Annotated in this window: 50 protein-coding genes (2 of these 50 only partly in view); 28 read left to right on the top strand and 22 right to left on the bottom strand. The window is 71.8% G+C overall.

Features of this window, described 5'->3' with window-relative positions:
- The 7 genes from ACVKXF_RS01585 to ACVKXF_RS01555 form a co-directional block, all read left to right on the top strand.
- Positions 1-202 carry the 3' end of a thymidine phosphorylase gene (locus ACVKXF_RS01585; RefSeq protein WP_456794641.1) on the top strand. 1,097 nt of this gene lie to the left of the window's left edge, so the window shows 202 of its 1,299 coding nt (coding positions 1,098-1,299); its start codon lies off the left edge, out of view; its stop codon occupies positions 200-202.
- Positions 203-323: 121 nt separating this feature from the next.
- Positions 324-1,436 carry an adenosine deaminase gene (locus ACVKXF_RS01580; RefSeq protein WP_340195683.1) on the top strand — a complete coding sequence of 371 codons (1,113 nt, stop codon included), beginning with the start codon at positions 324-326 and terminating at the stop codon, positions 1,434-1,436.
- Positions 1,437-1,439: 3 nt separating this feature from the next.
- Positions 1,440-1,886, top strand: coding sequence for a PTS sugar transporter subunit IIA (locus ACVKXF_RS01575; protein WP_396288865.1), 447 nt, complete (start codon positions 1,440-1,442; stop codon positions 1,884-1,886).
- On the top strand, positions 1,883-2,161 hold the full coding sequence (locus ACVKXF_RS01570; protein WP_123292189.1) for a PTS sugar transporter subunit IIB: 279 nt from the start codon (positions 1,883-1,885) through the stop codon (positions 2,159-2,161). Before ACVKXF_RS01575 ends, ACVKXF_RS01570 begins: the two co-directional genes overlap by 4 nt.
- A gap of 87 nt (positions 2,162-2,248) precedes the next feature.
- Complete coding sequence (locus ACVKXF_RS01565) at positions 2,249-3,091, top strand: purine-nucleoside phosphorylase (RefSeq protein WP_123313754.1); 843 nt, start codon at positions 2,249-2,251, stop codon at positions 3,089-3,091.
- The gene (locus ACVKXF_RS01560) at positions 3,088-4,752 is read left to right on the top strand and encodes a phospho-sugar mutase (protein ID WP_456794640.1); all 1,665 of its coding nucleotides are present in this window, start codon (positions 3,088-3,090) and stop codon (positions 4,750-4,752) included. The genes ACVKXF_RS01565 and ACVKXF_RS01560 overlap by 4 nt, the downstream gene beginning before the upstream one ends.
- 443 nt (positions 4,753-5,195) lie before the next feature.
- Positions 5,196-5,870, top strand: coding sequence for a hypothetical protein (locus ACVKXF_RS01555; protein ID WP_456794639.1), 675 nt, complete (start codon positions 5,196-5,198; stop codon positions 5,868-5,870).
- An 83-nt stretch (positions 5,871-5,953) separates the two neighbouring features.
- Here the strand turns inward: ACVKXF_RS01555 and ACVKXF_RS01550 are convergent, their stop codons facing one another.
- Positions 5,954-7,735 (bottom strand): acetyl/propionyl/methylcrotonyl-CoA carboxylase subunit alpha, encoded by a 1,782-nt coding sequence (locus tag ACVKXF_RS01550; RefSeq protein ID WP_456794638.1) that lies wholly within the window; start codon positions 7,733-7,735, stop codon positions 5,954-5,956.
- Between the two features lie 79 nt (positions 7,736-7,814).
- Entirely contained in the window at positions 7,815-8,594 is a 780-nt protein-coding gene (locus ACVKXF_RS01545) for a Maf family protein (RefSeq protein ID WP_456794637.1), read from the bottom strand.
- 14 nt (positions 8,595-8,608) lie between these two features.
- On the opposite strand from ACVKXF_RS01545, the gene ACVKXF_RS01540 reads away from it, so the two are divergent.
- The 4 genes from ACVKXF_RS01540 (at position 8,609) to ACVKXF_RS01525 (ending at position 13,123) form a co-directional block, all read left to right on the top strand.
- Positions 8,609-9,868: a class I SAM-dependent RNA methyltransferase gene (locus ACVKXF_RS01540; RefSeq protein ID WP_456794636.1), complete on the top strand. Its 1,260-nt coding sequence runs from the start codon at positions 8,609-8,611 to the stop codon at positions 9,866-9,868.
- 131 nt (positions 9,869-9,999) lie between these two features.
- Positions 10,000-10,716: a response regulator transcription factor gene (locus tag ACVKXF_RS01535; protein WP_123313748.1), complete on the top strand. Its 717-nt coding sequence runs from the start codon at positions 10,000-10,002 to the stop codon at positions 10,714-10,716.
- A gap of 5 nt (positions 10,717-10,721) precedes the next feature.
- Positions 10,722-12,077, top strand: a complete 1,356-nt coding sequence (locus ACVKXF_RS01530; RefSeq protein ID WP_456794635.1) for a sensor histidine kinase — start codon at positions 10,722-10,724, stop codon at positions 12,075-12,077.
- Positions 12,074-13,123 carry a hypothetical protein gene (locus tag ACVKXF_RS01525; protein WP_340195674.1) on the top strand — a complete coding sequence of 350 codons (1,050 nt, stop codon included), beginning with the start codon at positions 12,074-12,076 and terminating at the stop codon, positions 13,121-13,123. The genes ACVKXF_RS01530 and ACVKXF_RS01525 overlap by 4 nt, the downstream gene beginning before the upstream one ends.
- 789 nt (positions 13,124-13,912) lie before the next feature.
- Here ACVKXF_RS01525 and ACVKXF_RS01520 read toward each other — a convergent pair.
- Both ACVKXF_RS01520 and ACVKXF_RS01515 read right to left on the bottom strand, forming a co-directional pair.
- Positions 13,913-14,167, bottom strand: coding sequence for an acyl-CoA carboxylase subunit epsilon (locus ACVKXF_RS01520; RefSeq protein WP_456794634.1), 255 nt, complete (start codon positions 14,165-14,167; stop codon positions 13,913-13,915).
- Entirely contained in the window at positions 14,167-15,762 is a 1,596-nt protein-coding gene (locus ACVKXF_RS01515) for an acyl-CoA carboxylase subunit beta (protein WP_456794633.1), read from the bottom strand. Before ACVKXF_RS01515 ends, ACVKXF_RS01520 begins: the two co-directional genes overlap by 1 nt.
- A 74-nt stretch (positions 15,763-15,836) precedes the next feature.
- Here ACVKXF_RS01515 and ACVKXF_RS01510 point away from each other — a divergent pair, with 74 nt between their 5' ends.
- The 4 genes from ACVKXF_RS01510 to ACVKXF_RS01495 all read left to right on the top strand — a co-directional run bounded on the left by ACVKXF_RS01510 (position 15,837) and on the right by ACVKXF_RS01495 (position 19,994).
- Positions 15,837-16,637, top strand: coding sequence for a biotin--[acetyl-CoA-carboxylase] ligase (locus ACVKXF_RS01510; protein WP_456794632.1), 801 nt, complete (start codon positions 15,837-15,839; stop codon positions 16,635-16,637).
- A 4-nt stretch (positions 16,638-16,641) separates the two neighbouring features.
- Positions 16,642-17,190 (top strand): PH domain-containing protein, encoded by a 549-nt coding sequence (locus ACVKXF_RS01505; RefSeq protein WP_340195671.1) that lies wholly within the window; start codon positions 16,642-16,644, stop codon positions 17,188-17,190.
- 66 nt (positions 17,191-17,256) lie between these two features.
- Positions 17,257-18,564 (top strand): UDP-glucose dehydrogenase family protein, encoded by a 1,308-nt coding sequence (locus tag ACVKXF_RS01500; protein ID WP_396288855.1) that lies wholly within the window; start codon positions 17,257-17,259, stop codon positions 18,562-18,564.
- 11 nt (positions 18,565-18,575) lie between these two features.
- Positions 18,576-19,994 carry a hypothetical protein gene (locus ACVKXF_RS01495; RefSeq protein ID WP_456794631.1) on the top strand — a complete coding sequence of 473 codons (1,419 nt, stop codon included), beginning with the start codon at positions 18,576-18,578 and terminating at the stop codon, positions 19,992-19,994.
- Here the strand turns inward: ACVKXF_RS01495 and ACVKXF_RS01490 are convergent.
- Entirely contained in the window at positions 19,961-21,148 is a 1,188-nt protein-coding gene (locus tag ACVKXF_RS01490) for a glycosyltransferase (protein WP_123313739.1), read from the bottom strand. The genes ACVKXF_RS01495 and ACVKXF_RS01490 overlap by 34 nt on opposite strands.
- Before the next feature lie 49 nt (positions 21,149-21,197).
- Here ACVKXF_RS01490 and ACVKXF_RS01485 point away from each other — a divergent pair, with 49 nt between their 5' ends.
- A complete protein-coding gene (locus ACVKXF_RS01485; protein WP_456794630.1) occupies positions 21,198-22,421 on the top strand; it encodes a polysaccharide pyruvyl transferase family protein in 1,224 nt (407 codons plus the stop codon).
- Between the two features lie 535 nt (positions 22,422-22,956).
- Here ACVKXF_RS01485 and ACVKXF_RS01480 read toward each other — a convergent pair.
- Both ACVKXF_RS01480 and ACVKXF_RS01475 read right to left on the bottom strand, forming a co-directional pair.
- Positions 22,957-23,931 carry a GH25 family lysozyme gene (locus ACVKXF_RS01480; RefSeq protein WP_456794629.1) on the bottom strand — a complete coding sequence of 325 codons (975 nt, stop codon included), beginning with the start codon at positions 23,929-23,931 and terminating at the stop codon, positions 22,957-22,959.
- Positions 23,932-24,077: 146 nt separating this feature from the next.
- Positions 24,078-25,370 carry an acyltransferase family protein gene (locus tag ACVKXF_RS01475; protein WP_456794628.1) on the bottom strand — a complete coding sequence of 431 codons (1,293 nt, stop codon included), beginning with the start codon at positions 25,368-25,370 and terminating at the stop codon, positions 24,078-24,080.
- Between the two features lie 106 nt (positions 25,371-25,476).
- Between ACVKXF_RS01475 and ACVKXF_RS01470 the strand changes: the two genes are divergently transcribed.
- Together ACVKXF_RS01470 and ACVKXF_RS01465 are read left to right on the top strand one after the other, a co-directional pair.
- The gene (locus ACVKXF_RS01470) at positions 25,477-27,351 is read left to right on the top strand and encodes a hypothetical protein (protein WP_456794627.1); all 1,875 of its coding nucleotides are present in this window, start codon (positions 25,477-25,479) and stop codon (positions 27,349-27,351) included.
- 72 nt (positions 27,352-27,423) lie between these two features.
- Positions 27,424-28,455, top strand: a complete 1,032-nt coding sequence (locus ACVKXF_RS01465) for a lysylphosphatidylglycerol synthase domain-containing protein (protein WP_456794626.1) — start codon at positions 27,424-27,426, stop codon at positions 28,453-28,455.
- Positions 28,456-28,527: 72 nt separating this feature from the next.
- On the opposite strand, the gene ACVKXF_RS01460 is transcribed toward ACVKXF_RS01465, so the two are convergent.
- Together ACVKXF_RS01460 and ACVKXF_RS01455 are read right to left on the bottom strand one after the other, a co-directional pair.
- On the bottom strand, positions 28,528-30,081 hold the full coding sequence (locus ACVKXF_RS01460; protein ID WP_456794625.1) for a DUF2142 domain-containing protein: 1,554 nt from the start codon (positions 30,079-30,081) through the stop codon (positions 28,528-28,530).
- Positions 30,078-30,563 carry a GtrA family protein gene (locus ACVKXF_RS01455; RefSeq protein ID WP_222658026.1) on the bottom strand — a complete coding sequence of 162 codons (486 nt, stop codon included), beginning with the start codon at positions 30,561-30,563 and terminating at the stop codon, positions 30,078-30,080. Before ACVKXF_RS01455 ends, ACVKXF_RS01460 begins: the two co-directional genes overlap by 4 nt.
- A 113-nt stretch (positions 30,564-30,676) precedes the next feature.
- Between ACVKXF_RS01455 and ACVKXF_RS01450 the strand changes: the two genes are divergently transcribed.
- From ACVKXF_RS01450 to ACVKXF_RS01430, 5 genes are all read left to right on the top strand, one after another.
- Positions 30,677-31,813, top strand: coding sequence for a 5-(carboxyamino)imidazole ribonucleotide synthase (locus ACVKXF_RS01450; protein ID WP_456794624.1), 1,137 nt, complete (start codon positions 30,677-30,679; stop codon positions 31,811-31,813).
- Positions 31,814-32,029: 216 nt separating this feature from the next.
- Positions 32,030-33,700, top strand: a complete 1,671-nt coding sequence (locus ACVKXF_RS01445) for a glycoside hydrolase family 6 protein (protein WP_456794623.1) — start codon at positions 32,030-32,032, stop codon at positions 33,698-33,700.
- A gap of 362 nt (positions 33,701-34,062) precedes the next feature.
- A complete protein-coding gene (locus ACVKXF_RS01440) occupies positions 34,063-35,160 on the top strand; it encodes a hypothetical protein (protein ID WP_456794622.1) in 1,098 nt (365 codons plus the stop codon).
- A 54-nt stretch (positions 35,161-35,214) separates the two neighbouring features.
- Entirely contained in the window at positions 35,215-35,682 is a 468-nt protein-coding gene (gene purE, locus ACVKXF_RS01435) for a 5-(carboxyamino)imidazole ribonucleotide mutase (RefSeq protein ID WP_185021477.1), read from the top strand.
- Positions 35,683-36,010: 328 nt separating this feature from the next.
- Complete coding sequence (locus ACVKXF_RS01430) at positions 36,011-36,766, top strand: glycoside hydrolase family 16 protein (RefSeq protein ID WP_123313727.1); 756 nt, start codon at positions 36,011-36,013, stop codon at positions 36,764-36,766.
- Between the two features lie 12 nt (positions 36,767-36,778).
- On the opposite strand, the gene ACVKXF_RS01425 is transcribed toward ACVKXF_RS01430, so the two are convergent.
- From ACVKXF_RS01425 to ACVKXF_RS01400, 6 genes are all read right to left on the bottom strand, one after another.
- Positions 36,779-37,921: a glycosyltransferase family 4 protein gene (locus ACVKXF_RS01425; protein ID WP_123313726.1), complete on the bottom strand. Its 1,143-nt coding sequence runs from the start codon at positions 37,919-37,921 to the stop codon at positions 36,779-36,781.
- A 190-nt stretch (positions 37,922-38,111) separates the two neighbouring features.
- A complete protein-coding gene (gene rfbD / locus ACVKXF_RS01420; RefSeq protein ID WP_456794621.1) occupies positions 38,112-38,963 on the bottom strand; it encodes a dTDP-4-dehydrorhamnose reductase in 852 nt (283 codons plus the stop codon).
- On the bottom strand, positions 38,960-39,946 hold the full coding sequence (gene rfbB / locus ACVKXF_RS01415; RefSeq protein WP_123313724.1) for a dTDP-glucose 4,6-dehydratase: 987 nt from the start codon (positions 39,944-39,946) through the stop codon (positions 38,960-38,962). The genes rfbD and rfbB overlap by 4 nt, the downstream gene beginning before the upstream one ends.
- Positions 39,943-41,571 carry a hypothetical protein gene (locus tag ACVKXF_RS01410; protein WP_456794620.1) on the bottom strand — a complete coding sequence of 543 codons (1,629 nt, stop codon included), beginning with the start codon at positions 41,569-41,571 and terminating at the stop codon, positions 39,943-39,945. Before ACVKXF_RS01410 ends, rfbB begins: the two co-directional genes overlap by 4 nt.
- Positions 41,568-43,127, bottom strand: coding sequence for a glycosyltransferase family 39 protein (locus tag ACVKXF_RS01405; RefSeq protein WP_456794619.1), 1,560 nt, complete (start codon positions 43,125-43,127; stop codon positions 41,568-41,570). Before ACVKXF_RS01405 ends, ACVKXF_RS01410 begins: the two co-directional genes overlap by 4 nt.
- Positions 43,117-44,058, bottom strand: a complete 942-nt coding sequence (locus tag ACVKXF_RS01400; protein WP_111086000.1) for a glycosyltransferase family 2 protein — start codon at positions 44,056-44,058, stop codon at positions 43,117-43,119. The genes ACVKXF_RS01405 and ACVKXF_RS01400 overlap by 11 nt, the downstream gene beginning before the upstream one ends.
- 98 nt (positions 44,059-44,156) lie before the next feature.
- On the opposite strand from ACVKXF_RS01400, the gene ACVKXF_RS01395 reads away from it, so the two are divergent.
- Genes ACVKXF_RS01395 through ACVKXF_RS01385 form a run of 3 tightly spaced genes read left to right on the top strand, consistent with a single transcriptional unit; the run spans position 44,157 to position 47,500 of the window.
- Positions 44,157-44,765, top strand: a complete 609-nt coding sequence (locus tag ACVKXF_RS01395) for a dTDP-4-dehydrorhamnose 3,5-epimerase family protein (RefSeq protein WP_123313721.1) — start codon at positions 44,157-44,159, stop codon at positions 44,763-44,765.
- 15 nt (positions 44,766-44,780) lie between these two features.
- Positions 44,781-45,644 (top strand): glucose-1-phosphate thymidylyltransferase RfbA, encoded by an 864-nt coding sequence (gene rfbA, locus ACVKXF_RS01390; RefSeq protein ID WP_111085998.1) that lies wholly within the window; start codon positions 44,781-44,783, stop codon positions 45,642-45,644.
- Between the two features lie 8 nt (positions 45,645-45,652).
- Entirely contained in the window at positions 45,653-47,500 is a 1,848-nt protein-coding gene (locus ACVKXF_RS01385; RefSeq protein ID WP_456794618.1) for a glycosyltransferase family protein, read from the top strand.
- A 127-nt stretch (positions 47,501-47,627) separates the two neighbouring features.
- Here the strand turns inward: ACVKXF_RS01385 and ACVKXF_RS01380 are convergent, their stop codons facing one another.
- From ACVKXF_RS01380 to ACVKXF_RS01355, 6 genes are all read right to left on the bottom strand, one after another.
- Complete coding sequence (locus ACVKXF_RS01380; protein WP_456794617.1) at positions 47,628-48,173, bottom strand: DUF805 domain-containing protein; 546 nt, start codon at positions 48,171-48,173, stop codon at positions 47,628-47,630.
- A 50-nt stretch (positions 48,174-48,223) separates the two neighbouring features.
- A complete protein-coding gene (locus tag ACVKXF_RS01375) occupies positions 48,224-49,078 on the bottom strand; it encodes a glycosyltransferase family 2 protein (RefSeq protein ID WP_456794616.1) in 855 nt (284 codons plus the stop codon).
- A complete protein-coding gene (locus ACVKXF_RS01370; protein ID WP_456794615.1) occupies positions 49,075-50,226 on the bottom strand; it encodes a glycosyltransferase family 4 protein in 1,152 nt (383 codons plus the stop codon). Before ACVKXF_RS01370 ends, ACVKXF_RS01375 begins: the two co-directional genes overlap by 4 nt.
- Before the next feature lie 74 nt (positions 50,227-50,300).
- Entirely contained in the window at positions 50,301-51,416 is a 1,116-nt protein-coding gene (locus tag ACVKXF_RS01365; RefSeq protein ID WP_456794614.1) for a glycosyltransferase family 2 protein, read from the bottom strand.
- Positions 51,335-52,564: an ABC transporter ATP-binding protein gene (locus ACVKXF_RS01360; RefSeq protein WP_222658009.1), complete on the bottom strand. Its 1,230-nt coding sequence runs from the start codon at positions 52,562-52,564 to the stop codon at positions 51,335-51,337. The genes ACVKXF_RS01365 and ACVKXF_RS01360 overlap by 82 nt, the downstream gene beginning before the upstream one ends.
- A gap of 3 nt (positions 52,565-52,567) precedes the next feature.
- Positions 52,568-53,470: an ABC transporter permease gene (locus tag ACVKXF_RS01355; RefSeq protein ID WP_123313715.1), complete on the bottom strand. Its 903-nt coding sequence runs from the start codon at positions 53,468-53,470 to the stop codon at positions 52,568-52,570.
- Between the two features lie 190 nt (positions 53,471-53,660).
- On the opposite strand from ACVKXF_RS01355, the gene ACVKXF_RS01350 reads away from it, so the two are divergent.
- Positions 53,661-54,254, top strand: coding sequence for a hypothetical protein (locus ACVKXF_RS01350; protein ID WP_456794613.1), 594 nt, complete (start codon positions 53,661-53,663; stop codon positions 54,252-54,254).
- A complete protein-coding gene (locus tag ACVKXF_RS01345) occupies positions 54,254-56,803 on the top strand; it encodes a hypothetical protein (RefSeq protein ID WP_456794612.1) in 2,550 nt (849 codons plus the stop codon). The genes ACVKXF_RS01350 and ACVKXF_RS01345 overlap by 1 nt, the downstream gene beginning before the upstream one ends.
- 90 nt (positions 56,804-56,893) lie before the next feature.
- Here the strand turns inward: ACVKXF_RS01345 and ACVKXF_RS01340 are convergent, their stop codons facing one another.
- Positions 56,894-57,439, bottom strand: the final stretch of a protein-coding gene (locus ACVKXF_RS01340; RefSeq protein ID WP_456794611.1) for a glycosyltransferase family protein. 771 nt of this gene lie beyond the right edge of the window; 546 of the gene's 1,317 nt are visible here — the last part of the coding sequence; its start codon lies beyond the right edge, outside the window; the stop codon is at positions 56,894-56,896.

The raw sequence follows: 57,439 nt of genomic DNA, 5'->3' as shown, positions 1-57,439 counted from the left end.
GCAGGCGGGTGCGGGCATCGAGCTGCACGTCAAGCCCGGTGACACCGTGACCGAGGGACAGCCGCTCTGGACGCTGCACACCGACGACGCGTCACGGATCCCGCGGGCGCTCGAGTCGCTCGAGGGTGCGTGGTCGATCGGCTCGTCCGACGCTGCGGCCGCTGCCCGCGGGCCGATCGTGCGGGAGCGCATCGGGTCCTGAACCCGGCCACCTGACGGACCGTCAGGCCTCCTGCACTGCTGTGGGGAGCCTCCAGTCCGTTCCGGTGTGTGTTGTGCACAGGTGCCTGCGCGCGGTCGGTGACCACCGATAGCCTGGTCGCATGAGCGCCGATGCCCCGACCTACCGCCTGCCCGACGCCGGAGCGGTCATCAACGACCTGCCGAAGGTCTCGTTGCACGACCACCTCGACGGCGGTCTGCGCCCCGCGACGATCGTCGAGCTGGCTGGTGCTTCGGGTGTGGCGCTGCCGACCACCGACCCCGAGGCACTCGGCCAGTGGTTCGCGGACCAGTCCAACTCCGGCTCGCTCGTCGAGTACCTCAAGACGTTCGACGTCACCACGTCGGTGATGCAGACCGCGCCGCAGCTGACGCGCGTCGCCCGCGAGTTCGTCGAGGACCTGGTCGCCGACGGCGTCGTCTACGGCGAGGTCCGGTGGGCCCCGGAACAGCACCTGCAGGGCGGGCTGACGCTCGACGAGACGGTCGAGGCCGTGCAGGCCGGCATCGAGGAAGCGGTCGACGCCGCCGGCGGGCGCATCCGTGTCGGCCAGCTCGTCACCGCGATGCGGCACGCCGACCGCTCGCTCGAGATCGCCGAGCTCGCCGTGCGGCACCGCGACGCCGGTGTCGTCGGCTTCGACATCGCCGGTGCCGAGGCCGGGTTCCCCGCCTCGAACCACCGCGCCGCGTTCGACCACCTCGCGTCCGAGCTCTTCCCCGTCACCGTGCACGCGGGCGAGGCCGACGGGCTCGCCTCCATCCGGTCCGCGCTCGTCGACGGCCGCGCGCTGCGGCTCGGGCACGGCGTCCGGATCTTCGAGGACGTCACGCTCTCCGACGCCGGTGACGGCTCGACGCTGGCCTCCCTCGGCGAGGTCGCGTCGTGGGTCCGCGACCGCGAGATCCCGCTCGAGGTGTCGCCGTCCTCCAACCTGCAGACGGGTGCGATCGCCGCCTGGGGCGACGACCTCGCCGACCATCCCTTCGACGTGCTCTACCAGCTCGGGTTCCGGGTCACGGTGAACACCGACAACCGCCTGATGAGCGGGACGTCGCTGTCGAAGGAGCTGGCACTGCTCGCGGGCACGTTCGGCTACGACCTCGACGACCTGGCAGCGTTCCAGATCAACGCCGCACTGGGCTCGTTCCTGCCGCTCGAGGACCGCGAGGAGATCATCGCCACCATCACCTCCGGGTACTCGGAGGCCTGACGCATGGGACTGCCGCCGCTGCCGGACGCCGCCGTGCTCCTCGGGGCCGCCGCGCCCACCTGGCGTGACGCGATGCGCCTGGCCGGTGGCGCGCTCGTCGCGTCCGGAGCCACGACCGACGAGTACACCGACGCCATGGTCGGCATGGTCGAGGAACACGGGCCGTACATCGTGATCTCCCCGGGACTGGCGTTCGCCCACGCCCGGCCGGGTGGCGCGGTCCTGCGCGACGGGCTCGCCGTCGTGACCCTGGCGTCGCCGGTGGCGTTCGGCCACCCGCACAACGACCCCGTCCGCGTGGTCCTCGGGCTCGCGGTCGCCGGGGTGGGGACGCACCTCGAGTCCATCGGCGAGATCGCGAACCTGTTCAACGACGAGACCGTCACGGGGCGGATCGCCGACGCGACGACGGCGGACGAGGTCCGCACGATCATGGGGGTGTCCGCGTGAAGATCGTGACCATCTGCGGTGCCGGCATCGGGTCGAGCGGCATCCTCAAGGTGAACGCCGAGAAGGCGCTGTCCGCACTCGGCCTGCAGGCATCGGTCGTCGCGGCCGACGTGGCCTCGGTGCGGGACGTGTCCGACGACGCCAACGTGATCCTCACCAGTCAGGAGTTCGTCGAGGCGATCGGTGACACCTACGCCGAGGTCATCGTCATCCGGAACCACTTCGACCAGGGCGAGATCACGGCGGCGGTGGACCGGGCGCTCGGCGAGCACTGATGTGGGTGCGGCGGCGGCCGATGCGGCGGCGCTGCGGCGGCGCTGCGGCGGGCGCTGCGGCGGGCGTCGGCCCTTTAGAGTTGGGGCATGAGCACCGAGAACCCGCTGAACGACCCCGCTGCCGACCCGTTCGAGGTCGCGCGCGACGCCGCTGCCGTCATCGCCGCGAAGTCCGGCATCGAGCGGCACGACATCGCCCTGACCCTCGGCTCGGGCTGGGGCAAGGCCGCCGACATCATCGGTGAGACCGTGTCCGAGATCCCGGCGGACCAGGTCCCCGGCTTCAGCGCCTCGGCCGTGCCCGGACACTCCGGCACGATCCGGTCGATTCGCCTCGCGGACGGCCGCCACGCGCTGGTCATCGGGGCCCGCACGCACTACTACGAGGGCCACGGCGTCCGCCGGGTCGTGCACAGCGTCCGCACCGCTGCGGCGACGGGTGCTTCGATCATGGTGCTGACGAACGGTGCCGGTGGCATCAAGGAGCACTGGACGCCCGGCACCCCAGTGCTCATCAGCGACCACATCAACCTGACCGCCGACAGCCCGCTCGAGGGTGCGACGTTCATCGACCTGACCGACCTGTACTCGGCCCGTCTGCGTGACGTGGCGCGGTCGGTCGACCCGTCCCTGGACGAGGGCGTCTACACGCAGTTCCGCGGCCCGCACTACGAGACCCCGGCCGAGGTGCAGATGGCGAAGACCATCGGAGGGCACATCGTCGGGATGTCCACCGCACTCGAGGCCATCGCCGCCCGTCAGGCGGGCATGGAGGTCCTCGGGTTCTCGCTCATCACGAACCTGGCGGCGGGCATCCAGAAGACGCCGCTGTCGCACACCGAGGTGCTCGAGGCCGGCAAGCAGGCCGAACCGGTGATCGCGGACCTCCTCGCCCGTGTGGTGACCGCGCTCGGACAGCCGGCCTCGTGAAGATCGACCTCGACCACGTGCTCGGGACCGCGCGGTCCTGGCTCGCGCAGGACCCCGATCCGGAGACCCGCGACGAGCTCGCGGCCGCGATCGACGCCGCCGCCGACGGTTCCGGTCCGGCCGTGCAGGCCCTCGCCGCACGGTTCGGGGGACGGCTGCAGTTCGGCACCGCCGGACTCCGCGCAGAGCTCGGCTCCGGGCCCCTCCGCATGAACCGGGTCGTCGTGACCCAGGCGGCCGCAGGGCTCGCACGCTTCCTGATCGACACCGGCCGGTCGCGCAGTGTCGTCATCGGCTACGACGGCCGCGTGAACTCCGACGTCTTCGCGCGCGACTCGGCCGAGGTGATGCGCGGTCTCGGGCTCGAGGTCACGCTGCTGCCGGGTGCCCTCCCCACACCGGTGCTCGCGTTCGCCGTCCGGCACCTCGACGTCGGCGCCGGGGTGATGGTCACCGCGAGCCACAACCCGCCCCGCGACAACGGGTACAAGGTCTACCTCGGTCAGGACGACGACGGGTCGCAGATCGTGCCGCCCGTCGACGGCGAGATCGCGGACGCCATCGATGCCGTCGCCGCAGGGTCGATCACGGACCTGCCCCGGGGCACCGACTACACCGTCGCCTCGTCCGAGCTGCTCGACGCCTACGTGGCCGCCACGGCGGAGACCGTCGCCCCGCCGGCACTCGGACCCGAAGCGCAGCCGAAGGTCGTCTACACGGCGATGCACGGTGTCGGGTGGGAGACCGCGCGTGCGGTGTTCGCCGCCGCCGGGTTCGCGGAGCCGGCCGTCGTGCCGGAGCAGATCGAGCCGGACGGGGCGTTCCCGACCGTGTCGTTCCCGAACCCCGAGGAACCCGGGGCGATGGACCTGGCGACAGCGCGCGGTGTCGCCGTCGGCGCCGACCTCGTCATCGCGAACGATCCCGACGCCGACCGGCTCGCGCTCGCGATCCCGGACGGGTCCGGTTCCTTCCGGAGGCTCTCGGGCAACGAGGTCGGCTGGTTGCTCGGATGGCGGGCTGCCGCTCGGGCGTCCGAGGCGGGGACGACCGGCACACTCGCTGCGTCGATCGTCTCGTCGCCGGCGCTGGCCCGTGTCGCCGCCCGCCACGGCCTGGAGTACCGGGACACCCTGACCGGCTTCAAGTGGGTCTCGCGGGTCCCCGGGCTGCTCTTCGGGTACGAGGAAGCGCTCGGCTACCTGGTGGACCCCGAGGTCGTGCGCGACAAGGACGGCATCTCCGCGGCGCTGTCGCTGCTGTCGTTGGCGTCGGACCTCGCCGCTGCCGGATCGTCGATCTCCGGGCAGCTCGACGCCTTCGCCGCCGAGTTCGGGGCGTTCGCGTCAGGGCAGGTCGCGACCCGCGTGGACGACCTGTCGCGCATCGGGGAGATCATGGCGTCGCTCCGATCCACGCCGCCGACGTCGCTCGGCGGGCTGGAGGTCCTCACCGTGACGGACTACGTCGACGGGGTCGAGGGCTTCCCGCCGTCGGACATCCTGCGCTACGACCTGACCGGCGACGCACGGGTGATCGTCCGGCCGAGCGGGACCGAACCCAAGGTCAAGGTCTACATCGACACGGTCGCGGAGACCCCCGCCGACGCGCAGCGGCTCGTCGACGCCCTGGCGAGCTCGGTCCGCCCCCTGGTGTCGTAGGGCGCCGCTCCGCCCGAACCAGGTTCCGGACACAGCACCGCGCATCTTCGCGGTGCTGTGTCCGTTCCGCAGTGTCGCGTAAGCCCGGTACCGCTCCACAACGGCAACGGGTCGGCTGGTTCTCCACAGCGACCGAGTGATCGAGCCGTGAGCGGCCGCCGGGACGCCACGCTGTCCCGATGGAACGCCTCACGCTCATGACGACTCCGGTGGACAGCGCAACGGCTCGCAGCATGCGGCGCAGAACGGAGCGGGGCGAGTTCCTCCGCATCGGCCACGGCGTGTCGACGCCCGCCCAGGCGTTCCGGGATGCGTCGGAAGCGACTCGTCACCGTGCCCGGATCGACGCCGTCCTCGCTGCCTCCCGTCCGGGGCTGATCGTGTCGCACGCGTCGGCCGTCGTCATGCACGGGCTGCCCTGGTTCGGGCCACTCCCGGATCGCGTGGCCCTCACCGACCCCACGCGCGACCGCGCGCAGCGCCTGCGGTTCAGCGACAAGGTGCCGGCGCGTGGTCGAGACGTGGCAACCGTGCTCATCGACGGGGTCGAGACGACGGACCTGGTGACCACGGCCATCGACGTTGCGCTCCGATATGACCGGGGCCATGCCCTGGTCGTCCTCGACGAGGTGCTCCGACGAGGGGCCGATCGTCACGACCTGCTGGCCGGACTCGAATCGCGACCGACACGCCGCGGCGCCCAGCGGGTCCGAGCGCTCCTCGAGCTCGCGGATGGTCGGATCGAGTCCGTCGGAGAGAGCCTCGCGCTGTTGGTGATGCACGATCTCGGGTTGCCACGGCCGGAGCTGCAACACGAATTCTCCGTCGACGGCCGATGCATCGCGCGGGTCGACTTCTGGTTCCCGGAGCAGGGGGTGGTCGTGGAGTTCGACGGACTCGTCAAGTACCGGGCCGGCGAGGTTCGCGGCGCGCGGACGGCAGAAGAAGTGGTGATCGCGGAGAAGTTCCGAGAGGACGCGGTACGTGCAGTCCCGGGGGTCCGCGGTCTCGCGAGGCTGATCTGGCGGGAAGTCCTTCCGGGAGGAGACGCTCCGTCCACGCTCCGGAGGTCCGGACTCCCGGTCCCACTGGCGAGCCGCACGACACCGACGTGGTGACGCACCGTGGAACGGACACAGCACCGTTTAGATGCAAGGTGCTGTGTCCGGAACCTGGTTCCGGGGGAGAGGTAGAACCCGGGCTACGCCAGCTCGAGCAGCACGTGGCCGGACGAGACCGTCTGGCCGACGGGGGCGTTCAGGCTCGTGACGACGCCGTCCTTGTGGGCCTGCACGGGCTGCTCCATCTTCATGGCCTCGAGCACGACGAGCAGGTCGCCCTTCACCACGGTGTCGCCCTCGGCGACCGCGAGCTTCACGACGGTGGCCTGCATCGGCGACGCGACGGACCCGCCGGACTTCGCGATGCCGCCCTTGACCGCCGACGAACGACGCTTCGGGGGAGCGGTGGGACCGGCCGGACGACGACCGGCAGCACCGACGGCGCCACCGCCGACGATCGACGGCATGGTGACCTCGATGCGCTTGCCCTGCACCTCGACCACGACGGAGTCGCGCGACGCCGGTGCCGGGAGCTCTTCGGGAGAGCCGCTCCACGCCGGGATCTCGTTCATGAAGTCGGTCTCGATCCACTGCGTGTACACGGAGAACGGCTCGTCGTCGGCGGTCGCGAACGCCGGGTCCGACACGACCGCGCGGTGGAAGGGGAGCACGGTCGGCAGGCCGGTCACCTCGAACTCGGCGAGTGCTCGCCGGGAACGCTCGAGCGCCTCGGCACGGGTGGCACCGGTGACGATGAGCTTCGCGAGCATCGAGTCGAACGAACCGGAGACGACGTCGCCGGACACGACGCCCGAATCGACACGCACACCGGGGCCGGACGGCGCGTTGAACGCGTGCACGGGGCCTGGCGCGGGGAAGAAGTTGCGGCCCGGGTCCTCGCCGTTGATGCGGAACTCGAACGAGTGGCCGCGCGCGACGGGGTCGGAGTAGTCGAGCACGCCGCCCTCGGCGATGCGGAACTGCTCACGCACGAGGTCGATGCCGGTGACCTCTTCGGAGACGCAGTGTTCGACCTGCAGACGGGTGTTGACCTCGAGGAACGACACGGTGCCGTCGGCCCCGATGAGGAACTCGCAGGTGCCGGCGCCGACGTAGCCGACCTCGCGCAGGATCGCCTTCGACGATTCGTACAGCCGTTCTTCCTGCGCGGACGTCAGGTACGGCGCGGGTGCTTCCTCGACGAGCTTCTGGTGGCGACGCTGCAGCGAGCAGTCGCGGGTGGAGACGACGACGACGTTGCCGTGCTCGTCGGCGAGGCACTGGGTCTCGACGTGGCGCGGCTTGTCGAGGTACTTCTCGACGAAGCACTCGCCCCGACCGAACGCCGCGATGGCTTCACGCGTCGCCGACTCGAACTGCGAGGCGACCTCCTCGCGCGTCCGTGCGACCTTCAGGCCGCGGCCACCGCCACCGAAGGCCGCCTTGATGGCGACCGGCAGGCCGACCTCGTCCGCGAACGCGATGACCTCGGAGGCGTCCTTGACGGGCTCGATGGTGCCGGGGGCGAGCGGCGCCCCGACCTTCTCGGCGACGTGGCGCGCGGAGACCTTGTCGCCGAGGCGCTCGATCGACTCCGGCGACGGGCCGATCCAGGTCAGCCCGGCGTCGATGACGGCGCGGGCGAAGTCGGCGTTCTCGGCCAGGAACCCGTAGCCCGGGTGCACGGCGTCCGCGCCGGAGCGGCGGGCCACCGAGATGATCTTGTCGATGACGAGGTAGGTGTCGGCGCTCGTGGTGCCGTTCAGCGCGTAGGCCTCGTCGGCGAGGCGTGCGTGGAGGGCGTCACGGTCCTGGTCGGCGTAGACCGCGACCGATGCCTTGCCTGCGTCGCGGGCCGCGCGGATGATGCGGACGGCGATCTCGCCGCGGTTCGCGATGAGGACCTTGCTGATACGGGGCATGAGACATCAGCGTATTCGTGCGACGGGGGGACGAATTGACTGGCACCCACAAAGAACCACCCCGAAGAGGTGCGGATGTCTACAGTGACCAGAGGTCGTGCCAGGCGATCCCGAAGCCCCGGAGCAGCATCGAGCGCAGCACCGGCAGGGACATCCCGATCACCGCGGACGGCGCCCCGTCGATCCGCGTGATGTACGCCGCCGCCCGCCCGTCGATGGTGAACGCCCCCGCGACCTCGAGCGGCTCGCCCGTCGCCACGTACGCGTCGATCTCGTCGGCGGACACGTCGTCGGCGAACGTCAGCACCGCGCTGTCCACGGCGACCACGCGGTCCCCGCCGGCGGCCAGGGCCGACCCGCCGGGCGCGACGTCCCCCAGCTCCGGCACGCCGGCAGGAGACGTCACCAGGCTGCGGACGGGAGGCACGGGGCGGGCCGCATCCGGGCCTCCCGTCCGCCCCGTTGCCGGGTCCAGGTCGCGGCGCCGGTCGACGACGCAGTGCCCACTCCACAACGTCCCGCCGCCGGCGGCGAGCATCTGCCGCCAGCGCTCCCGGGCCACGGCCGGGTCGTGCGGCTTGCCGTACAGGCGCCCGTCGACCTCGAAGGCGGAGTCGCCGCCGAACACGAAGCCGTCGACCGGCGAGCCGGCGACGTCGGCGTCCGCGACGGCCGACGCCTTGGCGACGGCGAGCAGCGACACGAGTTCCGGACCGGTCAGGTCGCGGCCGAGCCCGGCGGCCGCTGCCGCTGCTGCGGCGTCCTCGTCGACCCCGGGGGACACGAGCACGGGTTCGATCCCGGACTGGGCGAGGAGTGCTCGGCGGGCGGGGGATGTACTCGCGAGGTACAGACGCATGGGACCATCTCACCATGGGTGAATCCGTCGGAACGCTGCTCGAACTCGACGTCACCGGGATCGCCCACGGCGGCATCTCGGTGGCACGGCACGAAGGCCGGGTGGTCTTCGTCTCGGACGCGATCCCCGGGGAGCGCGTCGTCGCCCGGGTGACCGAGGACCGGAAGAAGTCGTTCTGGCGCGCCGACACGGTCAGCGTCGTCACGCCGAGCGAGCACCGCGTCGACCACGTCTGGGCCGAAGCCGCACTCGACCGCGACCCCGAGACGCGCCCGGGCGGTGCCGAGTTCGGCCACATCGCCCTCGCCCACCAGCGCACGCTGAAGCACGACGTGCTCGTCGACTCGTTCTCGCGGTTCGCGCACACGGACCTGGCGTCGGTGCTCGGCTCGGACGTCGTCGTCGAGGCCGCGCCCGGTGACGACGCGGCGAACGGCCTCGGTTGGCGCACCCGGGTCCGGTTGCACGTCGACGAGCACGGCACCGCCGGTCCGTTCGCGGCCCGTTCGCACTCCGTCATCCCGGTCACCAGCCTGCCGCTCGCGAACGACGCCGTGCAGCAGAGCGCACCGCTCGGTCGTGGGGTGATGCCCGGTTCGTCGGTCATCGACGTGCTCGCGCCGAGCGGCTCCGAGGGCGCCCGGCTCGTCATCGACGAGCAGAAGCCCACCGTGGTGACCGAGGTCGTGGGGGAGCGCACCTTCGAGGTGGACGACAACGGCTTCTGGCAGGTGCACCGTGCCGCAGCGTCGGTGCTCACCGAGGCCGTGCAGGACCTGGTCGACCGCGACCGGCTCGACCCCGAGGGCACCCACCTGGACCTGTACGGCGGCGTCGGCCTGCTGGCCGCCGCACTCGGCGACCTCGTCGGACCGAAGGCGCGCATCACGAGCGTCGAGAGTGCCGCGCGCGCGACCGAGCACGCGCAGGAGAACCTCGCCGAGTGGCTCGGCGCCCGTGCCGAGACCGGGCGGGTCGACCGCTGGCTCGCGAACACGGTGGCGACCGCCGCGCGCGCCGAGAAGGACCGGTTCCGCGCCGGCACGATCGTCCTCGACCCGCCGCGCGCCGGAGCCGGTCGGCAGGTCGTCGAGCAGATCGCGGCCCTGCAGCCGTCGCAGGTCGTGTACGTCGCCTGCGACCCCGTCGCGCTCGCCCGCGACGTCGCCACGTTCGCCGACCTGGGGTACAAGCTCGAGGCGCTGCGGGCGTTCGACCTGTTCCCCCACACCCACCACCTGGAGGCCGTGGCGCGCCTGACGCCCGCGCGCTGACCGGGATCCACGCGGTTTCGTCCGCGTGGCGCGCCTCGTTTCCCCGGACCTGAGTCCAGCCTGGGTATCCTGGGCGCTGATGGCGAACCGGTTTCAGGGGCCGGGGACGCGCATCGGAACGAGAGGCCACAGTGGGAGCAGGAACGACAACCGCAGCCGAGACGACGGGCGCGGCCACCAGGCCGGTCCGGGTCGCGATCGTGGACGACCACGAGTCCGTGCGGCTCGGGATCCAGGCGGCGTGCCAGAACGAGGGCTTCGAGGTGGTGCTCACCGCCGCGAGCGTGCCCGAGTACGTCCAGAACCTCGACGGGCGTGAGGTCGACGTCGTCGTCCTCGACCTGTCCCTCGGTGACGGTTCGACCGTGACCGAGAACGTCAAGGGTGTGCAGGGGACCGGCTCCGCCGTGCTCGTGCACTCCATCGCGGACCGCGTCGCCAACGTCCGCGAAGCACTCGCAGCAGGGGCTGCCGGTGTCATCCCGAAGTCGTCCGCCACGAAGACGGTGATGGCTGCGGTCGCCACCGTCGCCCGCGGGGACGTGCTGAACAACCTCGAGTGGGCGAGCGCCATCGACGCCGACCGGGACTTCGCGAAGGCCCAGCTCGGCCGGCGCGAGCGCGAGATCCTGCATCTGTACGCCTCGGGCCTGCCGCTCAAGCTGGCGGCGCAGCAGCTCGGCATCGGGTACTCCACGGCGCGCGAGTACCTCGACCGCATCCGCGTGAAGTACGTCGAGGTCGGTCGCCCGGCCCCGACGAAGGTCGACCTGCTGCGACGGGCGGTCGAGGACGGCATCCTCCCCGGGCTCGACTCGGGCATCGACCCCGACGGCGACGGTCGCTGAACCCGATGGTGAGCGCGGCTGAGCCGGCGTCGCGCCGGGGGACCGGCAGGCGCTCCGGCCGCGGGTCGGGCGGCGCTGGTGCGGCGTCGAGCCAGGCCGGTGGCGACCCGGTCGGCTTCGGGGACGGTGCGCCCTTCGGCGCCGACCCGTCGCGCAGCGTCCGCGCGTCGATCACGCAGGCATCGGTGGAGCGTGCCTTCGCGATCCTGCTGGCGATGACCGCGGTCGGCCTCGGCGTCGTCGACACCCCGGCGGTCCTCGCTCAGTTGCCGTACCTCGACCCGTTCTGGGGTCCGCTCGTCGCGATCGCACTCGGGGCGTCGTTCGTCCTGGTCGGGGTGTCGGCGTTCGTGCCGCGGATCGCCCAGCTCGCGCAGATCCTGTGCGCGCTCCTCTTCCTGGTCGCGCTGACGACGTGGCCGCTCACGGTGCAGGAGTCGATCCCGTCCACGCAGCAGCCGTGGCCGTGGTGGTTCTGCACCGTCGGCTCGACCGCTGCGGCGATGGGCTTCGCCACGTGGCGGGCCACGATCTACACCGCACTCGTGCCGGCGGTCTACGTGGTCCTCCGGCTCACCCCGGTCGGCGGTGACGCCGGGCTCGTCCGCGCACTGCTCGACGGCGTGTACACGGCGCTGCTCAGCGGTGCGGTGCTCGTCATCGCGGTGGTCCTGCGCCGGGCCGCCTCGTCCGTCGACACGGCGCAGTCCACCGCGGTCCGCCGCTACTCGCTCGCGATCCGTGAGCACGCGGTCGAGGTCGAGCGCGTGCAGGTCGACGCGATCGTGCACGACAGCGTGCTGACGACGCTGCTCTCCGCTGCCCGGGCCGACACGCTCGAGGCGAAGACCCTCGCCGCGCGCATGGCGCGGAACGCCATCGACCACCTCGAGGCCGCGGCGGCCGACGGCCCGGACGACGACACCCCGGTCTCGCTCGCCGACCTCCGCGCTCGCATCGGCGAGGCGATCGGTGCCCTCGCGGCGCCCGTCCGGCTCGTGCCCGCCCCGTCCGGCCCGGTCCGGCTGCCGGCCTCGGTCGCCGACGCACTGGCCTCGGCGGCGCTGCAGGCCGCCGTGAACAGCGTCCAGCACGCCGGTGGGCCCGAGGTCACCCGGTGGGTGCGCGTCGAGCAGCACGACGACGGCGTGCACGTCGAGGTCGGTGACGACGGCCGCGGGTTCGACGTCGCGACGATCCCGTCCGAACGACTCGGGGTGCGGCGTTCGATCATCGAGCGGGTCGCGGCCGTCGACGGCCGCGCCGAGGTGCACACCGCCCCGGGCGAGGGCACGCGCATCGAGCTGACCTGGTCGCCTCCCACGCCGTCCGCGCCCTCGACGACCGGAGCCGCCGCATGAAGGTCTCCCTCCCCGCGAGCATCGCGATCGGCCTGGCGTCGCTGTTCTCCGTGTACCACCTGGTCCTCGCCGTCGCGTCACTGCAGCGCGTGCACGACGTCGGACCCGTCATCGCCTGCATGGTCCTCTACGCGGCGGCCACCGGCGCCGCACTCTTCGTGCCCGGCAAGGTCCTGCCGGTCTGGACGGCGTGCTTCTCGCTCGCCACCGCGGTCGTGATGCCGCTCGTCGCGGCCCCGGTCGTCGACCTGGCGAACGGTCCGGGGACCGCCACGTGGTGGATCGCCGCCGTCGGCACGCTGATGGTCGTCCTGGTCGTCCGCGGCCGTGGCCCGTTCGCGTGGGCCGGGGTGCTCTTCCTGGCGGTCTACACCGTGGCGTGGGCCGGTCTCGACGCACTCGGAGCGCTCGGTGTGCTCGGCAGCGTGGCCTGGGTCGCGATCGCCACGGTGTTCGCCGTGGCGATGAACCGGGCGATCCGGAACACCCGCGAGCTCGTCCGTGCGGAGCAGGAGACCGCCGACTGGCAGGCGGCGCAGGACGCCCACGTCTTCGAGCGGCAGTTCCGCCTGAGCCAGACCACACGGATGGCCCTGCCGATGCTGCAGCGGATCATCGACTCGTGCGGCGACCTGGACGACGCCGACCGGGCCGAGTGCCTGCACCTCGAACAGGCCATCCGTGACGAGATCCGCGGCCGTTCCCTGCTGTCCGAGGACGTCCGCGACGAGGTCATGCGCCTGCGTCGTCGGGGTGCGACGGTGCAGCTGCACGACGACGGCGGCCTCGACGAGCTCGAGGTCGACGACGTGCGCCGCATCCACGCCCGCATCGCCGAGGCCCTCCGACAGGCCCGCGAGGCCGACAACGTCATCGTCCGTACCGTCAGCGAGGGGTCCGACTCCGCGGTGACCGTCGTCGGGCTCAAGCTCGACACGGCGGCGAGCGAGTCCGCCGCCCTCGGAGCCGGCATGGAGGACGACGACGGCGACGAGGACGACTCCGTGGCCCTCTGGCTCGAGATCCCGCGGCACGAGCCCGCCTGAGGCGCGTTGCGCCGACCCACGCGTGGTCGTGCGCGGCGTGGGCGCGGCGTCGTGCGCGGCGGGACGGAAGCGACAAGGTCGACGTCGTACGACATCGAGGGTGTCGCTCGTGCGCGCGCGCACCTGTTGTGTCCGCGTGCGAACGACGTCCTCGACGTCGTACGACGTCGAGGACGTCGTTCCGGGTCCGTGGGACGCGCGCGCGGCGGTGGACGGGACACGTGCCGGCCGGGAGGCCCGTGGCGCCGCCGCCACGGGCCTCCCGGCCGCGCCGTCGCACGCCGGGCTGGCGCCGACGGCTGACGCGACAACACGGACGTCGTACGACGTCGGGAGTGTCGCTCGTGCGCGCGTGCAACTGGTGCAGGCGCCGGGGGACGACACTGTGGACGTCGTACGACGTCGAGGATGTCGTTCCACATCGACGACCGACGACCAGACCGACGCGAACGCCCCCGGAAACGGGGAACGGGCCGGTCGTATCCGACCGGCCCGTTCACGACCCGAGGCTGAGCGACAACCCGAATGTCGCCCTGCCTCGCAGCGGGCGGTGGCGTCGTACCCTAGTCGGCCACCGACCTGCGATGTTCTTCGTTGAAGGACACCGAACACCAGTAACTATGCCAACCCACACCCCTCGTGTCAGTCGTCATTATGGGGGACAAAATCGGCACTTCCGGTCCCCTTGAGCGATTCGTGTCCCCCGTGCGAGGGGATACCGACCGGGAAGTGCAGCCTGCAACGGCAACCGACACGGGGACACCAGGGGTACAGCGAGGTCAGCGGAGGTCAGCGGAGCGAACGGCCCCAGGCACCGGGGCCGTGGTCGAGCGGACGACGCAGACCGCGGGTCGACGCCTGCCACCCGGTGCGCGGCTCGTCGACGACCTCGGCGCGCCCGGCCGCTGCGGCCTCGTCGGCCTGGCGTTGCAGCACGGCGACGACCGCTGCGAGCTCCTCGGGGGTGGGCTCGCCGGAGACCACCCGGACGTCGGCCACCGATGCCGGCTCGTCCGTGGGGACCGGAGCTGCGTGACGGCCCATCAGAGGGGGATGTTCCCGTGCTTCTTGGGCGGCAGCGTGGCGCGCTTGCCACGCAGTGCGCGCAGGGCCTTGATGACCGAGACGCGGGTGGCGTGCGGCTGGATGATCCCGTCGAGCTCACCGCGCTCGGCCGCCAGGTACGGCGACGCGACGTTGTAGGTGTACTCGTTCGCGAGCTTCGTGCGGACCGCTGCGACGTCCTCGCCGGACTCCTCGGCGCGCTTGATCTCGGCGCGGTACAGGATGTTGACGGCGCCCTGTCCGCCCATGACGGCGATCTCGGCGGTCGGCCAGGCCAGGTTGATGTCGGCGCCGAGCTGCTTCGACCCCATCACGATGTACGCGCCGCCGTAGGCCTTGCGCGTGATCACGGTGACGAGCGGGACGGTGGCCTCGGCGTAGGCGTACAGGAGCTTCGCGCCGCGGCGGATGACCCCGGTCCACTCCTGGTCGGTGCCGGGCAGGTAGCCGGGGACGTCGACCAGGGTCAGGATCGGGATGCCGAACGCGTCGCAGAACCGCACGAAGCGGGCCGCCTTCTCGCCGGCGTCGATGTTCAGCGTGCCGGCCATGGCCTGCGGCTGGTTCGCGATGATGCCGACGGTCCGGCCCTCGACGCGGCCGAAGCCGATCAGGATGTTCGGCGCGAACAGCGGCTGGACCTCGAGGAACTCGCCGTCGTCTACGATGTGCTCGATGATCGTGGTGACGTCGTACGGCTGGTTCGTCGAGTCGGGGATGACGAGGTCGAGCTCGTGGTCGGCGTCGGTGGTCTCGAGCTCCGGGGCGACGTCGTAGGCGGGGGCGTCGGACAGGTTGTTGTCCGGCAGGAACCCGATGAGCGAGCGCGCGTAGTCGAGCGCGTCGGTCTCGTCCTCGGCCAGGTAGTGGGCGACGCCGGAGACCGCGTTGTGGGTCTGCGCGCCACCGAGCTCCTCGAAGCCGACGTCCTCGCCCGTGACGGTCTTGATGACGTCGGGGCCGGTGACGAACATGTGGCTGGTCTTGTCGACCATGATGACGAAGTCGGTGAGCGCGGGGGAGTACACCGCACCGCCGGCTGCCGGGCCCATCACGATGGACAGCTGCGGGATGACACCAGACGCCTGGGTGTTGAGGCGGAAGATCTCGCCGTACTTGCCGAGCGCGACCACGCCCTCCTGGATCCGGGCGCCGCCGGAGTCGAGGATGCCGATGATCGGCACGCCGGTCTTCAGCGCGTGCTGCATGACCTTGATGATCTTCTCGCCGGCGACCTCGCCGAGCGACCCGCCGAAGACGGTGAAGTCCTGGGCGTACACGGCGACGTTGCGGCCGTGGATCGTGCCGACGCCGGTGACGACCGCGTCGCCGTAGGGGCGCTTGGCGTCCATGCCGAACGAGGTGGTGCGGTGGCGGACGAACTCGTCGAACTCCACGAAGGAGTTCTCGTCGAGCAGCTGCTCGATGCGTTCGCGCGCGGTGCCCTTGCCCTTGGCGTGCTGCTTGGCGATCGCGGACTCGCCCGCGGCGGTCACGGCCTCGTGGTACCGCTCACGGAGGTCGGCCAGCCGGCCGGCCGTCGTCGAGAGATCGGGGGTGTCTCCTGAAGTCACCCGCTCACCCTACCGGCGGCGGGGTCGGGGCCGGTTGGAGGACCCCCACGGTTCCTGCCCGTACATTTGCGTGCATGTCCACATCCCCGTCGCCGTCGTTCCCCGTCACCAGCGAGGCGGTCCGGTCGGCGGGCGCGACCCTGACCGTCCCCGACGAGACCGGCTCGACGAACGCCGACCTGCTCGCCGCGGCACCCGCGCAGCAGCACGGCAGCGTGGTCGCGACGCTCCACCAGACCTCGGGTCGTGGGCGTCTGGACCGCACCTGGAGTGCCCCGGCCGGCGAAGCGTTGGCCGCGAGCCTGCTCGTGCGCGCCGACCTCGCGGACCAGGACCGCGGCTGGCTGCCCCTGGTCGCCGGAGCCGCCATGCGCGACGCGATCGCCCGGGTGCTGCCCGCCGGCGCCGACGTCGCCGTCAAGTGGCCGAACGACGTCCAGGTCGCCGGCGACAAGGTGTGCGGCATCCTCTGCCAGGTCGCGTCCGACGGCAGCGTCGTCGTCGGCGCCGGCGTGAACCTCACGATCCCCGCCGACCGTCTGCCCACCCCGACGTCGACGTCGCTGCGCGTCGCCGGCGCGGTCGACGACGCTCCCGCCCTGGCCGACGCGGTCCTGTCCGCCTTCCGGGCCGCCGTCCTGGAGGCCGTGGCCGCCCTGGTCACGGGTGGTCCCGCCGCCGAGACGGTCCGGTCCCACGTCCGTGCCGCGTGCGGCACGATCGGTCGCCGCATCCGCCTCGAGCTGCCCGACGGCTCCGTCGAGGAAGCGGACGCCACCGGCATCGACGACGAGGGCCGCATCACGATCCGGGATCGAGCGGGCGCCTCCAGGGGCGTCGCCGTGGGGGACATCACCCACCTGCGGTATGCATGACGGCATGACCGCCGAGCCGCCGCCCGAACGCGTCGTCGCTCGCCTGCGACCACACGCTCGTCGACTCGTGCGCCCGGCGGTGTTCGTCGTGCTGGTCATGGTCGCCGGCGGGTTCGGGTTCGGCGTGTTCCAGGCGCAGCTGGCATGGCTGAACGCCGTCGTCGCCGCACTCGTCGTGGTGCTCGTGGTGTTCGGCGGTGCCGTGCCGCTGTTCCGGTGGATGTCCGAGCGGTACGTCGTCACGACCCGGCGGCTCGTGGTCGTGCATGGGCTCGGTACACGGACCCGGCGCGAGCTCCTGCACTCCCGCGGGTACGACGTGACGGTGCGCCGGCGCGGGCTCCAGGGGGTGTTCCGCTCCGGTGACGTCCTGGTGTTCCCGGGCGACGACCCCGCCGTGGTGCTCGCCGACGTGCCGCACGCCGACCTGGTGGTGGCCGTCCTGCACGACCTGGTCGAGGCCCACGAGGCCCGACGGCGCCACCGCGAGCCGGACTGGGACGAGATCGTCGGCGGCCCGGACCGACCGCCGTGGGGCGACGTCCGAGCCTGACGCCGCCGCGACACCCTGGGCGCTGCGGTGCTGGAACTCCCACGAGAAACCGGTACCTTCTTCGTCGTGCGTATCTCTGTCATCGGCTGCGGGTACCTCGGTGCCGTGCACGCCGCCTCCATGGCCAAGCTCGGACACGAGGTCGTCGCCGTCGACGTCGACCCGACGAAGATCGAGCGGCTCGCCGCCGGCGAGGCCCCCTTCTTCGAGCCCGGACTCCCGGAGATCCTGACCGAGGCGCTCGCCTCCGGCCGGATCCGCTTCACCACCGACATGGCCGAGGTCGCCGGTGCCCGCGTGCACTTCCTCGCTGTCGGGACGCCCCAGAGCCCGACGGGTGCCGCGGACCTGACCTACGTCGACGCCGCTGTCGCCGCGCTCACCCCGTACCTGTCCGCTGGCGAGTTCGTCGTCGGCAAGTCGACCGTCCCGGTCGGCACCGCTGCGCGCCTCGCCGCCGAGGTGTCCGAGGCCGTGCCCGGGGCGACGCTCGTCTGGAACCCCGAGTTCCTCCGCGAGGGCTTCGCCGTGCAGGACACCATCAGCCCGGACCGCTTCGTCTACGGCGTCCCGGACGGTGACGCCGGACAGGCCGCCGTCGACGCCCTCGACGAGGTCTACGCCGAGGCGCTCTCCACCGGCACGCCCCGACTCGTCGTCAACCTGCCCACCGCCGAGCTCGTCAAGATCAGCGCGAACGCGTTCCTCGCCACGAAGATCTCGTTCATCAACTCGATGGCCGAGATCGCCGAGGTCGCCGGTGCCGACGTCACCGCGCTCGCCGACGCCATCGGCCACGACGCCCGCATCGGCCGCAAGTTCCTGAACGCCGGCCTCGGCTTCGGTGGCGGCTGCCTGCCGAAGGACATCCGCGCGTTCCAGGCCCGGGCGAACGAGCTCGGCGTCGGGGAGTCCCTCGCGTTCCTGGCCGACGTCGACGCCACGAACCTGCGTCGTCGTGCGCACGTCGTCGAGCTCGCGCAGGAGCTGCTCGGCGGGGTCGTCACCGGCAAGCGCGTCGCGGTGCTCGGTCTGGCCTTCAAGCCGAACTCGGACGACGTCCGTGACTCGCCGGCCCTCGACATCGCCGCACGCCTGCACGAGCTCGGCGCCACGGTGTCCGCCTACGACCCCGAGGCCGTCGTCACCGCCCGTCGCGTGCACCCGGAGCTCGACTTCGTCGAGACCGCGGCGGACGCGCTGTCCGGCGCCGACCTGGTCCTCGTGCTGACCGAGTGGACGGAGTTCCGCGAGCTCGACGCGACCACGGCGGCGTCCTTGGTGTCGAGCCCGGTCGTCATCGACGGCCGTAACTGCCTCGACCGCGACGCGTGGACCGCCGCCGGCTTCACGTACCGCGGCATGGGACGCTGACGTCGCCTGACGTGCAGCGGCGCACCCGGCGCTCCGACCGCATCCGCGCCCTGCTCACCGCGGGGTTCTGCGGCCGGGACTGGGCGACACCGGTCGTGCTCGCGGCGACGCTGCTCGCCCTGACGGCGTCGGTGGCGCGGACGTTCTCGTCGATGCCGCTCGCGAGCGTGGACGAGTCGGCGCACGTCGACTACGTGCTGCGGGTCTGGCACGGGCAGCTGCCGGTCCTGTCCGACGGCATCCGGTTCCGTCCGGGGTTCGGTGGGACCCCGCCCGTCCAGTGGGTCGCGCAGCACCCGCCGCTCTTCTACCTGCTGCTCGCACCGGTGGTGGGGCCGCTCGTTGACGCCGGGCACCCGGTGCAGGCCGTGGTGCTCGGCCGTCTGGTGAACGCCGTGTTCGTGGCGGCGATCGTGCCGGTCGCCGCGTGGGCGGCTGGCCGCTGCTTCCCCGGGGTCGTCCGGCTGCCGGCCACCGTGGCCGTCGTCACCGCGTCGACGAGCGTCCTCGTGGTGCAGGGCGGCGTCGTGTACAACGACTCGCTCGCAGCGTTGACCTGCGCGCTGGCGTGCGGCGTCGCGGGCGCAGCGCTCCGGTCCGGCGTCGGCCCGGGGCTCGCCGTCGGTGGCGCGTTCGTGGCCGCGGCCGGGGCGACGACCCGCCTGTCGTTCGCCCTCTGGCTCGTGGCGATCGTCGTCGCGTTCGCGCTGGCCCGCACGGTCCGGTTCGGCCGGCTCCGCGGTACCTGGGCCCGCGTCGCCGTCACGGCGGTCCCGGTGCTGGCGGCCGCAGCCGCCTCCGGGTGGTTCTGGCTGCGGAACGAGGCACTGACCGGGTCGTTCAGCGGCCGACCGACGGCCTGGCCCGGGTACACGCCGCGACCGCACTACTCCGAGGCCGAGGTCGTCTCGATGCTCGGGTTCTGGCGGCAGCTCTTCGCGCTGTACCGCGGGTCGTTGCCGATCGCGAGCCCGCTGCCGTGGGTGCTCCTGCTCGTCCCGGTGCTGCTGTTCGTCGCGGCCCTCGTGCTGCGGCGCCTGCGGCCCTGGGCGCCCGCCGACGACGACCGGTGGCCGCGCCGCCTCGTGGTCGCGATGCTCGTGGTGGTCACGCTGCTGTTCGTCGTCGTCGAGATCCGCTACACCGCCGGGGGCGGCGCGCCGCTCAACCGCTACACGCTCACGGTGCTGCTGCCGATCGTGTTCGCGATGGCGGCCGGCTTCCTCGCCTGGCGGCGCGCGGCAACCGTGCTCGTACTGGTCTGGGGCGCCGTCGCGTTCGTGCCGACGTGGTCGCTCCTGCGGTTCGAGGGCTCGGACCTCGTCGAGCACTCCGGCACCGTCGTCGTGCTCGCGTTCGCGGCGGCGGTCGTCTGCGCCGCCGCGATGCTGGTGACCTACGCGATGGCCGCGCGCAGCACCGCCCGGTAGCGCTCGCCGATCCGCTCGGTCGAGAACTCCGCCGCCGAGACGACGGCCTGCTCCTGGTAGCGCGCCCGTGCGGCATCGTCGGTGAGCACGCGCTGCAGGGCTGCCCGGAGCGCAGGGACGTCGCCGGGGGGCACGAGGACGCCGGACACGTCGTCCCGCACGACGTCGCGGATGCCGGGCAGGTCACTCGCGACGATCGCGGCACCGACGGCAGCAGCCTCGAGCAGGGTGACCGGCAGTCCCTCTTGATCGCCGTTCGCCGCCGGGATCGACGGCACCGCCACGACGGTGGCCGATGCCAGGGTCTCGAGCACCTCGGTGCGTCCGCGCTGACCGAGGAACGTCACGGGTAGTCCGGCGGCCTGCTGCTCGAGCTGGGCCCGGTAGGGGCCGTCACCGACCACGGTGAGCCGCCACGGCACGTCGTCGCCGAGTCCCCGGAGGGCCTCGATCAGGTTGCCGAAGCCCTTCTTCTCGACCAGCCGGCCGACCGCCACGACGTGGTGCTCCTGGGCGGGGACGCGGGCGCGGGTGTCGCGGGCCGGTCCGAGGTCGACGCCCATCGGGATCACGGTGGACCGGGCCTCGGGCACGCCCCACTCGGTCAACCGTTCCCGCATCTCGGAGTTCACGGTCGTGACGTGCGCCGAACGGCCGAACACCCAGCGCTTCAGGCGGACCAGGGGAGCGGCACGGAGCGCGTAGATGTCGCCTCCGTGGGTCGTGACGACGACGGGCACGCCCGGGGCCGCCAGTGTCGCGACCAGGGCCTGCGGGATGGCCCAGTGCGCGTGGATGACGTCGGGCTTCGCGGAGCGGACCACACGGCGGACCGCGAACCACTGCGCGAGCACCAGCGCCGGCACCTGCACGATGCGTGACCGGCGTTCCTTGAGGTTGTCGAGGATCGCGCCGTCGGCCAGGTCCTCGAACGCCTTCGGGAAGTACGGGAAGCGCCGGACGCCGACGTCGCCGATGCGTTCGGTGGTGGCGCCGCCGGGTACGCGCGGGGTGAGCACCATCGTGTCGAACTCGAGTGCCTCCTGGTGGGCGAGGTCGAGCACGAACGCCGGCACGCCGTCGTCCGGACGGGCCGGGAACGTCGAGCCGAGGACGAGCAGGCGGGGACGGGCGGAGGGGGTGGGGCGGGACATCGTGCCTTTCCGGGGGGTCGCGGGGGACGGTCCGGTAGGCTCTCCACCCGTGCGCGTTCTGATCCACAATAGCGATTCGCCCCACAACCGCGGGGACCGGGCGATCCTCGCCGGCAACGTCGAGCTGGTCCGCCGGCGGTGGCCCGACGCCGAGATCGTCTCCCTGTCGCAGTACCCCGAGCGGGACGCCGCGTGGTTCGGGATCCGGTTCCTGCCGGTCTCGCCGTACAGCACCGGCATCGGCGACCTGTTCGCCCTCCTGCGTGCCGCACGCAGTGCCGACGTCGTCCTGTGGGGTGGCGGGGAGATCCTCAAGGACTACACGAACAAGCTCGGCCTCGTGTACTGGTTCGGCAAGATGCTGCTGGTCCGCGCGGTCAACAAGAACCTGGTCGGGGCCTTCCAGGGCATCGGCCCGACGACCGCCGGCGTGAGCAAGCGCCTGATCCGCGCCACCGTCGACCTGTGCCGCTCGTTCGCCGTGCGCGACGACGAGTCCCGCGAGAAGCTCCTGGCGTGGGGCGTCCGCACACCGATCGTGTCGTCGTTCGACCCGGCCGTCGTCGGGACCGTCACCGCGCCCGACGCCGACGTCCTCGAGCGCCTCGAACGCACCACCGGCCTGACCGCCGAGCGCCTCGAGGGCTCGATCGGCTTCGGGGTCCGCCGCTGGTTCCACTACAAGCGCAGTGGCTGGATCCCGTTCCGCTTCCTGCCGAAGCGCTTCCGGCAGACCGGCGTCGACAGCGACAAGCTCGTCACGTACCGCCAGGCCGTCGCGGACCTGGCCGACCGCGTCATCGACCGCTGGGACGCCGACGTCGTGTTCTACCCGATGCACATGGAGGCCTCCGAGGGCGACGCCGCCTTCGCCCGCGAGGTCATCGCCCTCATGCGGCACGCCGACCGCACCCACGTCGTCGAGGCCGACGAGTTCTCGCCGTCCGAGTACGCGGGGCTGATGTCGCGCAGCCGGCTGTTCCTGGCGAGCCGCCTGCACTCCGCGATCGTCGCGACCATCGCCGGCGTCCCCGCCGCGGTGCTCTACTACGTCGACAAGGGCCGGCTGTTCTTCGAGCAGATGGGTCAGCAGGAGTTCTCGAAGCCGATCGAGGCGGCGCTCGAGCCGAGCTTCGTCGACGACGTGACGGCGCAGCTCGAGCGGCTCGACGCGGACCGCGACGCGGTCCGCGCGCAGCTCGCCGAGGGCGTGGCCCGGATGGCGACCGCGCTCGACGCCGACTTCGCCGAGGCGACCAGCGACGTCCGCTGACACCGGCGGCTCGCGATCGTGAGCTGACGACGGACGGGAGGCCCGTGGCGCCACCGCCACGGGCCTCCCGTCCGCCCGGGCGAAGCTCGCCGGCGCGTGGTGCGTGGGCTGCGCACCGTGCGTGCGTCGTCGTCCGGTGCGGGCTTGCCCGTGTGGTGCCCGGTTGTGTGGCTGCACGGGGCGTGCAACGGCGCACCGGGTGTCGGGGTGCGCACCGTGCGTGCGTCGTCGTCTGGTACGGGCTTGCCCGTGTGGTGCGTGGTTGTGGGGCGGCACGGGGCGTGCAACGGCGCACCGGGTGTCGGGGTGCGCACCGTGCGGCGGACGGGAGGCGCGTGGTGCGTGGGCTGCGCACCGTGCGTGCGTCGTCGTCTGGTGCGGGCTTGCCCGTGTGGTGCGTGGTTGTGTGGCGGCACGGGGCGTGCAACGGCGCACCGGGTGTCGGAGTCCGCGCGGTGCGGCGGACGGGAGGCCCGTGGCGACACCGCCACGGGCCTCCCGTCCGCCTCCGCACCGGCTCAGCGCGTGACGCGCGTCACTCGGTCTTGGCCGCGAAGCGCTTCAGGTACGTGATGTTGTTGCGGTAGACGTCCTGGTCGCCGGGGAGCACCCCGCTGGACGCCCACTGCCAGAAGGTCCACTTCGACCAGCTGCGCCCGAGGGTGCCCGGCGTGGTGAAGTTCTTCACGGGGTAGATCGCGACGAACAGCGGGTTCTTCGAGAACTGGTTGCTGTTGTTCGTGCAACGCTTCCACCAGTCCGTCGTCGTGTAGATCGCCGGGTAGCGGTGGATCTTCTTGTAGACGGTGTTCGAGAAGTCCTTGATCCAGCTCCGCATCTGGCCCCAGGTCTTGCCGTAGCAGGTGCCCTGTGCTGCGCTGCCGTACTCGATGTCGAGCAGGGGCGGCAGGGTCTTGCCGTCCTTGCTCCACTGCCCGCCGTGCGCGAAGAAGTAGTTCGCCGTCGCGGCGCCGCTCGCCTGGCTCGGCTGCGCGTACACGTAGCCACCGCGGTACAGGTTCCGCTGCTTGGCGGTGGCGTACTGCTGCTTGTAGGTCGAGCTGACGTACGAGGTGCCCTCGGTCGCCTTGACGTAGGCGAACCGGGCGCCGTTGCGGTACGCCTGCAGGAAGTTGACGCTCGGCTGCCAGGCGCTGATGTCGAAGCCCTGGATGCGTCCCGGGGGCGGGCCGGACGCGGTGGCGGCGGAGGAGGTGGTCAGCGACTGGGCGCTCACGCCGCCGGCGGCGCTGTCCGGCGCGTTGACCGTGACGTGCGACTCGCCGGCGTGGGCGGCGATGCCGGCGCCCATGGTGTGGTTCCCGGTGCGGTCCATCTCGGCGATGGAGAGCTGCTCGGCCGCGGGGGCGGGGGTCGCCGCCGCGGTGGCCGTCGGAGCCGGCGTGGTCGGGGCGGTCTCCGCGACCGCCGTCCCGCTGCCGAAGGTGATGGCCCCGGCGACGGCGGCAGCGGTGCCGAGTCCGAGGATCCTGGTGATCGGTGCGCGCATGTGGTCTCGTCTCGTCTTCCCTGTCGAGATGCCGTGGGCCTGATCACCCACGCCGCGGTCCGAGCGATGCTACCTGCCGCCCGCCCGTGCTGTCCGCGACGCGCAGCACGGCGGCGTCCGCGGGCGCGAGCGACGTGGTGCGGTCGTCAGCTTGCGCTGCGGCTGCCCGCGTCGGGGGCGGTGCTGTCGGTCTCGACCTCGGGCAGGCGTCCGCGGTGCGACACCTCGGCCGTCGCGTGCTTCTGTCGGCGGTTCATGAAGTTGCGCTCGACGAGCCACCAGAAGCCGATGCAGATGCCGATCACGACCGGGATCACGACGAAGACCATCATCAGGAACTGGTACTTCGGGTACAGGCCGAGGGGCAGCAGGAGCAGGTTGCCGAGGCCAAGCAGCGGGCTGTGGAACAGGTAGATCGAGTACGACACCAGACCGGCGAGCACGAAGGGCTTCCAGGCGAAGAAGCGGGCGAGCCACGTGTGGTTGCCGGTGACCGCCTGGCGCCCCATCCAGGTGAGCAGGACGCCGGCCAGGATGCCGGTGACGACCTCGGACGGCCAGGTCTGGTGCTGCCAGTAGTCGCGGTTGCGGAAGAACACCAGCAGCGTCCCGAGCACCATCGCGCCGACGAAGGCGCCGCTCGCCCACCGCGGCCCGCCGAGCTTCGAGCGTTCGCGGACCACGCCGGACAGGTGCTCGTCGCGGGCCTTCACGGTCAGCTCGGCGGCGAGCATCCCCACCGCGAACAGGCCGACGAACCACGGGTGCATGAACGAGTAGCGGCTCTCGGCGCCCATCCACATGCCGATCAGCACCAGGCTCGAGGCCGTCGCCCAGCCGCCGAACACCCGCCACAGCGGCAGGATCAGGAGCGGCATCAGGAAGTAGATCTGCCACTCGACCGCGACCGTCCACATCGGGCCGTTGATCTTGCCGATGTACTGCGGGAAGAAGTCGTGCACCAGGAAGAAGTGCGTCAGGAACGTGCCCCAGCCCATCGGCAGCTTCGTGTCCCACTGCGTGCCACCGGGCTGACCGAGCACGGGGACGAACAGGATGAGGAGCGCGAACAGCACGAGCGACGCCCAGTACGGGGGGATGATCCGTCGGGCGCGACGCCAGACGAACTTCCAGAAGCCGCCGGGCAGGCGGTACCGGTCGAACCGGGTCAGCACCGGCAGCATGAGCACGTAGCCGGACAGCACGATGAAGAGCGGGACGCCGAGGTAGCCCCAGCCGATGATCGGGCGCAGCCAGGGCAGCTCGGTCGGGCCGGTGCCGGTCGTCCCGGTGAAGAGGTACGCGTGGTAGAAGACCACCGCGAGTGCGGCGAGGCCGCGGAGCCCGTCCAGGTAGGGGAACTCGAGCCGGCCGCCGGCGCGGGGCGCGGCGGCAACGGGATCGGCTGCGGATTCTGCTGCGCGGGTCTCGGTGGCCAACGATCGTCCTCGGTGTGGTCGGAGCGGGGTCGCAGGCAGTCTCCCACACGCCGAGCGGGTGTCGCGATGCGGGCCCTGTGCCTGGTGTTTCGGTTCGGATGTCATGATGAAGCACGTGACCTCGACGAGCGCAGCCGCAACGCAGATCACCCACGAGCCGGATCGTCGGCGTTCGGGGGCCGCTCCGCGTCGGTTCGCGCGCGTCGTCGCACCGCTCGTCCTGGCACTCCTAGTCGTCGTGGGCGTCGCGCTCAGCGCCGCCGTCGCGTACCACAACCGCCTCGGCGTGACGAACGTCGACGGCATCTCCTACATGGGCATCGCTCGCGAGTACGCGAACGGCTGGCTGCCCGACGCCATCAACGCCTACTGGTCGCCGATGGTGTCCTGGATGATGGCGCCGTTCATCGCGGCCGGCCTCGGCATGCAGACGGCGTTCGCGGTCGTGAACTGCTTCGCGGTCGCCGTCGTGCTCGGCATCGGCGGCTGGCTGGTCTGGTCGCAGAACCACCGCATCGTCCCGGCGGTCCTCTTCATGGTCACCGCGATCCCGGCGCTGATGAGCGCGGTGTCGGTGCAGACCCCCGACCTGCTCGTCGTCGCGTGGGTCGTCGGCTACCTCTGGGCACTCCGGTGGGCGGACCAGGCGCTGCACGGGTCGACGCGGGCCCGGCTGGTCTCCGGCGGCGTGCTCGGCGCCGTCGCGGCCATCGGGTACTTCGTCAAGCTGTTCCTGCTGCCCGTGGCGGTCGGCGCGGTGATCCTGTGGCTGCTGCTGCGGGTGTGGTCCGCTCGACGCCGCCGCGAGCCGGTGCGGCACTGGTGGACGTCGCCCGCGGCCACGATCGTGGTCTTCGCCGTCGTCATCGCGCCGTGGGTGGGCGCCCTCACCATGAAGTACGGTTCGCCGACCCTGGGCTCGTCGCTCTCGGTGAACATCGGCTCGAAGTTCGACGACGGCGGGCGCGCGACCGACTGGCCGTTCCTGCCCGTGCCGCCGAACTCGCACGCGTTCTCGCCGAACGAGGACTTCACCCCGTCGGTCTACAAGCAGGGCCCGATGGACAACCCGGACCCCGCCGTGGTGCCGCCGACCGACGACGCCGCCACCACCGACGACACCGCGCCGAAGGTCACGAAGGACTCCGGCATCGCGGCCCGCGCCGGCTACTACCTGCACGAGCGGATGCTCGCGCTGCCCTACTACCTGCAGAAGATCAGCACGTTCGCGCCGTTCGCCGCACCGATCGCCCTGCTCTTCGCCGCGGCCCTGGTGATCGGCGTGGTCCGGTTCCGCCGGTACGCCTTCACCTGCATCGTGGCGGCGACGACCCTGGTCTACTTCGTCGGCTACGGGATGATCACGTCGTCGTCGAGCGGCGGCGGGAACGCGCGGTACTACTGGCCGCTGTTCTACCTGACGGCGATGATCGGCGCGCTCATGCTGCCGGCCGTCTGGCGGCTGGTCCGCCGACGCGGCGTGGTCCGGACGGTCGTCGCGTGCGTCGCGATCGCCGTCGTCCCCGTGGCGTCGTTCACGCAGAACTGGATCGGGTCGCCGGCACCCTTCTACCCGTCGGTGAACCGCACCGAGGCCCTGCGCGTCACCGGACCGACCGACGTGCCCGAGATCGTCCGGCTCGCCGACCAGATCCGGGCGAGCGGTGCCCTGCCGGAGGACGCGACCGTCATCGGCTCGAACTACCGCTCGCTGTCGTCGCTCGCGTTCCTGACCGACACGCGTGTGTACGGTCGCTCAGGTCAGGGGTACACGTACCACTCGGACGCGATGCGCAAGCTGTTCATCGAGCAGGGTGTGCAGTACTTCGTGCAGTTCGACCCCGCCACCGCACCAGCCCGGGACTACTCGATGGCCGGGAAGCTCGTCGGGACGTACAACGCGACGATCTCGTGCAGCGCCGACCGGTCGACCGACCCCGAGATCCCCTGCCGCATCCAGATCGTCAAGTTCGCGAAGTAGTCGCCGCTCCAGGGAGCGCGCCACACCAGCGTCTACGATGACCTGGTCCCGAAGCCCGGCAGGAGACCACGTTTGTCAGGAACCACCAGCGACACCCCCGCACCCGAGGGGAAGCGTCCGCCGAAGTGGCGGCGGTTCCTCGGCAAGGCGATCCCGATCGTCTTCTACGTCCTGCTCGCGGTGTTCCTCGTGCTGTACCTGCGCGGCGTCGACTGGGGACAGCTCGCCGAGGCCGACTGGCAGTGGGGGTGGGTGGTCGTCGCGACGCTGATCAGCCTCGGGTTCCGCTACTGGGGTGTCGGCATCTGGTTCTACCTGCTGCGACGGCTCGGAGCGACCGGGCTCAAGGGCAGCGGCGTCACCCTGACCTACGTGTACGCGAAGTCCTGGATGGGCCGCTACATCCCCGGGGCGGCCACCTGGATCATCGGCAAGGTCTACTTCGCCTCGAAGCACGGCGTCTCGAAGGCCCGGCTCGGCGTGAGCGGCCTGCTCGAGGGTGCCCTGCAGATCGCCGCCACGCTGGCCCTGGCGCTCGTGCTGCTGCTCATCGACCCGCGCACGCACGACCTCGACCCGTGGCTCATCGCCCTGATGATCGCGGCGTTCGTCGGCTGCGTCGTCTGCCTGATCCCGCGGGTGTTCGTGTTCCTGATCGGCATCGCGTTGAAGATCCTGCGCCGCAAGCCGGTCGAGGCCGACGTGCGCCCGAACCTCGGCACGGTGCTCGGTGGGGCCGGACTGTACGTCGCCGGCGCGGTGCTGTCGGGTACCGCGTACTACTTCATCACGCTGGCGGTGTACCCGTCGCTGAAGCTCTCCGACGCGGCGTTCGTCATCGGTGCCGCGAGCATGGCCTCGGCGATCAGCATGTTGGCGGTCTTCGCCCCCGGCGGGCTCGGTGTCCGCGAGGGCGTCCAGGCCCTCCTGCTCGCGCTGGTGATGCCGGTGCCGGTCGCCCTCGTGGTGGTCGTCGTCACCCGCATCTGGAGCCTCGCGGTCGACGGACTCTTCCTGCTCTGCGCCGCAGCCCCGACGTGGTTCCGTCGTGGTCGCCCGACCGACGACCCCTCCGCGGTCGAGGGCAGCGCCCCCGCCGCCTGACGCGCACGACGCGAGTGCGCACGTCGCGAGCGCGCACGCTGCGAGCGCACACGCCCCGCGCACGACGGGTGGTCACGACGCGGGGGCGACCACCCGACGGTCGGCTCGGGCGACCTGCACGACGGACGCGACGAGCCCCACCGCGACCAACGCCACGACGACCACGAGCACCGCGGGCGGCACCGGACCGATCTCGGAGTAGCGCAGCAGCCCGCGGCCCGTCACCGGGAACAGCGCCGCGTTCCAGAACCACGCCGACGCCACCGCGAACCCGTACACGCCCACCGCGGGCAGCAGCACGGCCAGCGCCACGGCGACCCAGGAACGTGCGCGCCCGGCGGGCACCAGGCGACGCCATGCGATGGCGCTCAGCACGATCAGGCAGACGATGGCGGGGAAGTAGTAGCGACCCTGGGTCGCGGCGACTTCAGTGGTGGTCAGGTATGAGTGCGCGCTCGTCCGGTTCTGGATGCCGATGAGCAGCGCCGGGAACACCGCCAGGCACAGCGCCACCCGCAGGTCGGGGCCCCGCCGGAACGCCCAGCCGACGAGCACGACGAGCGCAATGACCGTCAGGACGGCGGTGAGCAGGTCGCCCATGCTGACCTGTGCCCGCCCGCCGAAGCTGCCCCAGAACGTGCGGGCGAGCGTTCCCCAGCTGACGTCGAGGAAGTGCCCGAGGGTCGGGTGCTCGCCGGGTGGGAAGTCCTTCGGCGGGCGCATCGCCGTGTACCCGTTCGGCTGGATCCGGCCGTAGGCGAACCAGTTGTGGATCCACCACCACGCCCCGATGCCACCGGACACCGCCATCGTCACCACGGTGCGGACCACCCGTTGCCGCAGCGACAGCACCCCGGCGCCGGCGAAGAGCACGACCACCGCCACGAACGGCACCGCGGGCAGTCCGGTGCCCTTGATCCACACCAGGGCACCGAGCACCACCGCGAGCGCGATGGTGGTGCGCCACCGGGTGTCCCCGGTGAGCAGCCGGGTGGCGAGCCACACGACGATCCCGGCGACGAGCAGCACGGGGGCGTCGTTCGAGAACGAGGAGCCGATGGACGCGAGCTCGGGCGTCGCGAACACCGCGAGTCCACCGACGAGCGCGGCCCGCGGCGACCGGGTCACCCGGCGGACGGACGCCCACGCCAGCAGCGGCAGGGCGGTGACGGCGAGGACGTCGGCGAGCCGCAGCGCGGTGAACGCCCGGTCCCACCGCAGGTCGCCGAAGTCCACGGCACGGAGCACAGCGGCGCCGGCGAGGTAGGCGGTCGGCGGGTGCTGCGTCATCTGGTTGACGGTCGAGGACGCCCCGGGGGCGTTCTGCAGCAGCTCGCTGACGGTCGACCACTCGCTCGACGGCTTCGTCGCCTGCTCGACCTTCGCGGCCTGCACGGCGTTGGTGACGAACAGCTCGCCGGGAGCGGCCCACGCGTCACCGAGCGCGACGTGCACGGCGGCGTCGACGTGCGCCGTCTCGTCCGGGGCCTCGAAGACCGGGACGATCAGCGCCCACGCGACGAGCCACAGGCCGAAGGTCGCCGTGACGACGGCGATCGCCACACGCTCCCAGCGGGCGGTGCGGGGTCGTGCGGTGGTGCTGGTGGTGGTCTCGTGGGCCGTCACCCGGTCGAGTCTAGGGCGCGCCCCTCGTGTGCGACGTCGGTGGCGACGGGCTCGGAACCGGTCCGCTCGGGGTGGTACACCCACACCTTGTAGAGCCAGAAGCGGAACACCGTGCCGAGCACCAGACCGACGATGTTCGCGACGTTGTCGGCGAGGACCGAGGTCAGCCCCATCACGTAGTGGGACACCCCGAGGCAGGCGAGGGCGATGACCATGCCGCCGAGCGAGACCACGACGAACTCGATGCCCTCGCGGGTGGCGACCGCACGGCGCTGCTCGCGGAACGTCCAGTAGCGGTTGCCCATCCAGTTCACGAAGATCGCCACGACCGTGGAGATCACCTTCGCCCAGAACGGCCCGGAGTGGACTTCGTCCGGGTCGAGGACGGTGATGCGCAGCACGTTGAACACCGTGGTGTCCACGACGAAGCCGACGGCGCCGACCACGCCGAAGCGTGCCAGCTGGGCAATGAGGCGCCGCACGTGCCCTCCAGGATCCGTAGAGTTGTCGCGGGCCGTGCACAACGCGACCCGAACAGCGATTGTAGACAACGCGTTCACCCCGGGCGGTGTGAACGCCGGAAGGATCACACAGCATGGCGTTGCGCGTCGGGGTCATCGGTGGAGGACAGCTGGCACGGATGATGGTGCCGGCGGCCGTCGAGCTGGGGATCGACATTCGGGTCTTCGCCGAGGGGCCGGGAATGTCGGCCGCCATCGCCGCCACGGCCGAGGGCGACTACCACGACGCCGCGACGGTCCTGGCGTTCGCCCGCGACGTCGACGTCATCACGTTCGACCACGAGCACGTGCCGCAGGACGTCCTGCGCGCCCTGGTCGACGCCGGGGTGGCCGTCCGCCCCGGACCCGGCCCGCTCGCCGTCGCGCAGGACAAGATCACGATGCGGACGAAGCTCACCGAGCTCGGCCTGCCGGTGCCCGACTGGGCCGCGGTGCACGACCCGGACGAGCTCCGCGCCTTCCTCGACGACCACGGTGGCCGCGCGGTGGTCAAGACGCCCCGCGGTGGCTACGACGGCAAGGGCGTGCGGGTCGTGTCGGACCCCTCGGACGTCGACGACTGGTTCATCGCCGTCGCCGAGGCCGGCGGCGGGCAGGCCCTGCTCGCCGAGGAGCTCGTCCCGTTCACCCGCGAACTCGCGCAGTCCGTCGCCCGCCGCCCGTCCGGCCAGGTGGTCGCGTGGCCGCTGGTCGAGACCGTGCAGCGCGACGGCGTCTGCGCCGAGGTCATCGCTCCCGCGCCCGACAGCGCCGGCCGCATCGCCGACGTGACGGAGTCGATCGCGGTCCGCATCGCCGAGGAGCTCGGGGTCACCGGGGTCCTGGCCGTCGAGCTGTTCCAGACCGCCGACGAGCGCATCCTCATCAACGAACTCGCGATGCGACCGCACAACACCGGACACTGGACCATCGACGGTGCGACGACGAGTCAGTTCGAGCAGCACCTGCGCGCCGTGCTCGACCTGCCGCTCGGCGGAACCGGGTCCTTCGCCCCGGCTGCCGTGATGATCAACGTGCTCGGCGGGCCGGCGGACGGCGACCTCGCGGCCCGGTACCCGGCCGCGCTCGAGGCGTTCCCCGAGGCGAAGTACCACTTCTACGGCAAGGCCCCCCGCCCCGGTCGGAAGATCGGGCACGTCACCGTGATCGGTGACGACGTCGACGACGTCGTCTACCGCGCACGGGCGGCCGCGGCGCACTTCGACGACTGACGCCGGGCCCGTCGACGCGACGGAAGGGCGGACGGGAGGCCCGTGGCGACGCCGCCACGTGCCTCCCGTCCGTCCGCGGGTCGCGTCCAGGGCGGCCGACACGTCCCCAGGACTGCCGACACCCGCTCGGGTGGCACCCGCACTGGCGGGTGGTGGCGCGCGGAGGCCCGTGTTCCCATGGACCGGTCAGGGGTCGACCGTCCGAGGAGTGTGTCCATGCGCCGCCGTCCGCGCCGTGCTGTCTTCTGCGCCGCCGCCGTCGCACTCACCGCTCTCGTCGGCGGGGTGCTGCCCGTCTCGTTCGCGTCGAGCGCCACCGCAGCGACGTCCGCGACGACCATCCGGTCCGCGTCCGCCGCCTCGCTCTACGGTGCCGGGCCGTACCGGTCGCCGACCAGCGAGGCAGCGAAGGCGGCCACCGCGCTCGCCGCCTCGGATCCCGCCGGTGCCACCGCGGCGTCGACCATCGCCCGCTACCCCGTGGCGACCTGGCTCGGCGAGTGGACGCAGGGGACCCAGCTGACCAGGACGATCAGCACGGCGGTCGCGGGCGCCGAGCAGTCCGGCACCACCCCGGTGTTCGTGCTGTACGCGATCCCGGACCGGGACTGCGGCGGGTACTCCGCCGGCGGGTTCTCCGAAGACTCCTACGACGCGTGGGTCGACCAGGTCACCGCGGCACTCGCCGGACATCGTGCCGCCGTCATCGTCGAGCCGGACTCGCTCGCGATGCTCAGCAACGCGAAGTGCAGCACCGCGCTCGACGACCAGCGCTACCGGATCCTGTCCCGCACGGTCGCCGGACTCACCGCCGCCGGGGTCCCCGCCTACCTCGACGCCGGCAACTCGAACTGGGTGCCGCCCGCGATGATGGCCGCACGGCTGAACAGCGCCGGTGTGCAGCGGGCCCGCGGGTTCTTCACGAACGTCGCGAACTACTACCCGACCGCGCAGGAACAGGCCTACGCGCAGAAGGTCTCTGCCGCCACCGGCGGCTCCCACTACGTGATCGACACCTCGCGGAACGGGCAGGGCTGGCGCGGGACCTGGTGCAACGGCCCCGGCGCCGGCCTCGGCACCTCGCCGAGGGTCGTCGCGGACGGCACCGCGCTCGACGCCCTGCTGTGGGTGAAGACCCCCGGCGCGAGCGACGGCACCTGCAACGGCGCCCCCGCCGCGGGCAAGTGGTGGTCGTCCTACGCCCAGGCCCTGGTAGCGAACGCCCGGCTCGGGGTCCCGGCAGCCGACCTCGCGCCACAGGGCTCGCTCGAGGTCGTCGCCGGCACCGGCGGTGGCGTCCGGGTCCGGGGATGGGCCTTCGACGAGGACGACCCCACGCAGCCCGTCCGGGTCCGTGCCACCGTCGACGGTGTCGCCGCGGGAGCCGTGACCGCCGGACTCCGCCGGACCGACGTGGACGCCGCTGCGGGTGTCGGGGTGACCCACGGCTTCGAGGCCGTGGTGCCCGCGTCCGCCGGCGCTCGCCGGGTCTGCGTGACCGCCGTCAACATCGGCGCCGGGTCGGACACCACGCTCGGGTGCGCCACCGTCCGTGCCTTCCGGCACGACCCCTACGTCGCGCTCGAGTCCGTGACGGGCAAGCGGGGCGGCATCAGCGTGCGCGGCTGGGCCTTCGACGGCGACGCCGTGTCGTCCGCCAGCACCGTCGCGATCACGGTCGACGGCAGGCGGGTGACGTCGCTGTCGGCGGGACGCGTGCGCGCCGACGTCGATCGGACGTGGGGCTCCGGCGCGAAGCACGGCTTCGCCGGCACCGTCGCCCTCAAGGCCGGCAAGCGGACCGTCTGCGCGGTCGCGCGGAACACCGGCAGCGGGAAGGACCGGAAGGCGAGCCCCTGCCGGACGGTGACGGTGGCGCGGCGCTGACCGTTCGGGCGAGCGGCGACCCCGCACCGTGCGGGTCGTTGTGCTGCGGTCGCACGGTGCGGCTCTGTTCACTCGGTGCGAGGTTGATCGCTGGGTGCGGCCGTGCAAGCTCGCACGGAGCGGTCAACGGTCTCCCCGGTGACGAACTCCGCACGGTGCACGCCTGTTCTCCTCTCTGCGCACGGTGCGGCACTGTTCACTCGGTGCGAGGTTGATCGCTGGGTGCGGCCGGGCAGGCTCGCACGGAGCGGTCAACGGTCTCCCCGGTGACGAACTCCGCACGGTGCGCGTCCGATCACTCCGTGCGAGGTGCGAGGTGCGAGGTGCGAGGCGCGAGGTGTGAGGTGCGAGAGGATGGGCGCATGCCGCGTGATCTCGTCCGCCGAGCCGCTCGTCGACTCCGTCGCGTCGTCGTCGGCACGCCCCCCGTGCCCGCTCCGCTGCCGATCCTGGGCTACGTCGTCGCGGGCGCCGACGGAGCGCACCCGGCGTCCGCCCACGTGCGGGTCGTCCGGCGCACCGAGCACCTGGCTGCCAGTGGCGGGGCCGAGGTCCGCCAGGTCGACCCGGTCGCGTTCGTCGACGGGACCGACACGACCCCGTACGCCGCGGTCCTGGTGCAGCGCGACATCCTGCCGCGCGACGCCGTGCAGCCCTTCCTCGCGGTGGCTGCCGCCCGCGGGGTCCGTGTCGTCGGCGAGGTCGACGACGACTTCTTCACCGAGTCCGGCCGCCAGCGCCTCGCCCGCGCCGAGTACGACCCGGACCGCCTCGCCTCGATCGACGCGCTGGTCCGCGGCGCCGACACCGTCGTCGTGAGCACGCCGGAGCTCGCCGACGTCGTGCGCCCGGTCGCCCGTGACGTCACGGTCGTGCCGAACGCCCTCGATCCCGGGCTCTGGACACCCGGTGCGACCGACGACGACGACGAGCGCCCCGAGGGCGAACACCGGGTGCTCTACATGGGCACGCTCACCCACGCGGCCGACCTCGAACTGCTGCGCGACGTCTTCACCGACCTGACGGCCACCGACGGCACGCCGATCCGGCTCGAGGTCATCGGCGTGACCGACGAGGGCGGCGCCGACTGGTTCCGCCGCATCGAGGTGCCGGACGGTCACTACCCGGCGTTCTCCCGCTGGCTCGTGGCGCACCGGGAGCGCTGGCGCGCCGGTGTCGCACCCCTGCGCGACGAGGAGTTCAACCGGGCGAAGAGCGACCTGAAGTTCCTGGAGTACACCGCACTCGGACTGCCCGCGGTGGTCTCGGACCGACCCTCGTACGCCGTGGCGCGAACGCGCGGTGCGGTCGCGGTGCCCGACGACGTGGTGGCGTGGCGCGATGCGGTCCGGGCCGCCGTCGAGCGCGGGACGGCCGACGAACGGGCCGTCCGGTGGGTCACGGGGGAGCGCACGATCGGCCGTGACGACGACGTCTGGCGCCGCGTGCTGCTCGGCTAGGCTCGTCGCGTGACCGACACCGACGCACCCGTCCAGCCGCTCGTCTCGATCATCATGGGGTCGGACTCCGACTGGCCGACGATGCGTGCTGCGGCCGACATCCTGGCCGAGCTCGGCATCCCGTTCGAGGCGGACGTCGTGTCGGCGCACCGCACGCCCGACAAGATGACCCGGTTCGCCCGCGGCGCCGCCGAGCGTGGCATCCGCGTCGTGATCGCCGGTGCCGGTGGCGCCGCGCACCTGCCGGGCATGGTGGCCTCGATGACGACGCTGCCCGTGATCGGCGTGCCCGTGCAGCTCGCACGCCTCGACGGCCTCGACTCGCTGCTGTCGATCGTGCAGATGCCGGCCGGCATCCCGGTGGCGACGATGGCGATCAACGGCGCCGCGAACGCCGGCCTGCTCGCCGCGCGGATCATCGGGTCGTCGGAGCCTGCCGTCGCCGCCCGCCTGACCGAGTACGCCGACGGCCTCGAGAAGCTGGTCGAGGAGAAGGCCGCGCGCCTGCGCGACTCCCTCTAGGACCCCGGTACCGCAGCGCGCACCCGGCTCCGTCGTCACACCTCCGCCCTCGCCCCGGCCGCCGTCGCACGCGCGCCTGAGCTCCTCCGCCTGCCGCACGCCCCGAGCTACCGTCAGCCCCAGAACGGGGGCCGCAAACCGGTGCTGACCAGCACTTTCGGCGTAGACGGAACGTTCTGCAACCCCCGCGTACTGGGGATAAACCGGATCTGTCAACCCCGCGCGCGGGCTGCATTTCGCAACTACGGTGAACGGCGGGTGGTCGAGATCCGGCCTCCCAGCACCCACGGGAACGGGTGCGAACCGTCACGTCAGGGAGTGACAGCTCATGCAGAAACGCGCAACCAAGCGGGCCGCACTCACCGTCGTGCTCCTCAGTGCCGCACTCGTCGCAGGACCGCTCGGAACAGGAACCGCAGCGTCCGCCAGTTCGGCACCGATCGGGAACGTCGGGAACTTCAAGCAGACCTTCCGCGAGAACTTCAGCACGGCGGCGGCGGCCAAGGGGAAGTTCGCCAAGACCTACGCGAAGTCGTGGCAGCCCTACCCGGACGGCACCGGCGGCATGTACTACTCGGGCGCCCAGATCAGCTCGCACAACGGGTACATGGACGTCAAGCTCGACGGCAAGCACGGCGCCGCCGGCACGTTCGGCACCCCGTCGGGCGCGTGGGGGCACAAGGGCGGCAAGTTCATCGTCCGTGCCAAGGCGACCGGCGGTGACGGGAACGGTGCCGCGTTCATGCTGTGGCCGTCGTCCGACAAGTGGTCGGACGGTGAGATCGACTACCCCGAGGCGAACTTCGACCAGCAGCCGATGCTGCACCACCACTCGATGACCCCCGGCCAGGAGGTCAACGCGACGAGCCTGAGCACCGGCGTCTCGTGGCGCGCGTGGCACACGTACTCGATCGAGTGGATCCCCGGGAAGTCCGTGCGCTACCGCCTCGACGGCAAGGTGATCAAGACGATCACGAAGCACGTGCCGAAGACCGCGCACCGGTACATGTTCCAGGTGGGCAACTGGGGCGCCACCGGCCACCTGTACATCGACTGGGTCAGCACCTACACGTACAAGAAGTGACGTGCCGCCGGCTCAGAGGTCGGCGTGCAGCTGCCAGGTCTCGGCGGCGGAGTCGCTCCAGTCGTACATGCGGGCGCGGTCCGGCCCGGCGACGGCGAGCTGCCCGGCGAGCAACGGGTCGTTGACCACCTGGTAGACCGCCTGTGCGATCCGCTCCGGGTAGGACTCTCGCGGGTTCCGGGCGACGGTGACCCCGGCGTCCGACGCGACCTCGGCCACCGCGGGGTCGTCGGAGTGGATGACCGGGGTGCCGAAGCTCATCGCCTCGATCACGGGCAGGCCGAAGCCCTCGGCGAAGCTCGGGAACACGAACACGGTGGCTCGGTCGTACACCACGGCGAGGTCGGCGTCGTCGATCCGGCCGAGCACCTTCACGCGGTCGCGGGCGAGCCCGGCGCGCTCGGCCGTGCCGTACACGTCGACGTCGCCCCAACCGTCCGGGCCGGAGATCACGAGCGGGATGTCCGCCGGTGCGTCGGGGTGCGCGAGTGCTTCGATGAGGGACCCGAGCGCCTTGCGCGGTTCGAGCGTGCCGACGGCCAGCACGTAGCGGTCCGGCAGGCCGAGGCGTTCGGCGCGCAGGTCGGCGTCGACGGGCAGCCGCAGCCGACCGCTGGGGGCTCCGCCGATGACGCGCAGCCGGTCGTCGAAGCGGTGGATCTCGTTCAGGGCACTCGCCACCGCGTGGGTGGGCACCACGACGGCGTCGGCGTGCTTCCATGCCCGCTTCACCATCGCCTTGTGGAAGTGGACACCGCGGGGGGTCAGGGTCTCGGGGTTCGTCCACGGCACGGTGTCGTGCACGGTGACGACGGTCTGCCGACCCGGGTCCTGGAACCGGTCGTGCTTGACCAGGGGAGCAAGGACGCTCGGCGCGTGCACCATGCCCTTCGCGATGCCACCGACGAAGCCGCCCTGCCACGCCAGCGACAGCTCGCGACGGGCCAGCGGCAGACGCTGCAGGTCGGACAGGCCGGGCAGCAGCGTGCGCAGGTGGGCCATCTCGTCGGAGCTGACCGCCGACACGACCCCGGCGACGTCGCACCCGCTCGGCGCGTTCGCGACGAGGTGACGGGCGAGCTCTTCGGCGTACCGCCCGATGCCACCCGGGACGGGCGCGACGACCTGGTCGACGAGGACGTGGAGGGTGGTCATGGTGCTGGTCTCCTCGTCGTGGTGATGGGGCCGAGGACCGGCCCGGCGCCCGGCTGCCCGACCCTACCAGGGCCGGTGGGCTGCCCCCTGAGCGCCGCTGGCGGGGCGCGGCAGGGGACCGAGACGGGAGGCCCGGATCACGTTCGCGACGCGGCGGACGTGATCCGGGCCTCCCGGTCGACTGCCGTGCTTACTTCGTCAACGCTCCTGCGGCCACCGCGGCGCGCAGCGCCTCGCGCCAGTCGCGCATCGGCGCGAGGCCAGCGCGCGACCAGCCGTCATGGCCGAGCACGCTGTACGCCGGACGCGGCGCCGGACGGACGAACGCGGCGCTGTCCGTCGGCAGGACGCGCTCGGGGTCGAGGCCGAGCTCGGTGTAGATGGCACGCGTGAAGTCGAACCACGACCCCTGCCCGGCGTTCGTGCCGTGGTAGACGCCCGCGGGGGCGTCGCCGTCGACGAGCTCGACGATCCGCGCGGCGAGGTCGCCGGTCCACGTCGGCTGACCGACCTGGTCGGTGACGACGCTCACGGTGTCGTGCGAGCCGGCCAGTCGGAGCATCGTCGCGGCGAAGTTCGGCCCGTGTGCGCCGTAGATCCACGCGGTGCGGACGACGTACGAGGTGTCCGGGGCGATCTCGCGCACGAACGCCTCGCCCGCGGCCTTGGTGCGGCCGTAGGCGTTGATCGGGTCGGTCGGGGCGTCCTCGGCGTACGGGGCGGTGCCGTTACCGTCGAAGACGTAGTCCGTCGACACCGTGACGAGCTTCGCGCCGTGGCGGACCGCGGCCTCGGCCAGGAGCTTCGGACCCGTCGCGTTGACGGCGTGGGCGTCGTCCTCGTGCTCCTCTGCCTCGTCGACCTTCGTGTACGCGGCGGAGTTGATCACGACGTCGTGCCCGGCGACGGCGGCGTCCACCGCGGCCGGGTCGGTGATGTCGAGCTCGGCGCGGGACAGCGCCGTCACGTCGCGGCCAGCGAGGGCGGCCTGCAGGTCACGGCCGAGCATGCCGGCGGCGCCGGTGATGAGGTACTTGGTCATGCGATCGCTGCGCGCTCCTTGAGCGGCTCCCACCACGAACGGTTGTCGCGGTACCACTGCACGACGTCGGCCAGGCCCTGCTCGAACGGGACCTGCGGCTCGTAGCCGAGCTCGGCCCGGATCTTCGAGATGTCGACCGAGTAGCGCAGGTCGTGCCCGAGGCGGTCGGCGACCCGGTCGACGTACGACCAGTCCTTGCCGGTCGCGTCGAGGAGCAGCTGCGTGAGCTCCTTGTTGGTGAGTTCGGTGCCGCCGCCGATGTTGTAGATCTCGCCGGCGCGGCCGCGGGTCAGGACCATCGCGATGCCGCGGGTGTGGTCGTCCACGTGCAGCCAGTCGCGGATGTTGTTGCCCTCGCCGTACAGCGGGACGTGCACGTCGTCGATCAGGTTCGTGACGAACAGCGGGATGACCTTCTCGGGGAAGTGGTACGGCCCGTAGTTGTTCGAGCAGCGCGTGATCGAGAGGTTCAGCCCGTGGGTGCGGTGGTAGCTGCGGGCGAGCAGGTCGCTGCCGGCCTTCGACGCCGAGTACGGCGAGTTCGGCTCGAGCGGGCGCTCCTCGTCCCACGAGCCCTCGCTGATGGAGCCGTAGACCTCGTCGGTGGAGACGTGCACGAAGCGCTCGGTGCCGTGGCGGAGCGCGGCGTCGAGCAGGCGCTGGGTGCCGACGACGTTCGTCTCGACGAAGATGCCGGAGTCGCGGACCGACCGGTCGACGTGGGACTCGGCGGCGAAGTGCACGATCGCGTCCACCGTCGGGACGACCTCGTCGAGCTTCGCGGCGTCGCGGATGTCGCCGTGCACGAAGGTGTAGCGGGGGGAGTCGGCGACCGGGGCGAGGTTCGCTTCGTTGCCGGAGTAGGTCAGCGCGTCGTAGACGACGACCTCGGCGCCCTCGAGGCCGGGGTACGCGTCCTCCAGGGTGCGGCGGACGAAGTTCGAGCCGATGAAGCCGGCCCCTCCGGTGACGAGGATCTTCACGAGTTCTCTTTCCTGACGGTCGGTTCGTGGGTCGGCGGCGATTCTAGCGGGAGGCCGGTGACGGGGGTGGTCGTGGTGCTCGGCACGGCGGTCGTGGTGCTGGGGACGGCCGTCGCGCGCCAGACGAGTGCGACGCTCGCGACGCCCGCGACGAGGAACAGCGCGCCGGCCACCGCGATCGGGAGCGGCCCGGCGAGCGAGCCGCCGGCCATCGCCGACAGTCCGCCCGGGGTCACCCGGAACTGGACGTTCTCCCACGCACCGCGGTACGCGATGCCGATGCCGTACAGCGCGATCGCGAACGAGCCGACGGCGGCGATCCGGGCGAGCCGACGGCGCAGCTCCGGGCGCACGACCAGGGCCCGCCACGCCACGGCCTGCGACAGCACGAGCGCGACGACGGCCACGAACAGGAACCGGCCCTGCAGGCCGTTGCCCTGGTGCGTGCCGAGGTAGTTGCGCCAGTTGTAGGCCAGGGTCGCGACGACGACGAGCGCCGGCCAGACCAGGGCGATCGTCATCACCCGGCGTCCGGCGCCGCGGCGGGCGTACGACCAGCCGAGGGCGACGAGTCCGACGATCGCCAGGGCGTCGATGACCATGGGCGGCAGCGGCCACTGGTTCGCGCCGAAGTCCCCGAAGAACGAGGCGGTCAGTCCGTCCCACTGCCGACCGGCGAACGCGCCGGGGTTCGCACCGCCCGACGGGTACGGCTGCACGGTGGTCACGCCGCGCAGGGCGTCGGGCAGCAGGGTCCCGCTGACGAGCAGCGTGCGGACCCACCACCAACCGGACACTGCGGCGGCAGCGACGACGACGACACCGGCGTGCAGGGCGGACCGGCGCCACGGGCGCTGGTCGCGCTGGTCCGTCGCGGTGCGCTGGTCGCTCGCGGTGCGCTGGTCGCGTGCCAGCACGAACACGAGCACGACGAACGGCACCGCCAGCAGGCCGAGCGCGCTGATCGCCGCCAACCCGGTCACCGCCACGGCCAGTCCGGCCGTCGTCCACCACGACCGGTCGCCGGTGAGCACGCGCATGCTCAGCCACACGAGCACGGCGCCGAGCAGGATCATCGGCGCCCACGACGTCACGCCGGCGGCGACCTGTGCGAGCTGCGGCACCGCGAAGAGCAGCAGCGGCGCGACCAGGGCGGTCCGCGGCGACCGGGTCACCCGGCGGACGGTCGCCCACACGAGGACGGGCAGCGCGGTCACGAGCGCGACGTCGAACAGGCGCAGGACGAGCACCGAGGTGGCCCAGTCGTGCGCGCCGAACCGGATCAGGCGCAGGATGCCCGCGGCGACGAGCCAGTACGTCGGCGGGTTCTGCGACATCGGGTCGATCGCGGGGGAGTCGCCGGGCACCGCCGCCAGGAGCGCGTCGACCGTGGGGCGGTCGACGGCGGGCACCGGGTGCTCCACGATCTGCCGGACCGCTGCGAGGTAGTGCATCTCCCCACCGTGCGGCCATCCGAGGCCGAGTGCCAGCCGGAACGCGGCGTCGACGTGGGCGGGCTCGTCGGGGGCGCCGAACGCGGGGGTCAGCAGGGCGAAGCTGAGCAGCAGGCCCAGCCACGCGACGGTGGTCGTCCCGAGGACGATCCACTCGCGGCGGGCGGTCACGCCGTCACCTCCGGGCGGCGCATGAACCGCACGAGCAGGACCGCCGTGGCGATCAGCGCCACCGCGGCCACCGCGGCGAGCGTGAAGTTCCCGCCGGCGGCGAGCATGCCGTACTGGTCGAACTTGACGATCGAGAACTCGTCGATCCAGAACGCGGCGTCGCGGCCGAACGCCCGGAGCGCGTAGACGACCCCGTACAGGGCGATGGCGGTCGCCGCGACGGACATGCCGACGGCCAGTCGTGTGGCGCCGGCCGCCGTGACGGTCACACGCCGCCAGGCCAGGGCGCTCAGGGCGATGAGGGCGATGAGGGTGGGGTAGTAGTACCGGCCCTGAGTGCCGGCGACGATCGTGTTCCGCACGTAGCCGCCCCAGCCGCTCTGCATGTGCAGGGCGATCAGGATGACGGGGTACGACGCCAGCACGATCGCGGGCCGCAGCGACGGGCCGCGGCGGAACGCCCAGATGACGATGCCGGCGACCGAGACGATGGTCAGGCCGTCGATCAGGAACTGGGCGAACTGGAACTGCGTGAGGCCGCCGATGCTGCCCCAGAACGTACGGGTCACACCGTTCCAGTAGTCGCGCAGGAAGACCTCCGGGCTGGCGGCCGTGTCGTCCGGGAACGGCATCGACGGACGGGCGTACGCCATGCCGTCGGGCTGGATCGCGTGGTACACGAGGATGTTCCGCAGCCACCACCACCCACCGACGACGCCGGCGATGCCCAGCGTCCAGAGCGTCCGGAGCACGTTGCGCCACACGGTCGCTCGGGTACAGCCCGCCGCCATCACGGCGATGCCGACGAACGGGACGGCGGGCAGCGCGGTGCCCTTCGTCAGCAGCATCGCGCCGAGCAGCAGGCCGATCCACACCGTGGTCCGCACCCGCTGGTCGCCGGTGAGCAGCCGGACGACGAAGTACACCAGGGCGCCCGCGAGGGGCAGCATGAGGGCGTCGTTCGTGACGGAGGTCCCGATCGACGCGACCTCGGGGACCGCCAGGATCGCGGCCCCTCCGACCAGCGCCGCCCGGGGCGAACCGGTCAGCCGACGCACGGTGGCCCACGCCAGGAACGGCAGGGGCAGCACGAGCAGGGCGTCGAACAGCCGCAGGGCCATCACGGCGTGGTCCCACCGCAGGTCCTCGAAGTGCACCAGGTGGAGCACCCCGGCGGCCAGCGCGTAGTACGTCGGCGGGTGCTGCGACATCTGGTCGATGCTCGTGGGGTGCACGCCCGGGAACTCGCGCAGCAGCTCGCCCCACGTCGCGTTGTCGGCAGCCGGCTGGCGCAGGTTGCTGATCTGGGTGTCGTGCGTGGCGTTGAGGTAGTGCATCGCGCCCGGCTCCGGCCAGGCGTCACCGATCGCCAGGTGCAGGACGGCGTCGACGTGGGTCGGCTCGTCCGGCGCCTTGTAGGTGGTCGTCACGATCGCCCAGACCCCCAGGACGGCGGCGAACGCGATCGTCAGGGCGATGACGACGACGCGCTCGGCACGGCCGACCCGCGGGCGGGCGACGGTACCCGACACGGCCGGGGCCGTGTCAGTCGCCATACCGCTGCAGTTTCTGCAGGTCGAGCTGCTCCTCGGCCAGCGTGCGGTTGAGGCGGGTGAGGTCGGCGACGACGCCGATCACGATGGAGAGCAGCGCCGTGATGAGCAGCACCACACCGAGGATGATCGACTGCAGGTGGTTGCCGGGGGTCTGCATCGCGAGCAGCACCAGGTAGCGGACGAGCGGCCACAGCCCGAGCCCGCCCAGGATCACGCTGACCCAGGCGAACAGCGCCATCGGCCGGTACATCAGGTAGACGCGGGCGATCGCCGAACCGGACTCGAACATGTGCTGGAAGATGTTGCTGAACAGCCGGGACTCGCGCGTCTTCGGGTTCGTCGTGATCGGCACCGAGGCGATCGCCAGGCGCTTGTAGCCGGCCTGCACGATGGTCTCCATGCAGTAGCTGAAGCGCGTCACGATGTTCAGGCGGATCAGCGAGTACTTCGAGTAGGCGCGGAAGCCGCTCGCGGCGTCGGGCAGGTCCAGCCCGGCGGCGCGGCTGGCGACCCACGACCCGAAGCGCTGCATGAGCTTCTTGAAGCCGGAGAAGTGCTCGATCGTGCGGGTCTGCCGGTCGCCGATGACGATCTCGGCCTCCTTGCGCAGGATCGGCTGGACGAGCTCGGCGATCTGCGCCTGCGGGTACTGGTTGTCGCCGTCGGTGTTGACGACGATGTCGGCACCGTGCAGCAGCGCGTAGTCGACGCCGTCGCGGAACGACCGGGCGAGGCCCATGTTGGTGGTGTGGTGCACGAAGTGCTTGACGCCGTGTTCCTTGGCGACCTCGACGGTGCGGTCGGTGCTGCCGTCGTTGATGACCAGGATCTCGATCTCGTCGATGCCGTCGATCTCACGCGGGATCGAGTCGATGACGCTGGCGAGGGTGTTCTCCTCGTTGAGGCAGGGGATCTGGACGAATAGCTTCACGGGCTCGCTTGGTCTCGTTTCGGGAGTCGCAGCGCGCGGGGCGCGGGGCACAGAACCAGGACAGCCTATGCGATGCGCCACCTTGCTAGGCTTCCCCGGTGCAGATCCGCGAACTGAAGATCCCCGGCGCGTGGGAGTTCACGCCCGTCCAGCACGGCGACGCACGAGGAGCATTCCTCGAGGCGTACCGGGCCGACGTCCTCGAGGAGACAGTCGGTCACCCGCTGGACCTCCGCCAGGTGAACATGTCGATCTCGTCGGCCGGCGTCGCGCGGGGCATCCACTACGCCCTCGTCGCCCCGAGCCAGGCGAAGTACGTCACCGCCGTCCGTGGCGCCTTCATCGACTACATCGTCGACATCCGCGTCGGTTCGCCGACCTTCGGGCAGTGGGACTCGGTCCGCATCGACGACGTCGACCGCAAGGCCGTGTACCTCTCCGAGGGCCTCGGCCACGCGATCGTCGCGCTCGAGGACCAGTCCACCGTGAACTACCTGGTCAGCGCGCACTACAACCCGGAGCGCGAGAAGGGGATCACGATCCTCGACCCGACCGTCGGGCTGGAACTGCCGGACGGCATCGGTGAGCCGGTGCTCTCCGAGAAGGACACGAGCGCCCCGACGCTCGAGGAGGCCGCGGCCGCCGGTCTGCTGCCGACGTACGAGGAGTGCGTCGCGTACACCGAATCGCTCCGGACGAAGAAGTAGGGAACGGGTCACCGTATGAAGGGCATCATCCTCGCCGGCGGTTCCGGCACGCGCCTCTGGCCGATCACCAAGGGCATCAGCAAGCAGCTCATGCCGATCTACGACAAGCCGATGGTCTACTACCCCCTGTCGACCCTGATGATGGCCGGCATCCGCGAAGTGCTCGTCATCACGACGCCGGAGTACAACGAGCAGTTCAAGGCCCTGCTCGGCGACGGCTCCGCCTTCGGCATGGAGATCCAGTACGCCGTGCAGCCGTCCCCGGACGGACTCGCGCAGGCGTTCGTCATCGGCGAGGACTTCATCGGCGACGACAGCGTCGCCCTCGTCCTCGGCGACAACATCTTCCACGGCACCGGCCTCGGCACGAACCTGCGGAAGAACACCGAGGTCGACGGCGCGACGATCTTCGCGTACCACGTGGCCGACCCGAAGGCCTACGGCGTCGTGGAGTTCGACGACGACTTCACCGCCGTCTCCATCGAGGAGAAGCCGGCTGAGCCGAAGTCGAACTACGCCGTCCCCGGTCTGTACTTCTACGACAACAAGGTCATCGAGATCGCGAAGACGATCGAACCGAGCGCCCGCGGCGAGCTCGAGATCTCGACCGTCAACGAGCGCTACCTCGAGGCCGGCGAGCTCGGCGTCCAGGTCCTCGACCGTGGCACGGCCTGGCTCGACACCGGCACGTTCGAGTCGATGATGCAGGCGTCCGAGTACGTGAAGGTCATCGAGGACCGCCAGGGCTTCAAGATCGGCTGCATCGAGGAGATCGCCTGGCGCAACGGGTGGATCGACGACGCGCAGCTCGCCGAGCTCGCCGCACCGCTCGTCAAGGGCGGCTACGGCGTCTACCTCCAGCGGCTCCTCGGCGCCTAGCACCGCCCGTGGCGTCCGGTTCTGGGTGGTTCGGTCGCCGTCGTCGCGACACGACGGCGACCGGCCACCCCGACCGGGAGGCCCGTCCCGCGTCCGCGACGACGGCTGACGTCGTCCGCGTGGCCGGCTTCGACCGTCCCCTGCCGCACCTGGACCAGGACGTCACGGTCCTCGTCACGACCCGCTCGGACCGGCACACCGAGGTCGCCCGCCTCGTCGCCGTCGCCCGCGAGGCCTTCGGACGCGGCGTCGACGTCCGCGCCGTGAGCTACGTCGCCGACGCCTCGCCGCGCGACCCGTTCGGACGTCGGCTGCCGTGGGTCCGGACCGTGCCCGTCGACGGCCTCGGCTCGGCGATCAACGCCGGCGTCGCCGCCGGGGTCGGACGGGTCCTCGTGCTCGTCGACACCTCGGTGATGATCGACGCCGCCGGCCTCCGGGCGCTCGCCGAGACCGGAGTCCACCGCCTGGTGCAGGCCTCGGTGCGCACGGCGGACGGTTCGGCGCGGAACGGTGCACTGCTCATCCGTCCCGGCGCACTCCCGTGGTCGGACGACCGTCCGTTCGGCACGGGGGACTCGGTGTTCGGTGCCGATCAACCCGTGCTCGCTGTGCCCCGGGCCGCGATCGTCGCTGCGCCCGTGCTCACGGACGAGCCGACGACGCTCGTCGGGTGGACGCACGCGTGCGCTGTGCGCCAGCGACCGCAGTCGGGTCCCACGATCCTGGTGGAGGACGTCGGTGCGACCGTCCGACTCGCTGAACCCGGGCGGACGATCGACGCCGCTACCGTGGACGCGTTCTCGGCCTGGCGGGACGCGAGACGGGACTCGGTCGACGGCCGGGGTGCTGCAGTCTCCGCCGGGCCGCCGTTGCCGCCGTGGGGAGCGCGACCCGTGACACCGGTCCGCCGGACGACCGGCAGCGCCACCGGTCCGCTCGCCTGGTCGCTGAAGATCGCTGCGCCCGCCGGGCCGGAGGGCGACGGCTGGGGCGACGTGCACTTCGCGGCCGAGCTCGCCGGGGCACTCGAGCGCCTCGGGCAGCGCGTCCGGATCGACCGGCGTGACGCCCATGTGCGGGACGACGACGCCTCGGACGACGTGACGCTCGTGATCCGCGGGCTCGACCGGGTGCCGCCGAACCCGGCGTCCGTCAACCTGCTCTGGGTGATCAGCCACCCCGACGACGTGTCGGACACCGAGCTGCGGTCGTTCGACGCGGCGTTCGCTGCCGGTCCGGTCTGGGGTGCGACGGCTGCTGCGCGGTCGGGCGTACCGGTGCGCACGCTGCTGCAGGCGACCGACCCGTCGGTGTTCCACCCCGGAGCACGTTCGGCGACGAGTCCCGACGCCGACCGCGTGGTGTTCGTCGGCTCGACCCGCGGGACCGCACGCCCGGTGGTCTCCGATGCGGTGGCACTCGGGGCGGACCTCCGCGTGCACGGGCCCGGCTGGGAAGCACTCGTCCCCGCGGAGTCACTCGGGGAAGCATCCCTGACCCGAGCCGAGGTCGCGACGGCCTACGCCTCGGCGCGCGTGGTGCTCAACGACCACTGGCCGGACATGGCGGCAGGTGGCTTCGTGTCGAACCGGGTGTTCGACGTGCTGGCGTCCGGGGGAGTCGTCGTGACGGACGAGGTCGCCGGGCTACCCGAGGTGCTCGACGTCCCGACGCTCGCGGTCGCGCGTTCCCGTGACGAGCTCGCCGAGCTCCTGGACCCGTCGTACGCCTGGCCGACTGCTGCCGAGCGGGCCGCGGTCGCGTCGCACATCGCCGCCGAGCACTCCTTCGACGCCCGTGCCGCCGTGCTGCTCGAGGCGGCCCGTACCGAGCACGCCCGCCTCCGCGCCTGACCCGTCGCTCCGCCTCGACGAGTCCCGTCCCGAGCTGCGCCCCGCCGTGGTCATCGCGCCCCGAAGAGGCGGGGCGCGATGACCGTGCCGGGGCGCGCCCGGCGTCGATCCGGATCGGCCGTGCCCCCTACGCGGCGCGGTGGGCGACGGGGACTTCGGCGCGGGACGGGTCCGGATCCGGGTCCGACGGGAGCGTCGGGCGCCAGCTGCGGCGCAGGGCACCGAGCAGCAGGAACAGATCCATGATCGGGACGCCGCCGAACAGCGCGATCCACGCCGGCGACCCGATGTCACGGAGTCGTCGTGCGCCGAGCGCCAGGTTCGGGATGGCCGTCAGCACCCACCACACGAACAGCACCCACTGCGACGTCGGACCCTGGGCGACGACGTGCCAGCCGTCTGGGCTGCCGTTGAGGCTCAGGACGGCCTGGCCGATCCCGAGGAACCCGGGGGTGTTCTGGAAGTCGGTCATCGAGTCGTCGGCGTCCGGGATCGCGGTGGCCATCGGCACGAACGTCACGACGAGCCAGACCACGAGCAGGTCGACGGCGCGTGCCCACCAGAACTCGGCCCGGCTCGCGCGGGCACGGCGGAACGTGAACGCCCCCGTCCAGTAGCGGCGGGCGGCGTCGATCGGGCCGCAGCCGAGCCAGGGTTCGGGGTCGCGGTGCACGGCGCCGAGCCTAGCGGGGTCACGCACGGCCCCGCACGCCCCCGACCGGGCTACTTGCGTGTGACCCAGCGGGCGCGGACGGACAGGCCCACGTGCAGCACCAGGCGCAGCGGCCACAGCCACCACGCCCGGTACTTCCGCGACAGGAACCGGTACGCGCTGCGGTGGTGCTCGATCTCCATCCGGCGACGGTTCGACGACGTCGAGTGCGCCCCGGTGTGGGTGACCACGGCCGTCGGCACGTACACGTTCGCCCGACCCGAGCGACCGACGCGCTGGCCCAGGTCGACGTCCTCGAAGTACATGAAGTACGACTCGTCGAAGCCGCCGAGCTCGCGGAACAACGACGTCCGGATGAGGAAGCACGCTCCGGACAGCCAGCCGGCCTCGCGCTCGACGACCTGCGTGGTGGACCAGTACCGCTGGCTCCACGGGTTCGCCGGCCAGAACCGCGAGAACGCTGCGTGACCGAGGCCGGTCCGGAGCGACGGCAGCTGGCGTGCGGACGGGTACGTCTCGCCCTGCTCGTCGAGGATCCGCGGTCCGAACGATCCGCCGGACGGCAGCCGGTCGGCGGCGCGGACGAGTTCGTCGATCGAGCCGGGTGCGAGCACGACGTCGGGGTTCGTGACGAGCAGGAACTCGGGCCGGACGTCGGGCAGCACGTCGTCGAGGGCGCTCAGCGCGGCGTCGATGCCCCCGCCGTAGCCGCGGTTGCCCCCGGAGGACACCACGACGGCGCCGTAGGACTCACCGATCGCCCGCAGCGCGTCGATGTCGGCCGAACCGTTGTCGGCGATCACGACGGCCACCGGCTCCGACGAGGCCCCGGCGACGCTCGCCAGGAACGGCCGGATGGTCTCGCCGGTGTTGTAGGTGACCGTCAGCACCGCGACGCGGATCACCGTGCGCCCCCGGCGACGGACTCGTAGGCACCGACGTGCACGGCGGCCGTGGCCTCCCACGTGAACGAAGCGGCCCGGGCCAGCGCGGCCGCCCGGTGCGACGTGACGAGCGACGGATCGTCGAGCAGCCCCGTCATCGCGGACGCCAGCGCGTCGGCGGACGGCTCGGTGTACACGGCTGCGTCGCCGCCGACCTCGGGCAGCGACAACCGCCTCGTGGTCAGGACGCACGCGCCGGAGGCCATCGCCTCGACCACCGGCAGGCCGAAGCCCTCGCCGAGTGACGGGTAGACGACGAACTCCGCTCCGCCGAGGTAGCCGGCCAGGTCCTCGAGGGGCAGGTAGCCGGCCTCGATCACGTGCTCGTCTGGCTGCAGGGCGTCGAGGCGAGCGATCGCGGACTCGTCCCAGCCCCGGGCCCCCGACAGGACCAGCCACGGCGTGTCCGCGCCGGCGGCCGCACGCGACGTCCGCACCGTGGCGTAGGCGTCGAGCAGCGCGGTGACGTTCTTCCGCGGTTCGATGGTGCCGAGGAACGCGATCCAGGGCGCCCCTTCGGGCAGGGTCGCGGCGATCCGGGCGTCCTCGACCTCGGCGGTGGACGGCTCGTGGAACACGGCACGGTCGACGCCGAGGGGTGCGACCCGGACGTCGGCGCGGATGCCGGTCACGACCCTGGCGGCCTCGGTCGCGGTGGCCGCGCTCGGCACGATGACGACCGGCCGGGAGCGCAGGGACCGACGGCTCCACCACGTGAAGAACGTGCGCTTCAGGCGCGAGTGCCACTCGGGGTTCGAGAAGAAGGTGGCGTCGTGCAGCGTGACGACGGATCCACCGCGCCAGCCGAACGGGAACGTGTAGTGCGGGGAGTGCAGGACCCGTGCGCCGAGGCGGCGGCCGAGTGCCGGCAGCCCCGTCTGCTCCCACAGGAACCGGAGCGGCACGGAGTCGGTCCAGCCCGGCGCGGTGTGCACGGTCGCGTGCGGCGCGACGGCGGCGAAGTGCGGAGCGTGCACGGGGCGGACCACCAGGTGGACGTCGAGCGCCGGGTCGGTCAGGTGCGACACGACCCCCTCGACGTAGCGGCCCACACCGCCGAGTTCACGCGGTACCGCGGTCCCGTCGACGAGGACGGTGAGCTGCGGCACGCGTGGGTCCTTCCGAACGGGGGCGCGACGGTCGGGACCGTCGGCGGGGGAGTGACCAGGATAGCCCTCCGCGCTCATGCGCCCGGGTCCACGCTGCGGCGGGGGACGGACGCGCGCCGCGACTCGCGGAGCCGCCGGGCGAGGTGCGACGGGAGCGCCCCGACGACGTCCGCGAACGCTGCCAGGACGAGCCGGGCCTCCCGTCGGGTGGTGCCGGACAGCATCCCGCGCAGGCCGCGGAAGAGGGTGCGGGCGCTCGCCCGCAGGACGGTCGGCCACGGAGCGTGCCAGAGCGCGACGACCATCCGGTTGCGGGCGTTGCGGAAGCGGAACAGGTCGCTCTGGACGCCGGACGACGCCGAGTGGTCGTGCTCGACGACGGCGTCGGCGGCGTGTTCCACGCGCCAGCCGCGTCGGCGGAGCCGCCACGCGAGCTCCGTGTCCTCGTAGTACATGAAGAGCGACTCGTCGAGCAGGCCGACGTCGTCGAGGGCGCTCCGCCGGAGCGCGGAGGCGCCGCCGGAGAAGCCGAAGACGTCGACGTCGGCGACCCGGTCGACGGGTGCGAACCAGTCGCGGTCCATGCCGTTGCCGTCGCGGTCGACTCGGACGCCGGTCGAGTTGAGGCGCACCTCGCCGTCGGCCGACGGCGTCCACAGGTGGCCGTCGTGGTCGCGCAGCACGCGCTGGCCGGGTGCGGGCGTCGCACCGACCGGGAGGCCCGTCCAGCGTCCGGCGAGCACGATGCGGCCCGTCACGGCCGCGACCTCGGGCCCCGCCTGCGCCAGGTGGTCGCGGAGCGCCGCGACGAAGCCCGGCGCGGGGACCGCGTCGTTGTTGAGCAGCACGACGACGTCGGCGTCCGCGTGCCGGATGCCGGTGTTCGCGCCGGCTGCGAACCCGTCGTTGTGCTCCCGCGCGACGACGGTGACGTCGGGCAGGGCACGGCGGAGCACGGCGACGGAGTCGTCCGACGAGCCGTTGTCGACGACGACCACCTGGTCGGCCGCACCATCGGCGAGCACGGCACGGACGGCCGCGGTGGTCAGGTCGGCGCGCTCCCAGTTGACGACGACGACCGCGGTGCGGAGCGTGTCGTCGGTGGGGCTCAGTCCAGCTCCTCGATCGAGGGCTGCGCGTAGACGGTGCCGACGGCGTTGTCGAAGGCGGGCACCTCGAACGAGTCGCACTCCGGCATGTCGTGCAGGTGGCGGCCGGCCGAGTCCATCATCGACACGTTGATGAAGTACTTGCCGGTGCCGAACGCGGTGTCGGCGATCCGCAGGCGGAGCTTCCGGCGACCGTGCAGCGGCTGCAGTTCGAGGCCCATGATGCCGGTGGTGGTGCCGTAGACGACCTGGCCGCCGGCGTTGTTGATCTGGACCGCGGCCTCCCAGTCGGCGATGCCGTCCAGGTGCTCGAACTCCATGTCCACGACGAGGTCGTCGCCGGGCACGACCTCGGCGCGCGGCTCCTTGCCGTCGACGTGCACGCTCGCGCCGATGACCTTGCCCCGGCCGACGGCGACGTCGGTGCTGAGCTCGCCCTGGCGGCGTTCCTCGAGGACCTCGCGGAACATGCTCACGGCCTGGACGGGATCGCCGTCGTGCAGCACCTTGCCCTTGTTGAGCAGCACCACCCGGTCGCACATCTCCTGCACCTGGCTGAGCGAGTGCGTGACGATGATGATCGTCTTGCCCGCCTCTTGGAAGGTGCGGATGCGGTCGAGGCACTTGCGCTGGAACGCCTCGTCACCGACGGCCAGGACCTCGTCGACGAGCAGGACGTCGGGGTCGGTGTGCACGGCGACGGCGAACGCGAGTCGCACGTACATGCCCGATGAGTAGAACTTCACCTGGGTGTCGATGAAGTCGCCGATCCCCGAGAACGCCAGGATGTCGTCGAACTTCTCGTCGGTCTGCTTGCGGCTCAGGCCGAGCAACGACGCGTTGAGGTAGACGTTCTCGCGCCCGGACAGGTCGGGGTGGAAGCCGGCGCCGAGCTCGAGCAGCGCGGCGAGGCGACCGCGGCGGGACACCGTGCCGGAGGTCGGCTGGATGATGCCGCCGATCGCCTTGAGCAGGGTCGACTTGCCGGAGCCGTTCTGGCCGATCAGCCCGACGGTGGAGCCGGCCTGGATCGACACGGTGACGTCGTCGAGGGCCCAGAAGTCCTGGCGGTGCTTCCGGCCGGCACGACCGAGCGTGACGATGCGCTCGCGCAGGGTGTTGTCCTTGCGGACCGTGAAGCGCTTGCGGACGTGGTCGATGACGATCACGTCCGGGCGCTCGGCGGTGCCCTCGGTGGGCGTCGGTGCGACGGGGGTGCTGATGGCCATGGTCTACAGCTCCTGCGCGAAGTTGCCCTGCAGACGGGAGAACACCCGCTGCGCGCCGAGGAGGCAGAGGACACCGATGACGAACGCGATGCCGAGGCGCAGCATCAGGTGGTCCGGGTACGTGACGTCGGCCGGGTCGTGCAGCCAGATGGCGTTCTGCATGCCGAGCACGGACAGCGTCAGCGGGTTGTTCGTGTAGGCCGTGATGAGCCAGTCGGTGTTCACGGTGGCGACCACCCGCGAGTACGAGTACACGATCGGCGAGGCCCAGAGCAGGACCATCAGGCCGACGTCGATGACGAACTGGACGTCGCGCAGGTAGACGTTGAGCGCGGACAGCACCAGACCGATGGCCGCGCCGTAGACGAGGATCACGGCGAGCGAGGGGATCAGGTAGATCAGACCCTCGTGGAACGGGAAGACGCCGATGACCACCGTCGCGGCGAGCAGGATCGCGAACTGGATCGTGAAGTTCACCAGGGCCGCGCCCACGCTGGCGAGCGGGAAGACCTCGCGGGGGACGTAGACCTTCTTGATCAGTCCGGAGTTGCCGACGATCGACCCGGTCGACCCGGCGACGATCTCGCTGAAGAGCGTGTAGGCGGTCAGGCCGGTGAAGACGTAGATCGCGAAGTTGTCGATACCGTTGGCGGCGCCGAGGACCTTGCCGATGACGAAGTAGTAGATGAGCAGCTGGGTCAGCGGGCGCACGAGCGTCCACACGAACCCGAGTGCCGAGTCCTTGTACCGCGCCTTCAGGTCGCGTCGGACGAGCATCCCCAGCATCTCGCGCTGCCGGAAGACGTCGCGCAGCTCCCGCCAGGTTCCGCGGAAGGCGCTCGTCGGAGCGCCGATCACGACGAGGGGTTCCTTCGCGAGCGCCGTCATGCGGGCTTGATCGACCATACGTCTCTTCGTTCGTGGGGGCAGGACCGGAACAGCATACTCACCGGGCCCGCGCGGCAGGGATGGGCGACGGCCGTCGTGCACCCCGAGCGGGGGTGATTCCGGACCGATCCAACCCTCAACCTTCACTTTCGGGTTACCGTTGTCGCAACCCGGACCCTTGTCAACATCCACAGGACGGCCCGTCAGCATGCTCCTCGCATCCAGGCCGATCGCTGCGTTCGCGGTGGTCGGTGCCCTCAGTGTTCTCTTGGCCGGTTGTTCCGGTGGTGGCGACGACGCCACCCCGACGCCGTCCGCATCGCCGACCCGCACCGCGAGTCCGACCCCGACCGCCGACGACTCGGCGACCGCGGAGCCCACCGGCACCGCGTCGTCGCCCGCGTCCGAGGCCACCGACGACCCCACCGCCTCGGACGACGACACCCCCGGTGCCTTCCCGGGGAGCGGCTCGACCAACGAGCCGGACACCGACCCATCGGACTTCCCGGCCACCGCCGTCGTCACGTACAGCGGCTGGGACACGGCCTCGAAGACGCTGCAGGCCGGCGGACTCGTCTCGGGCACCACCGACACCAGCGGGACCTGCACGTTCACCGCGAAGAAGGGGAGTGTCACGCGCACCGCCACGAGCGCGGCGCAGGCGAGCGCGTCCTCGGTCAACTGCGCGCAGGTCGCGTTCCCCGCGGCCCAGGTCCCCAGCGGCACCTGGTTCGTCACCCTGACCTACGCCGTCGGCTCCGCGTCGACGACGTCCGACCCGATGCCGGCGGAGGTGCCGTGATGCGTTCCATCCAGACCGAGTCGGACGGACGCCGTCGCCGTCCCTTCCGGACGTCCCTCGCGCTCGTCGCGGCGCTCGCCGTCGCCGTCAGCGGGCTGACCTTCGGCACGATCCTGTCCGAGCAGACCACGACCGAGTCCGCCTCGGCCGCCGTCGCCGGCGACTTCGACCCGGGCAACATCATCAGCGACGCCAACTTCTACAACGGCTCGGCGATGAACGCCGCGGCCGTGCAGTCGTTCCTGACGAGCGTCGCCCCGAACTGCAAGAAGGCCTCCGGCGGGCCCGCCTGCCTGAAGGACTTCTCGCAGAAGATGAGCGCGATCGGTGCCGTCTCCGGCCGGTGCAGCGCCATCGCCGGCGGCACCAAGTCGGCCGCGACGATGATCGCCCAGGTCGGTGCCGCGTGCGGCATCAGCCAGAAGGTGCTCCTCGTCCTCCTGCAGAAGGAGCAGGGCATCGTCACGACGTCCTCGCCGACGTCCTACATGTACCTGCACGCCACCGGCTTCGCGTGCCCGGACACCGCTCCGTGCGACCCGGCGTACTTCGGCTTCGGCCAGCAGGTCTACGCCGCCGCCCTGCAGTTCAAGCGCTACCAGGCGTCGCCGACCTCGTGGGCGTACCAGGCGGGTCGCACCAACTCGATCCTCCTCAACCCGAACGCGGCCTGCGGTCGGAAGTCCGTCTACATCCAGAACCAGGCGACCGCGGGGCTGTACATCTACACCCCGTACACGCCGAACACCGCCGCGATGTCGAACCTGTACGGCAGCGGCGACAGCTGCTCGGCGTACGGCAACCGCAACTTCTGGCGGATGTACACCGACTGGTTCGGCTCGGCGACCGGCGGCGGCAACCCGTACGGCAACGTCGACGCCGTCACGCCGAGCTCGACCTCGTCGATCACCGTGAGCGGCTGGGCCGTGGACCCGGACACCACGAGCGCGCTCCGCGTCGCGTTCTACGTCGATGGCGCCGGGGCGAAGACCGTCACCGCGAACGTGAACCGGCCCGACCTGTCCGCCACCCTCGGCGCGAACAACCTCAAGCACGGGTTCTCGACCGAGCTGACCGGGCTGAGCGTCGGCAAGCACTCGGTCTGCACCTACGCCATCAACCAGGGCAAGGGCAGCAACACGTTGCTCGGCTGCTACACCCGCACCGTCGTGAGCGCAGCTCCGAAGGGCGCACTCGACACCGTCACCGGCAGCGCGGGCACGATCACCGCGAGCGGCTGGGTCCTCGACCCCGACTCGGCGAAGCCCGCCCCGTGGAAGATCCTGGTCGACGGCGTCAGCAAGGCGACCGGCACGGCCGACCGCACCCGCACCGACGTCGCCAAGGTCTACAAGGGCGTCGGCAGCACCCTCGGGTTCTCGAAGACGATCGGCGGCATCACGCCGGGCACCCGCACCGTGGCGCTCTACACGCAGGACAAGCCCGGCACCGACTACGTGAAGGTCGCGTCGAAGTCCGTCACCGTCAGCGCCCCCACCACCGGCAAGACCGGCAAGACCGGAGCGCTCCGCGGGTCGTACGAGTCCGTCACCGGCGGCGCGGGCACGGCCACGGTGCGCGGGTGGGCGATCGACCCGGACGTGTGGGACCCCGTCAAGTACAAGATCCACGTCGACGGCGTCAGCACGGACAGCGGTACCGCGAACGCCACCCGGACCGACGTCGAGGCGAAGCACCCGTCCTGGGGTTCGGACGTCGGCCTGGCGCTCCGCCTGACCGGGCTGAGCGCCGGCAACCACACCGTGCGGGTCTACTTCCAGGACCTGCCGAGCGGCACCTACAAGAGCTTCGGCACGAAGACCGTCAAGGTGACGTCGGCCACGGCCCCGTCGTCCGGCACCACCGGCAAGACCGGCAAGACCGGCTCGGTGACGGGCTCGTACGAGTCGGTCACCGGCGGCGTCTACAGCGCGACGGTCAAGGGCTGGGCGATCGACCCCGACGTGTGGGACCCGGTCAAGTACAAGATGCACCTGGACGGCGTCGCGATCGCCCCCGGCACGGTCAACGCCAAGCGCACCGACGTCGAGGCGGTCCACCCGGGCTGGGGATCCGACGTCGGGCTGTCCGTGCAGCTCACCGGCCTGAGCGCGGGCACGCACACCGTCCGCGTGTACTTCCAGGACCTGCCGAGCGGCACGTACAAGAGCTTCGGCACGAAGTCCTTCACGGTCATCGACCCGCCCGCGACGGGTTCCACCGGCAACGGCGGCGTGGTGAAGGGCTCGTTCGACTCCGTCACCGGCGGCAAGGGGACCATCACCGTCCGGGGCTGGGCGATCGACCCCGACGTCTGGGACCCGGTCAAGTACAAGATGCACCTGGACGGCGTCGCGATCGCACCGGGCACGGTGAACGCGACCCGCACGGACGTGCAGAAGAACTACCCGAACTGGGGTTCCGACGTCGGGCTGTCGCGGGTGCTCACCGGGCTGAAGCCCGGCACGCACACCGTGCGCGTCTACTACCAGGACCTGCCGAGCGGGACGTACAAGAGCTTCGGCACGAAGACGGTGACCGTGCAGTAGACGGTTGCCGAGACGGACGGGAGGCCCGTGGCGGATCCGCCACGGGCCTCCCGTCCGTTCCGTGGTCGCGACGTCAGTGCTGTCTGGACGTCAGCGGCGCACGCGCCGGGCCATCAGGCCCACGCCGTGCAGCAGCCGGTACTCGGGGGAGCGGGTGAGGCCCGCGAACCGCGCCGCGATCTGGTCGCGCTCCGCCTCGGCCCGGCGGCGGGCGGTGTCGTACGCGCCGACCTGCTGCTCCGACGCGACCAGTCGCCGGTTGATGTCCTGCACCCCGGCCAGGTGGACGTCGCGGTCGTGCTCGGCCTGCCGCAGGACCTCGCGCTGCGCGGTCGCCCAGCGCAGGAACGCGTTCCGCTCGCCGGACCGACCCGACGCGATCGCGACGGCCGCGTCGAGGACCGGACCGACCTGCTCGGCGCGCGCCCTAAACGAGTGCCGCTCGACGACCACGGCACGGAGCCGTGCCGTCAGGGCCGTGCGCTCGGCGCGGGGCATCGCGAGCACCCGCTCGAGCGAGGCGGCGTCGTCGAAGACCGGCACGTCGGACAGGCCGAGCTCGTCGAGGCCGAGCACGCAGTCCGTCACGGGCAGCGCCCCGGACGCGAGTGCTTCGTACAGGCGGGAGTTCAGGGT

It is taken from the genome of Curtobacterium sp. PvP017 (assembly GCF_054060195.1).
This window is presented reverse-complemented; position numbering and strand designations above follow the sequence as displayed.

Coding starts and splice junctions, on each gene's coding strand:
- ACVKXF_RS01580 (WP_340195683.1), top strand. CDS start 324: ATGAGCGCCGATGCCCCGACCTACCGCCTGCCCGACGCCGGAGCGGTC.
- ACVKXF_RS01575 (WP_396288865.1), top strand. CDS start 1,440: ATGGGACTGCCGCCGCTGCCGGACGCCGCCGTGCTCCTCGGGGCCGCC.
- ACVKXF_RS01565 (WP_123313754.1), top strand. CDS start 2,249: ATGAGCACCGAGAACCCGCTGAACGACCCCGCTGCCGACCCGTTCGAG.
- ACVKXF_RS01550 (WP_456794638.1), bottom strand. CDS start 7,735: ATGCCCCGTATCAGCAAGGTCCTCATCGCGAACCGCGGCGAGATCGCC.
- ACVKXF_RS01545 (WP_456794637.1), bottom strand. CDS start 8,594: ATGCGTCTGTACCTCGCGAGTACATCCCCCGCCCGCCGAGCACTCCTC.
- ACVKXF_RS01540 (WP_456794636.1), top strand. CDS start 8,609: ATGGGTGAATCCGTCGGAACGCTGCTCGAACTCGACGTCACCGGGATC.
- ACVKXF_RS01530 (WP_456794635.1), top strand. CDS start 10,722: ATGGTGAGCGCGGCTGAGCCGGCGTCGCGCCGGGGGACCGGCAGGCGC.
- ACVKXF_RS01525 (WP_340195674.1), top strand. CDS start 12,074: ATGAAGGTCTCCCTCCCCGCGAGCATCGCGATCGGCCTGGCGTCGCTG.
- ACVKXF_RS01520 (WP_456794634.1), bottom strand. CDS start 14,167: ATGGGCCGTCACGCAGCTCCGGTCCCCACGGACGAGCCGGCATCGGTG.
- ACVKXF_RS01510 (WP_456794632.1), top strand. CDS start 15,837: ATGTCCACATCCCCGTCGCCGTCGTTCCCCGTCACCAGCGAGGCGGTC.
- ACVKXF_RS01505 (WP_340195671.1), top strand. CDS start 16,642: ATGACCGCCGAGCCGCCGCCCGAACGCGTCGTCGCTCGCCTGCGACCA.
- ACVKXF_RS01490 (WP_123313739.1), bottom strand. CDS start 21,148: ATGTCCCGCCCCACCCCCTCCGCCCGTCCCCGCCTGCTCGTCCTCGGC.
- ACVKXF_RS01480 (WP_456794629.1), bottom strand. CDS start 23,931: ATGCGCGCACCGATCACCAGGATCCTCGGACTCGGCACCGCTGCCGCC.
- ACVKXF_RS01470 (WP_456794627.1), top strand. CDS start 25,477: ATGAAGCACGTGACCTCGACGAGCGCAGCCGCAACGCAGATCACCCAC.
- ACVKXF_RS01450 (WP_456794624.1), top strand. CDS start 30,677: ATGGCGTTGCGCGTCGGGGTCATCGGTGGAGGACAGCTGGCACGGATG.
- ACVKXF_RS01445 (WP_456794623.1), top strand. CDS start 32,030: ATGCGCCGCCGTCCGCGCCGTGCTGTCTTCTGCGCCGCCGCCGTCGCA.
- ACVKXF_RS01440 (WP_456794622.1), top strand. CDS start 34,063: ATGCCGCGTGATCTCGTCCGCCGAGCCGCTCGTCGACTCCGTCGCGTC.
- purE (WP_185021477.1), top strand. CDS start 35,215: ATGGGGTCGGACTCCGACTGGCCGACGATGCGTGCTGCGGCCGACATC.
- ACVKXF_RS01430 (WP_123313727.1), top strand. CDS start 36,011: ATGCAGAAACGCGCAACCAAGCGGGCCGCACTCACCGTCGTGCTCCTC.
- ACVKXF_RS01425 (WP_123313726.1), bottom strand. CDS start 37,921: ATGACCACCCTCCACGTCCTCGTCGACCAGGTCGTCGCGCCCGTCCCG.
- rfbD (WP_456794621.1), bottom strand. CDS start 38,963: ATGACCAAGTACCTCATCACCGGCGCCGCCGGCATGCTCGGCCGTGAC.
- ACVKXF_RS01405 (WP_456794619.1), bottom strand. CDS start 43,127: ATGGCGACTGACACGGCCCCGGCCGTGTCGGGTACCGTCGCCCGCCCG.
- rfbA (WP_111085998.1), top strand. CDS start 44,781: ATGAAGGGCATCATCCTCGCCGGCGGTTCCGGCACGCGCCTCTGGCCG.
- ACVKXF_RS01360 (WP_222658009.1), bottom strand. CDS start 52,564: ATGGCCATCAGCACCCCCGTCGCACCGACGCCCACCGAGGGCACCGCC.
- ACVKXF_RS01355 (WP_123313715.1), bottom strand. CDS start 53,470: ATGGTCGATCAAGCCCGCATGACGGCGCTCGCGAAGGAACCCCTCGTC.
- ACVKXF_RS01350 (WP_456794613.1), top strand. CDS start 53,661: ATGCTCCTCGCATCCAGGCCGATCGCTGCGTTCGCGGTGGTCGGTGCC.
- ACVKXF_RS01345 (WP_456794612.1), top strand. CDS start 54,254: ATGCGTTCCATCCAGACCGAGTCGGACGGACGCCGTCGCCGTCCCTTC.